This is a genomic window from Faecalimonas sp. LCP19S3_D12, assembly GCF_052121495.1.
Lineage (GTDB): Bacteria > Bacillota > Clostridia > Lachnospirales > Lachnospiraceae > Faecalimonas.
In genome coordinates, this window is sequence record NZ_JBQKED010000003.1 from 57,672 (window position 1) to 104,872 (window position 47,201).

Here is a 47,201-nt window from a genome sequence, read left to right on the forward strand (position 1 = left end):
TCACTTGTCGTACTTTTTCGATCGAGCATCAAAATAGGATAGTTCAGTAAATCGCGTAACGATAAGGCTTTATCCTTCAGTTCTGCAAAAGAACGGTTGGCGATAAAGACATCTTTGAATTCCGCAATCTGTTTAAAAGAATAAAGATTGCTCAAATAGGAATTCGGGTAGTTGATGACAATCAGGTCTACCTGACCTGTCTCCAATAATTCTACACATTTGATTGAAGTTTGGTTTGTTACTTTAATATGTGCGTTTGGAAATTCTTTATGAAACCGTTCTAAATATGGAACTAAAAAATAACGACAAATCGTGTCACTTGCGCCGATGCGAATCTGTCCTCCGGTGGAAGAAGAATCAATCAGCTGTGATTCTCCGCGTTTGATCAGATTCATCGCAGGTTCCACATGACGAAGGAGAATCTCGCCTTCTGGTGTTAGCTGTACACGTTTTGTGCTCCGGATGAATAAGGTCTGGTCCAATTTTTTCTCCAACGCTTTGATTGATTGGCTGACGGCTGATTGAGAGATGAACAGCTGCTTGGACGCCTCTGAGAAGCTCAAGGTTGTCGCAACATAAAAAAATACTTTATATAACTCGTAATTGATATCCATTATTAGTCCTCCTTATAAAAGTACTGTTTTTATTATAAGGGGTAAAAGGTAGAATTACAATAGAGAATAGAAAATTTAGGAAAGGAAGATGAATGTATGAAGATAGTGCACTGGTTTTTTGGAATGACAGCAATTCTTTCTGTGATTGTCATCTTATTGATTTCCAGTTTTGAAATCGGAATTTACAGTGATTTTGGGTGGTATGAAAAGGAATATGAAAAATACAATGTCACGGAAGATTTGGAGATGAAGATGGATGATGTCATGGATGTGACAGAAGAGATGATGGCGTATCTGAGAGGAGACAGGGAGGATCTGGTTGTTTGGACAACTGTGAATGGAGAAAAACAGGAATTTTTTAATGATCGGGAAAAAGCGCATATGGTGGATGTACAGAATTTATTTTTGGGAGGTCTGACATTGCGTTTTGGTGCGATTATCGTGCTTGTGATTTCGTTGAGTGGATTGATTTTCACAAAAGGGAACTGGAAACGGATTTTGCCAAAATCATTTTTGACAGGTTTGGGAGCATTTCTTGTAATCTCAGGAGGTCTTGGAGTATTGTTTGCATCCGATTTTAATAAGTATTTTTTCTTATTTCATGAGATCTTTTTTGACAATGATTTATGGCTGTTGGATCCTGCAACGGATTTGATGATCCGAATGCTTCCCGAAGGATTTTTCTTTGATATGGTCATTCGGATAGGAAGTATTTTTATTGGTATGCTGGCAATACTACTCATTCTCAGTGTGCTTATTTTGCACAGACAGAAAGCGAATAAGAAAAACTTATAAGTGAGTTAAGATATATTAATTATACTAATGATGCGAAATGTGGTAGGATAAGGATAGTAGCCAAAATGGAATTACAGATGGAGGATAATATGAATAGTGTAAAACGTGTATATGTAGAAAAGAAACAAGAATTCGCAGTACAGGCAAAAGAGTTGAAACAAGAATTAAAAAGCTATTTGGGAATTCAGACGGTGGAAAATGTACGTGTGCTGATTCGCTATGACATTGAAAATATTTCAGATGCAACATTTGAGACGGCGTGCAATGGTATTTTTTCCGAACCGCCGGTAGACATTTTATATAAAGAAGAATTTGAAGTGAAAGAGGGAAGCAGAATTTTCTCGGTGGAATATTTGCCGGGGCAGTTTGATCAGCGTGCAGATTCTGCAGTGCAGTGTGTGCAGTTCATCAAAGAAGACGAGATGCCGGTAATCAAGTCAGCAACGACTTATGTCATTGAAGGTGCGATTACAGATGAAGAATTTGCCGCAATCAAAGCGCACTGCATCAATCCGGTAGATTCCAGAGAGACGGGTATGGAAAAGCCGGAGACATTGATTACACAGTTTGAAGAGCCGGAAGATGTAAAAATCTTTGACGGTTTTAAAGATATGGAAGAGGACAAGTTAAAAGAATTATATGATTCTTTAGGACTTGCCATGACATTCAAAGATTTTCTTCATATTCAGAACTATTTCAAGGGAGAAGAAAAGAGAGATCCTTCTATGACAGAGATCCGTGTGTTGGATACATATTGGTCTGACCACTGCCGTCATACAACATTCTCTACAGAATTAAAAGAAGTAAGTTTTGGAGAAGGCGATTATAAAGAACCAATCGTCAATGCATACAAACACTATTTGAATACACACAGTGAGATTTTTTCAGGAAGAGAAGATAAATTCGTATGCCTGATGGATCTTGCACTTATGGCAATGCGCAAATTAAAACGTGAAGGAAAGTTAGAAGATCAGGAAGAGTCTGATGAGATCAATGCGTGCAGTATCGTTGTTCCGGTAGTCGTTGACGGCGTGGAAGAAGAATGGCTTGTGAATTTTAAAAATGAGACACACAACCATCCGACAGAGATCGAACCGTTTGGTGGAGCAGCTACTTGCCTTGGTGGAGCAATCCGTGACCCATTGTCAGGACGTACTTATGTATATCAGGCAATGCGTGTGACCGGTGCAGCAGATCCGACGGTGTCCGTAAAAGAGACAATGAAAGGGAAATTGCCGCAGAAGAAATTGGTGACAGGAGCAGCGCATGGATACAGCTCTTATGGTAATCAGATTGGTCTTGCAACCGGTGCGGTAAAAGAGATTTATCATCCGGATTATGTGGCAAAACGTATGGAGATCGGCGCTGTTTTAGGTGCGGCGCCAAGAAGAGCGGTTATCAGAGAGACATCGGATCCGGGAGATATCATTATCTTATTGGGTGGACGTACAGGACGCGACGGTTGTGGTGGAGCAACAGGTTCTTCTAAAGTACATACAGAAGAGTCTATCGAGACATGTGGAGCAGAAGTTCAAAAAGGAAATCCACCGACAGAACGTAAAATTCAGCGTCTGTTCAGAAGAGAAGAAGTAAGTAAATTAATTAAAAAGTGTAATGACTTTGGTGCCGGTGGTGTGTCTGTTGCAATTGGTGAGCTGGCAGATGGACTTCAGGTGAATTTAGATAAGGTGCCGAAAAAATATGCAGGTCTTGACGGAACAGAGATTGCGATCTCTGAATCACAGGAGCGTATGGCTGTTGTCGTTGATCCGAAAGATGTAGAGCAATTTTTGGCATATGCAAAAGAAGAGAACTTAGAGGCTGTAGAAGTGGCTGTTGTGACAGAGACTCCAAGATTAGTATTGTCATGGAGAGGAAAAGAGATTGTTAATATTTCCCGCGCATTCCTTGATACAAACGGTGCACATCAGGAGACAACAGTAGCAGTTGACATTCCGAACAGAGAAGACAGTATTCTTGTGAAAGAGGATGTCGATGATGTAAAAGAAAAATGGTTGGATACCTTAAAGGACTTAAATGTATGTTCTCAGAAAGGTCTTGTAGAGATGTTTGACGGTTCTATCGGGGCGGGCTCTGTATTTATGCCGCACGGTGGAAAATACCAGATGACAGAGACACAGGCTATGGTTGCAAAATTACCGGTATTGACCGGAAAATGTGATACAGTGACTATGATGAGTTATGGATTTGACCCGTATCTGTCAAGCTGGAGTCCATATCATGGTGCAGTTTACGCAGTGCTTGAATCTGTGGCGAAAATTGTGGCAAACGGTGGAGATTACAGTAAGATTCGTCTTACATTCCAGGAATATTTCCGCAGAATGACAGAAGATCCGTCAAGATGGAGCCAGCCATTTGCAGCGCTTCTTGGAGCATATGATGTACAGCTTGGACTAGGACTTCCATCTATCGGTGGAAAAGACAGTATGTCAGGAACGTTCCAGGATATAGACGTGCCTCCGACACTTGTATCATTTGCAGTGGATGTGGCAGAGCAGAAAGACATCATCACACCGGAATTAAAAAAAGCAGGTAACAAGTTAGTATGGCTTCGTGTGGAAAAGGATCAGTATGATCTTCCGGTATATGCTCAGGTAATGGATCAGTATGGTAAATTCAGAGAGGATATCCAAAACGGAAACATCGTATCCGCTTACGTATTAGACAGACACGGTATTGCAGCAGCTGTCAGCAAGATGGCATTTGGTAACGGTATGGGTGTGAAGATTGAAAGCAATGTGGATAAGAGAGAGCTGTTTGCACCTGCATTTGCTGATATCATTGCAGAAGTACCGGCAGAAAAAGTATCAGAGCTTGCAATTACATATACAGTCATCGGTGAAGTGACAGATAAAGCAGCGCTTGAATATGGTGACGTGACAATCGAATTGAAAGAAGCAGTTGATACATGGAAAGCTCCGCTTGAAAAAGTATTCCCAACTGTTTCAGGACAGACGAAGGCGAAAGCTGTGCAAGAACAACTGTTCAACACAGACAGCATCCATATCTGCAGCCATAAGATTGGACAGCCAACTGTATTTATTCCTGTATTCCCAGGAACAAACTGTGAGTATGACAGTGCAAAAGCATTTGAACGTGCCGGAGCGAAAGTAATCACAAAAGTGTTCAAAAATCTGGATGCAGCAGATATCCGTGATTCTGTCGCTGAGTTTGAAAAAGCAATTGCACAGGCACAGATGATCATGTTCCCGGGGGGATTTAGTGCGGGAGATGAACCAGATGGTTCTGCAAAATTCTTTGCAACTGCATTCCAAAATGCGAAGTTGAAAGAAGCGGTAGAAAAATTATTGAACGAACGTGACGGTCTTGCACTTGGTATCTGTAACGGATTCCAGGCGTTGATCAAGTTAGGATTGGTTCCATACGGAAAAGTTTGTGGACAGACAGCAGCATCTCCGACACTTACTTACAATACAATCGGACGTCATATTTCGAAAATGGTATATACAAAAGTTGTGACAAACAAATCACCTTGGCTACAGGGAGCTGAGCTTGGCGGAGTTTATACAAACCCGGCATCTCACGGAGAAGGACGTTTTGTTGCATCAGAAGAAGTGTTGAATGAATTATTCGCAAACGGACAGGTTGCAACACAGTATTGTGATCTGAATGGAACAATCACAATGGATGAAGAGTGGAATCCAAATGGCTCTTACAGAGCGATCGAAGGTATCACAAGCCCGGATGGACGTGTACTTGGGAAAATGGCTCACTCAGAACGCCGCGGTGATTCTGTTGCGATCAATATTTACGGAGAACAGGATCTGCAGATCTTTGAATCCGGTGTGAAATATTTTAAATAAGAATAGAGTGTTATAGTTTCTATATCAGAAAAGGATACGATGCATATAAAAAAAGGGTGCATCGTATCTTTTTATTTGGTATGATAAGAAGGAAAGAGAGGAAAAGAGATATTTATGAAAGAGAAATTGGAAAAATCGGGTTCTTTTATGATTACACTTCTGCTGCTTTCGGTGGCAACAGGGATTGGCTGGGTATTTCGTATTTTGCATTTCCCGGAGACGAATATTGTAATTGTCTATATTTTATCGGTAGTTCTGACAGCGCGTTTCACGAAAGGACATGTTTACGGAATTATGTCATCGCTTATTGCGACATGTGCATTTAATATATTTTTTACGTTTCCATATTTTACATTGTCAGTGAACAATCCAACCTATTTGATTACGTTTACTGTTATGACGATCACATCTGTTGCGACAAGTACTTTGACGGCAAAGGTAAAACAGAAAGTGAGAGAGGCACAGGAAAAAGAGGTGGCGGCAAGGTCACTGTACCATTTGACGAACCGTTTGACGAATGCGGAAAATCTAAACGAGACGATTGAGATAGCGACAAAAGCAATTGGAAAAGTCGTAGATGGAGAGGTTTCTTGTATTTGTTTTGATGAGGAACAGGAGGAAAAAGAAGAACAAAAGGATCCGGCATTCGAGGAGTGGCAGATATGTGGAAAGAAGTCTGTATTAGGGATTGTTCGGATTCCTAAAGAGAATTCGGAGACATTAAGTGAATCTGAAAAAAAGATATTGCGTTCTATGATTGAGAGCACAGCGTTCGCGATGGATAGATTCCGAAGCGAGGCAGAGCGGATCAAGGTGGGAGAAGAGATTGCGCAAGAACGTTATAGAGGGAACCTGCTCAGAGCAATTTCCCACGATCTTAGAACCCCGCTTTCTGGTATTATGGGGACAAGTGAGATACTGATGGGAATGGCAGACAAACAGGATGAGCGGTATATGCTTGCAGAAAATATTTATAAAGATGCGGCGTGGCTACACGCACTCGTGGAAAATATCTTGAATTTGACGCGTATGCAGGATGGAAAGCTAGTATTGAAAAAGCAGATGGAAGCGGTGGAGGAAGTGATTGAGATGGCGGTAAAGGTCATCGGCAAAAGGGCTCCGGAACGCGATATTTTGATAGACATTCCCGAAGACATGTTGTTGGTACCGATGGATGCAAGGTTGATCGGGCAAGTGCTAGTCAATCTTTTGGATAATGCGGTGAAGCATACAAAAGTGGAAGAAGAGATTCGGTTGACTGTCTCAGTAGATGAAAAAGAAAAAAAAGCAGTGTTTTCAGTTGCTGATAAGGGCACGGGAATTGCAAAGGAAGATATTCCGAATATTTTTAAGATGTTTTATACAACGAACCAAAGAGGCGCGGATACAAGCAGAGGTATAGGGCTTGGACTTGCAATTTGTGAGTCAATCATAACTGCACATGGCGGAAAGATCTGTGTGCAAAACAGAAAAGATACAAAAGGGGCAGAATTTATATTTATACTGCCTATGGAGGAATAAGAGCATGATAACAAGAAGTGAAACAATTCTCATTGTGGAGGATGATACGCAGATCCGAAATTTTATAAGCTATGTGCTGCAGCAGGAAGGTTTTCCGCATTTGAGTGCAGGAACCGCTAAAAATGCACTATCTTTGCTTGTGACGAATCCGGTAGATCTGGTTCTTTTGGATTTGGGACTTCCGGATTGCGATGGGATGGATGTGATCAAAAAAATCAGAGAATGGTCAGAAATACCGATTATCGTCGTGTCGGCGAGGGATCAGGATCATGAAAAAGCGGCGGTGCTGGATACGGGAGCAGACGATTATCTGACAAAACCGTTTTCTACCACTGAGCTGATGGCGCGTATCCGAGTGGCGCTTAGACATTTGAAAAAGACAGGTACGGAAAGTGGGCAGGCAGTGCGCACGGTCGGAGGTCTGTCAATTGATTTAGAAAAACGACTTGTGTATTTAGATGGAGCAGAGATTCATGTAACTCCGCTGGAATACAATTTACTTACGCTCTTTTTTAAAAACGCGGGAAAAGTTTTGACGTCGCAGTATATCATCAAAGAAATTTATGGAATCAGCTATGGGACAGATACGCAGGCGCTGAGAGCATTGATGGCGGGACTTCGGAGAAAAATTGAGAAAAGTCCGGCAAAACCAAGATACATTTTGACCGAGATAGGAGTCGGTTATCGTTTGGTAAATGAATAGAATAGTGTAGAATATAAATACCGTTTTGGCATAAAAAAGCCAAAACGGTATTTTTTTCTCACAGGATTCTCACAGCATCACGCGGAACTCTCACACCCATCTCACAAAAAAGAGATTAATATAAGCATGCAAAGAAAAAGAGAGCAATAAGGAGGTCTTTGTCATGATGAAAATAAAGAATAGTGATAAAGAAGAGATGCAGAGGCTTTGCAATTTTGTGAGGGAGAATGTGGAGAAACACGATTATGAAAAATGTAAAGAAAAAATTATGCGTGCAATGAGTGAATTCCCACATGCGGCAGAACCGCACAATCTGATGGGGATTGTGTTGGAAAAAGAAGGAAATCATGTAACTGCAATGAGACATTTCCGAGCGGCATGGGAATTAGATCCTGCATATCTCCCAACAAGGGAGAATCTGGAAGCCTTTGGAGCGTTTCCACAAAATAGTCGCTACGTGTTTGATGAAAGCGACTGTAAAGATGTTATGAAACAAGGAGGAGAAAGAGATGATGGATCTTATTATGATTGGAATTTTACTTGGTAGTTTCGGATTGATCAAACTATTCGCTGATTTTTGCGAATCACAGATAGAGCCGAAAAAGAATGAAACGAATAGAGAGAGGTAAGAGACATGTTACAAATTATAGCTACACTGGCAATTTTTCTGATACTCGTCATTCCAATGGGAAAATATATGTACCACATTGCCACATATCAAAAAACATTTGCAGATAAGGTATTTAATCCGATTGATCATTTTATTTATAAAATCTGCGGCATCAAAGACGAGGAGATGGGCTGGAAAAAATATGCGCTCACCTTGGTGATGGTCAATGCAGTGATGGTGTTTGTCGGATATTTGATTTTAAGAATTCAGAATGTATTGTTTTTAAATCCTAACGGGATTGAAGGAATGGACGTAAGCCTTTCATTCAATACAATCATAAGCTTTATGACAAATACGAATTTACAGCACTATGCAGGAGAAAGTGGTCTTTCTTATGCGAGTCAGATGTGTGTCATCATCTTTATGATGTTCACTTCTGCAGCAAGCGGATACGCAGCATGTATGGCATTTTGCAGAGGCCTTTCCGGAAGAAAAATGGGAAATTTTTATAAAGATATGGTGAGAATCATAACAAGAATTTTGATTCCGGTATCACTGATCTTGGGATTGGTGTTAGTCAGCCAGGGAGTTCCACAGACACTGATGGGAAATGTGACAGTAAACACCATCGAAGGAAAGTTTCAGGATTTGGCAATGGGACCTGTGGCAGCGCTGGAATCCATCAAACATCTGGGAACAAACGGTGGGGGATTCTTTGGTGCAAACTCAACGACGCCTTTTGAAAATCCGACAATCATTTCGAATATGGTAGAATTGATTTCTATGATGATTCTTCCGGGAGCATGTGTTGTCACATTTGGACATATGCTGCATGACAGAAAAAAAGAGAAAAAAGAGATGCAGGCAGTAATGCCGACAAAAAAACGGATTCTGATGGGAAGACAAGGAGCGGTAATCTTTGGAGCAATGGCAATTCTTTTTGCAGTAGGACTCACACTTTGCTACCATTCAGAGATGGCAGGAAACCCTGTGATCAGTGACATGGGAGTAGATCAGACTGCCGGAAATATGGAAGGAAAAGAAGTTCGGTTTGGAGTGGCACAATCTTCGTTATTCACGACCGTTACGACTTCGTTTACGACAGGAACTGTAAACAATATGCATGACTCACTGACACCGCTTGGAGGACTGGTACCGTTGCTACATATGATGCTCAACTGTGTGTTTGGAGGAAAAGGTGTCGGTCTGATGAATATGGTTGTGTATGTCATCCTTGCAGTGTTCATCTGCGGATTGATGGTAGGGCGTACACCGGAATATTTGAATAAAAAAATTGAAGGAAAAGAAATGAAACTGGTTGCGATTGTCATCTTGATTCATCCGCTTTTAGTTTTAGGCTTTTCAGCATTGGCTGTGTCTGTCACAGGAGGTACGGATGGAATTACGAATCCGGGATTCCATGGATTTACGCAGGTGTTGTATGAATATGCTTCTTCGGCGGCAAACAATGGTTCAGGATTCGAAGGTTTGGCTGACAACAGCACATTCTGGAATGTGACGACCGGACTTGCGATGTTCTTCGGACGCTATATTGCGATTATCGCACAGCTTGCGATTGCAGGTTCACTTCTTGCAAAGAAGAAAGTGAATGAGACAATCGGAACATTACGAACAGATAATGTGACATTTATGATTATCCTTGTATTTATCGTCTACATTTTTGCAGCTTTGACATTCTTCCCGGCACTTGCATTGGGACCGATTGCAGAGCATCTGTCAATGTGGATGTGATAAAGCAAAGAAAAGGAGATTAGGGACATGGCTAAAAAGGAAAAGACGAAATTTATTACACCGGATATTATGAAATCTTCTATTATAGGAGCATTTCAAAAATTGGATCCGAGATATATGATAAAAAATCCGGTAATGTTTGTCGTAGAATTAGGATTTTTCATTACATTGGTGCTTACGATTTTTCCGACTTTATTCGGTGAAGGAGGAGAAAATCGAATTTATAATGGTATTGTGACAGTTGTTTTGTTTATCACGGTGTTGTTTGCAAACTTTGCGGAATCTGTGGCAGAGGGACGTGGAAAAGCACAGGCAGCAACTTTGAAGAAGACGAAAAAGGATACAAAGGCAAGAGTGATCCGCCAAAATGGCGAAGAAGAAATGATCTTTGCATCAGAGCTTCGAAAAGGTGATATCGTATTGGTGAAAATGGGGGAAGTCATCCCAAATGATGGTGAAGTCATCGAAGGAATCGCATCAGTAGATGAATCCGCAATCACAGGAGAGTCTGCTCCGGTAACCCGTGAATCGGGCGGAGATTTCTCTTCCGTGACAGGAGGAACAACAGTTGTATCTGACTGGTTAAAGATTCGAATTGTGGCAGAACCTGGGGAATCATTTTTGGATAAGATGATCGCTCTTGTAGAGGGGGCGTCCAGACAGAAGACACCAAATGAGATCGCGCTGAATACACTTTTGATCGTGTTGACAGTAATTTTTATGATCGTGGTTATCACGCTGTATCCATTTGCAAATTATTTGGGCGTAGAGATTCCGATATCATGGTCGATTGCGCTGATGGTTTGCCTGATTCCGACGACGATCGGAGGACTTCTCTCTGCGATTGGTATTGCAGGTATGGATCGTGTTACTCGCTTCAATGTTATTGCAATGTCCGGAAAAGCGGTGGAGGCTTGTGGTGACGTCGACACAATGATTTTGGATAAGACAGGAACTATCACATACGGAAACCGTCTGGCAGCAGAGTTTTATCCGGTTGAGGGTGTTGGAAAAGAAGAATTGATTCAGTATAGTGTACTTTCTTCGTTACTTGATGAGACTCCGGAAGGAAAATCTACGGTAGATCTTGGAAGACAGATGGGATGTGACACAGAAGCATTTCATACAGAGGGCATGAATTTTGTGGAATTTACAGCACAGACAAAGATGAGCGGTGTGGATTGCAAAGACGGAACGATTGTAAGAAAAGGCGCTTCGGATGCGATCAAGACATTTGTAAAGGAAAAAGGTGGAAACATTCCGAAAGATCTGGAAGAGATTGTAGCGGAGGTATCTAATCTCGGAGGAACACCGCTGGTTGTATGTGTCAATGAGAAAATTTATGGTGTGATTTATCTGAAAGATACAGTGAAACCAGGATTGGTAGAACGTTTTGAGAGACTTCGTGAGATTGGAATCAAAACAATTATGTGTACCGGAGATAATCCACTCACAGCTGCGACAATCGCAAAAGAAGCAGGAGTAGACGGATTTATCGCAGAATGTCGTCCAGAAGATAAAATCGAGGCGATTAAGAAGGAACAGGCAGAAGGAAAATTGGTTGCGATGACAGGTGATGGAACAAATGACGCGCCGGCGCTTGCACAGGCGGATGTCGGACTTGCGATGAATTCCGGCACACAGGCTGCAAAAGAAGCGGCTAATATGGTGGATCTGGATTCTGATCCGACAAAAATTTTGGAAGTGGTAGAGATTGGAAAACAGCTATTGATTACAAGAGGTTCTCTTACGACATTCAGTATTGCGAATGATATTGCAAAATACTTTGCAATCATCCCGGCAATGTTTACACTGGTACTTCCACAGATGCAGATTTTAAATATCATGCATTTGGCAACACCGGCAAGTGCAATCCTTTCAGCGTTGATCTTCAATGCCATTATTATTCCGGCGTTGATTCCGATCGCTATGAAAGGGGTCAAATATAAACCGATGAAAGCAGAAAGACTTCTTTTGAAAAATATGAGTATCTATGGACTTGGCGGAATTATTGTACCGTTTGTCGGCATCAAATTGATTGACATGATCGTTGCTCCGCTGCTTAGTATGATCGGAATGTAAGGAGGAAAATTCTATGAAGAAACTTGGAAAAATGTTAAGGAAATCCATTGTGTTTTGTTTTGTGATGATTGTGATCTGTGCATTTATCTATCCGTTTGCCTTGACAGGAATTAGTCAGCTTACAATGAAAAACAAAGCCAACGGGAATCTGATCGATAAAAACGGCGAACCTACTTCAAATGCAGAAGAGGCGGTCGGCTCTGAATTGATTGGACAGGATTTTACAGAAGACTATTTCTTTCATGGAAGAGTATCTGCTGTAAACTATAATACATATACAGAAGAGCAAAAAGAAAATGGAGAGTACAGTGGAGTTGCATCAGGAGGCTCTAATTATGGAAATTCGAATCCAGAGTTGGAAAAACGAATGGAGAAAGATTTGGAGACATTTTTAAAAGAGCATCCGGATGTAAAGAAAGAAGATATTCCGGCTGACTTACTTACAGCTTCCGGTTCCGGACTGGATCCACATATCAGCCCGAAAGCAGCGGAAGTTCAAATTGAAACAGTTGCAAAAAATTCTGGATTATCAGAAGAAAAAGTCAAAGAAATCGTAAAGAGTCATACAGAAGAAAAATTCCTTGGAATTTTCGGGGAAGAAAAAGTAAATGTACTGAAATGTAATTTGGATATTGCTGCAGCGATGGGGATCATATAATGGAAGAGATGCGACCGAATTCAGAACAGCTTCTCAGGAGGCTGAAGTATGAAGAAGAACAAAAACAGACGACACGTGGAAAATTAAAGATATTTTTAGGTTATGCTGCTGGCTCTGGAAAGACTTACACTATGCTGGAGGCGGCGCATGAGGCGAAAAAACATGGAATCGATGTCGTTGCCGGTTATATTGAGCCGCATGACAGACCAGACACTTTGAAGCTGACAGAAGGATTAGAGATGATACCGCCGCTTTGGATTGAATATAAGGGAGTGAAATTCCGGGAATTTGATCTAGAGCAGGCGTTGAAACGAAAGCCGAAACTGATTCTGGTAGATGAGCTTGCACATACCAATGTTGCTGGGTGCAGAAATCATAAGCGGTATCAGGATGTAAAAGAATTACTGAGAGCTGGAATTGATGTGTATACAACCATCAATATCCAGCATTTGGAGAGTTTGAATGATCTTGTAGGGACGATCACGCATATTGAGGTGCGGGAGAGAGTCCCTGATCGCATTTTTGACCATGCAGATCAGGTGGAAGTGATCGATATTGAGCCAGAAGATTTGATCAAGCGTATGCAGGAAGGAAAAATTTATCAAAAGCAGCAGGCACAGAGGGCGTTAGATCATTTTTTCCGAAGAGAAAAACTTGCGGCACTGCGTGAGATCACATTGCGAAGGACAGCAGATCGTGTGAACCGCATTGCGGAAGAAGAACGAAATATTATGGGAGATATGGAATATCATACTGGAGAACATGTGCTTGTATGTATCTCAGCTGCAGAATCCAGCCCAAAAGTAATTCGATCTGCTGCGCGGCTTGCATATGCTTTTCATGCAAAGTTTACAGGAATCTATGTAGAGACTCCGGAAATGCAGGAAGCAGGAGAAAAGACAAAACAGAACCTTCAAAATCACATGGAACTTGCACGTTCGCTCGGGGCAAAGATTGTGACGGTATTTGGTTCAGATATCGGCTTTCAGATTGCGGAGTATGCAGTTGTTGGAAATGTGTCAAAAGTGGTTCTTGGCAGAACAAATCACAGCCGTTTTATCCAAAAACCAAGACCGGAACTTTTGGAGAAGCTTAACAACCGGGCACCGAATATCGATGTCTATGTCATTCCGGATATCAAGCAGAAAAAGGTGCGCAAAAAGATGAATATCAGATCGGAGCGATGGGAAAAAAAGTGGAAACGAATTTTTTGGGGATTTGTTGCAATCACGGTTGTAATGATTTTGACTACGATGGTTGCTTTTGTCCTGCAGAAATGGAATCTCCCGGAATCCAATATTATTATGGTATACATTTTGGGGGTATTATTGTCATCTTATATCTCTGACAATAAATTGTTTGCGGTTTATTCTTCCTTGTTTAGTGTTCTGGCGTTTAATTTTTTCTTTACAGAGCCATATTTGTCTTTAAAAGCCTATGACAAGGGGTATCCGACTACGTTTTTGATGCTTTTTATTGTGGGGTTGTTTACAGCTGTTCAGACAAGAAAATTGAAACTGCAAAATAGGGAGAGTGTAAAGAAAGCATACCGCACAGAGATTTTATTAGAAAACAGCCAGAAGCTTCGACGTTGTAAATCAGAGATGGAAGTGTGGAACCAGGTGGCAGGACAGGTTGGAAAATTGCTGAATTTGTCTTTACTCATTTATCCGGTAAATGAAAAAGGACTCTTAAATGATGCACTTGTATTTCCGAAAAAAGGCGTGATGAAGGAGCAGCTTGAGTTCCTTTTGGATGCTCAGGAGCGTGCAGTGGCGCAGTGGTCAGCTGCAAATCATCATCGTGCGGGAACATGTACGCATACACTTCCGACTGCAAAGGCGATGTATATTCCGATTCAGAACGAAAAAGAAGTGAAAGGAATTCTTGGAATTTATTTGGAAGAACGCCGAAAATTACAGGAATTTGAATATGGACTGTTGATTGCAATGTTAAATGAGACCGGAGTAAAACTTCAAGATACATTTCACTGATAGTATGGTATAATATGTATAATTATAATCTGATAGGAGAGGTGTATGGGAGAACAAGGGGCAAAACGTCAGAATGACGGTTGGAAAGGAATTGGTGTCACAATAGCTATTCTGGCAATAGCAACCGGGATTGGAGCGATGTTTCGCTACCTGAGATTTACAGAAGCAAATATCTTGATTGTCTATGTACTTGGGGTTATGATCACTGCTGTAATTACGGCAAGCAGAATGTGGAGCGTGCTTTCTTCTCTTTGCAGTGTTCTGCTTTTTAATTTTTTGTATACGGAGCCTAGATTTTCGCTCACGGCATATGATTCCGGGTATCCGATCACGTTCGTGATTGCATTTCTTGCGGCAATCATCGCAAGTAATTTAGCAATCCAGCTCAGAAAACAGGCAGAACAGTCGGCGTTGATGGCTTATCGCACAAAAATTCTTCTGGAGACGAATCAGATACTGCAGAAAGCAAAAAATGCAGAGGAAATCATACGAGAGGCAGCCGGGCAGATTGTGAAATTGATCGGGAAAAGTGTTGTGTATTATGAATGCACAGACGGAATCCTTTGTGAGCCGTCAGTCTGCCTTGCACAAGGAGAACAGGAAAAAAAGATTTATATAAGTGCGAAGGAGCGGGAAACTGCCAGGTACGCATTTGAGAGTAAAAAGCGTGCCGGTGCAAGCACAGAAGTAAAAAAAGATGCAGTCTGTATGTATTTGACGATTCGCAATGGTGACAATGTATATGGTGTGATTGGTGTTGCTCTGAAAGGGATACAGCTAAATACATTTGAAAGCAATCTGCTTCTCTCGATTTTAGGAGAATGTGCATTGGCGTTGGAGAAAGAGATCTATAACCGAAAACGAGAAGAGGCGGTTACGAAAGCGAAAAATGAGCAGCTGAGAGCAAATCTGCTGCGATCGATTTCGCATGATTTGCGAACACCGCTTACAAGTATATCGGGGAATGTAGCAATCCTTTTGAATAATGAGGAGGCGTTTGACAAAGAAAAACGCAGACAGCTGTATACGGGAATTTATGACGATTCGATGTGGCTAATCAACCTTGTGGAAAATCTGCTTTCCGTGACGCGTCTGGAAGAAAGTTCCATGCGGCTCAATATGCAGGTGGAACTTGTGGACGAGGTGATTGAGGAGGCGCTAAAGCATATTAGCAGAAAGCGGGAAGAACATCAGTTAGTCTATGAACCATCAGAGGAATTACTTCTTGCAAAGATGGATTCCAGATTGATAGTGCAAGTGCTGATCAATCTTGTGGAAAATGCCATAAAATATACACAGGAAGGCTCCCGCATAGAAATCTCTGCGGTGCAAAAGGGAGATATGATACAGATATCGGTTGCAGACAATGGAAAGGGAATCAAAGAAGATGCAAAAGAAAAAATCTTCGATATGTTTTATACCGCTGAGAATAAGCCGGCAGACAGCAGGAGAGGACTTGGACTGGGGCTGTTTTTGGCAAAATCCATTATCCATGCACATGACGGGATAATTTGGGTCACGGATAATGTTCCGAGCGGAACGATATTTTCGTTTACATTACAGGCTGAGGAGGTAACGATAAGTGAATAAACCATTGATATTAGTAGTAGAGGACGATACAGCGATCAGGAACCTGATTACGACCACATTAGAGACACAGGAATATCGTTTCCATACAGCGCCAAACGGCGTGCAGGCACTTTTAGAGTTGGTGTCTCAAAAGCCGGACATTATGCTTTTGGATCTGGGACTTCCGGACATGGATGGAATTGAGATTATTAAAAAAGTTCGTTCCTGGTCAAATCTTCCGATCATTGTAATCAGTGCAAGAAGCGAAGATCGAGATAAGATTGAGGCATTGGATGCAGGGGCGGACGATTATCTGACCAAACCATTTTCTGTGGATGAACTTTTGGCGAGACTTCGCGTGACGTTAAGAAGGCTGCAGTACATGAGTGTATCGCAGGAGCAGACAGAATTTGTCAATGGAGAACTGCAGATTGATTATGTGTCCGGCTGTGTATATTTGAAGGAAAAAGAGTTGCATCTGACTTCGACAGAGTATAAGTTGTTAAGTCTGCTTGCAAAGAATGTGGGGAAAGTGCTGACACACACCTATATTACAAGAGAAATATGGGGGAGTGCATGGGATAATGATGTGGCATCGCTTCGGGTTTTCATGGCAACACTTCGAAAGAAAATTGAAGAAAACCCGTCGCAACCACAATATATTCAGACACATATCGGCATCGGATACCGTATGCTTCGAGTTGTTAATAAGTAAAAGAGTGAATCACTTTCTTTTCACCCATGATGATTAAAGTTTCATCGCGGGTGAAAATGTGTTCCGGTTCTGGAAGAGGGGAAATTTTCCCTTCTTTTTTTGTCGCAAGAATACTGATGTTATATCGGTTCCGTATAGATTTTTCAATAATGCTTTTGCCAATCCAATTGCCTGGAACTGCGACTTCACAGATCGCAACCTCCGGTGTGAGTTCGATGTAATCAAAAATGTTCTTTGAGCCGTATTTTATGGCAAGGCGTTCAGCCATTTCGCGTTCTGCGTAGACAACGTGGTCGGCTCCGTTTCGAAGCAGTAATTTGCGGTGTACGTCTCTGCAGGCGCGGGCGAGAATGTATTTCGCCCCAAAATCTTTTAACAGAACAGTGATCTCAAGTGCACTTTGAAAATTATCTCCGATTGCGACTACGCACAGATCAAAGTTATTGACACCAAGAGATTTGATGAAGGTCTCATTTGTGGCATCAGCAATCTGAATGTCCGGCAGAATGTTGATAGCATTGTCTGCACGCTCTTCGTTTTTTTCGACAGCAAGTACCGAATTGCCTTCCTCTAAAAGTTTACGTGTGATGTGACGTCCGAAACGCCCAAGTCCAATTACTAAAATAGATTTCATAATCAATACCTCTTTAACCAAGTTGAATTTTTTCCAATGGCAGAGCCGATGGAAGGGGTTTTCTTGTAAATGAAAAAGCCAAAAGCATGGTAAGGGAACCAACCCTTCCGAATATCATTAAAAATGCAAGTAATGCGTGAGACAGCGGCATCAGTTCTGGTGTGATTCCAGTGGAAAGTCCGACTGTTGCGATTGCCGATACACTTTCAAATAAAGAATCCAAAAAGTCTATATTCTCAATTCTGGATATGATCATCGCCACAGAGAATGAGAATGTAATGTACAAAAAGAAAATGCAGGTCGCTTTTCTTGTGATAAAGTCTTCCAGACGTCTGCCGAACACCTCAGTGGATTTTCTACTGCGAAATGTGGTGATGACAGAAAGAACCAAAACGGCAAAAGTCGTTGTTTTGATTCCACCGGCAGTAGAGCCAGGGGAGCCACCGATCAGCATCATACTGATAATCAGAAAACGACCAGTCTGAGTCAGAGCTGACAGGTTGACACTGTTGAACCCGGCTGTTCTTGCACTGACAGACTGAAAGGCTGACGCTGCTACTTGTTCAGAAAGTGTCAGATCCTGATAGGCGCCTGTTCCGTGTTCGCATACGAAAAGCAAAAGCGTGCCGGCTGCAATCAAGAAGAATGAGACACTTAAGACCAATTTGGTGTGAAGCTGCATTTTGTGAAAGTGCAATTTTGTAGCCAATATGTCGTGCCAAACAAAGAAACCAAGTCCCCCGATGATAATAAGCGCCATAATGATAAGGTTTACATACCAGTTTCCTACTTCTCCTGTCAGCGAGGAAAATGGCTGTACACTTCCCATCAGATCAAAGCCTGCATTGCAAAACGCGGAGATACTGTGGAAAATGGAGAACCAGATTCCTTTTGAGAGTCCAAACTTGGGGCAAAAGTGAAACGCAAGTAAAAATGCTCCTAAAAATTCAATGAAAAACGTACCTATTATAATAAAGCGCGTCATTTTTACAATTCCGCCGATTTGTGGAGCAGAGACAGAGTTCTGCATCAATGATCTGGATACCAAGCCAATCTTTCGCTTTGTGAGCGTCATAATTGAAATACAAAGCGTCATAAATCCGATTCCGCCAATCTGAATCAGACAGAGAATGACACTTTGACCGAAGAAAGACCAGTGAGTGTATGTATCAACTTGTATCAGACCAGTCACACACGTTGCAGATGTGGCTGTGAAAAAACCGGTAAATAAATTGGCTGCATCCGGATTTCTTGTAGAAATGGGAAGAGCCAAAAGTATAGAGCCGATACATATGATCGCACAGTATCCAAATAAAATAATCTTCATAGGCGAAAGGTGAAGAAAATGATGATAAAGTTTTTGTATAGAAGATATAAAAATCACCTCTTTGACTGTTTATAAACTATATAGATTATAAGAGATAGTAAATTAAAAACACATTAAGAAAGAAAAATTAATATAAAGATTATATAAAGAAAAAAGTGGCTTTAATAAAATCTTTACGGAAATGGATTTGTTTTTATCAGATTTTAACAGGAGGATTGCTAGAATACAGTGTAGAAGAAGAGGTGAGGAGAATGAGAAACTTTATATTAATTTTAGCATTGATTCTTTTGTTTGCGATTGGATTTGTCATCATGAGAAGTATAGACAATTTTATAGAAAATGGCGGATTTAAAACTGAATAAAATGCAAAAATTACGAAAAATTATAAAATAAAGACAAAAGTACGTGACTTATGGACAGAAAGGTGCTATAATACTTTTTGGAGATAAAGCATTAAAATAATAAAGGATGGGAGAGAAAAAAATGGATAACAAAAAAGATTTTAAACCATTTATTTCCGCTGACAAAATAGTACCGGAGTTCACATTTACATCGCTGTTCATTGGTATTCTTTTGGCGGTAGTCTTTGGTGCGGCGAATGCGTACCTTGGACTGAGAGTTGGAATGACTGTGTCTGCATCAATTCCTGCGGCAGTTCTTTCTATGGGAATTATTCGTGTGATTCTCAGAAGAGATTCGATCTTAGAGAATAACATGGTACAGACAATCGGTTCAGCTGGTGAATCAGTTGCGGCCGGAGCGATTTTTACATTGCCTGCATTATTCTTGTGGGCAGCAGATGGTGTGGAAGGAATTGAAGCACCTGGACTTTTTGAGATTTTCCTGATAGCACTTGTTGGTGGTACATTGGGTGTTTTATTCATGATTCCGCTTCGTAAAGCGTTGATTGTTGAAGAACACGGTGTGCTTCCGTATCCGGAGGGAACTGCCTGTGCAGAAGTACTTCTTGCAGGTGAAGAAGGAGGCTCAAAAGCATCTGTCGTATTTTCCGGACTTGGGATTGCGGCGGTATACAAATTTGTGGCTGACGGTTTGGGAGTGTTCCCAAGCAGTGTAAACTATGATATCAAGGCATACAAAGGGTCGGCAGTCGGTATGGATGTGCTTCCTGCACTTGTAGGCGTTGGTTACATCTGTGGACCAAGAATTGCAAGCTACATGTTCTCCGGTAGTGTGCTCAGCTGGTTCGTATTGATGCCATTGATCAGCTTGTTTGCAGGGGATGCAATCATCTTCCCTGGAACAAAACCAATCAGTTCGCTTGCACCAGGTGAGTTATGGGGAACTTACATTAAGTACATAGGTGCCGGTGCAGTTGCAACAGGTGGTATCATCAGTTTGATCAAATCATTACCATTGATCGTAAAGACATTCTCTCAGGCAATGAAGAGTATGTCTAATAATAAAGGAAAAGCAGCAAGTGGACTCAGAACAGATCAGGATATGCCGATGCCGGTTATCTTAATCGGTGTTGGAGTCATTGCAATTGCAATTTGGCTACTTCCTACATTCCCAATCAACTTATTGGGAGCGGTTATCGTTGTAATCTTTGGTTTCTTCTTTGCGACAGTATCATCCAGAATGGTTGGTCTGATCGGAAGTAGTAATAACCCGGTATCCGGTATGGCAATCGCAACACTTTTGATTGCGACAATCTTGTTAAAAGCAACAGGTCTTGATGGTGCGACAGGTATGAAAGGTGCAATCGCAATCGGTTCTATTATCTGTATCGTAGCAGCGATTGCAGGTGATACATCTCAGGATTTGAAGACTGGATTTATCGTTGGTGCCACACCAAAGAAACAGCAGTGGGGAGAATTACTTGGTGTTCTTACATCTTCACTTGCAATCGGTGGAGTGCTTTACCTGCTCAACGAAGCATGGGGATATGGTTCAACAGAACTTCCGGCAGCACAGGCTACAATGATGAGAATGATCGTGGAAGGTGTTATGAATGCAGATCTTCCTTGGGGATTGATCGGAGCCGGTGCAGCAATCGCAATTGTAGTTGAGATTTTGAGAATTCCGGTACTTCCGTTTGCAGTAGGTATGTACTTACCACTTTCTTTAAATGCCGGTATCATGGCAGGTGGTCTTGTAAGACTTGTTGTTGAAAAGAAACGCGGTCTTTCAGAAGAAAAGAAAAAAGCTGCTATCGACAGAGGTATTCTCTATACTTCCGGTATGATTGCCGGTGAAGGTCTTATCGGAATTTTACTTGCGGTATTCGCTGTAGTGGAACTTGATCTGACAAAATTGTTAGGTGGATTCTCGCTTGGACAGATTGGTGCGATTCTCATCTTCTTAGTTGTAGTTATCGGTTCGCTGTTCAAAGTGACATTGTTTTCAAAAGAAAATAAAAATTAATTAGAAGAGTAAAATGTTCATGCAGCCTTTTGACAGGCTGCATGAAATTTGTTATGATATAAAAAACTCTATTTTAACGGAAAGGCTGATAGAGCTATGGGACGGAAGAAAGAAAAGAAAGAGAATTATTTGGATTATGTGTTTATGAAGAATCCGGCTTACGCATGGAAAGAAAAAGAAGATGGTTTGGTGTGCCTGATCATTGAGTGGAAAGGATTCTATCATTGGCTTGCACAGAAAGTATTTCACAGACCAAAGCAGAGCGAGATTGCGATGGATGCACTCGGAAGCTTTGTGTGGAAACAGTTAGACGGAAAAAGAGATATGCATGAGGTTGCCGAGCTGGTGAAGCAGGAGTTTGGGAAAAAAGCGGATCCGGTTTATGAAAGACTGATTAAGTTTGTTGAGATTATGAGGGACAATAAGTTTGTGTTGTTGAAAGAGGAAAGAAAAGATGCTTAGTAGATATGTAATCTATATTTTAATGTTTGCGGTTCTTGGGGCAGTTCTCTATGCGTGGGGACTGAAAAAAGCACAGAGCCAGTCACAGGAGCTTGCAAGGATGCTATATGCGAAGTGCTGCAAGATTGTCAAAAAGGAACTGAAAAAGAAAGAATATCTTCGGAAAAATGAGATTGAACAGTTGATCAAGGATGTTCAGGTGGGACAGTTTTACAGCAAGAATAAGATGGGCGTGACGAATCCAAAGGAGTTTATCAATCCGTTTCTTGAATACATGACAAAGAATGAGATTTTGAGAGAAGATATGATAAAAGGGAAAAAAGTATATTATCTAAAAAAATCTTGACTTTCATAGGACAACACGTTATACTGATAAAGTGTAATAAGGCAATGGGGCCGTGCAGATGGATTCTGTGCGGCTAATTTTATTATTTAGGAGGAAAACAATATGTCATATGTAGATGAGGTAATTGAATTAGTTGTGAAAAAAAATCCAGCAGAACCTGAATTTCATCAGGCTGTAAAAGAGGTGTTGGAATCTCTTAGAGTTGTTGTGGAAGCGAATGAAGAAAAATTCAGAAAGGATGCGCTTTTAGAAAGACTTGTTGAACCAGAAAGACAGTTCAAATTCCGTGTGCCTTGGGTAGATGATAACGGACAGGTTCAGGTTAACACAGGATATCGTGTACAGTTCAACGGTGCAATTGGACCATACAAAGGTGGATTACGTCTTCATCCTTCTGTAAACTTAGGTATTATCAAATTCTTAGGTTTTGAACAAATTTTCAAAAACTCATTGACTGGACTTCCAATCGGTGGAGGAAAAGGTGGTTCTGATTTTGATCCAAAAGGAAAATCAGACAGAGAAGTCATGGCATTCTGCCAAAGCTTTATGACAGAATTGTGTAAATATATTGGAGCAGATACAGACGTTCCTGCCGGAGATATCGGAACAGGAGCAAGAGAGATTGGTTATATGTTCGGACAATACAAACGTATTCGTGGAGTATACGAAGGTGTGCTTACAGGAAAAGGATTAAGTTATGGTGGATCTCTTGCGAGAACAGAAGCAACAGGATATGGTCTGTTATATCTGACAGAAGAGATGCTGAAATTAAATGGAATTGAACTTGTAGGCAAGACGGTTGCAGTGTCAGGTTCTGGTAATGTTGCAATCTACGCAACACAAAAAGCACAGGAACTTGGAGCAAAAGTTGTGACAGTGAGTGATTCTACAGGATGGGTATACGATCCGGAAGGAATTGATGTTGCGGCATTGAAAGAGATCAAAGAAGTAAAACGCGCACGTTTGACAGAATATAAAAATTATCGTCCAAACTCTGAATATCATGAAGGACGAGGCGTATGGAATGTGAAAGTGGATATCGCTCTTCCATGTGCAACTCAGAACGAATTACATTTAGAGGATGCAAAAACGTTAGTTGCCAACGGTGTTATTGCAGTGGCAGAAGGTGCAAACATGCCTACAACAATGGAAGCTACGGAATATCTTCAGGCAAATGGTGTATTGTTCGCACCAGGTAAGGCTGCAAATGCTGGTGGAGTTGCTACATCTGCGCTTGAGATGTCACAGAACAGCGAACGTCTGAGCTGGACATTTGAAGAAGTTGACAGCAAGTTGAAAGGTATCATGGTAAATATTTGCCACAATATGGCAGATGCTGCTGAGAAATACGGAGCAAAAGGAAACTATGTAGTAGGTGCTAATATCGCCGGATTCGAGAAGGTTGTAGAAGCTATGACAGCACAAGGAATTGTGTAAAAATTTGAAAAAATAAAAAAAATTAAAAAAAGTGTTGACATTTTGCCGAAGGTGATAGTATAATAGCAAAGCGGGTTAGAGATAACCCGCAAGCATATGGGATCATAGCTCAGCTGGGAGAGCATCTGCCTTACAAGCAGAGGGTCATAGGTTCGAGCCCTATTGGTCCCATGTATTATCGTTTGTGATAATGCCGTATCGATTACTAAGTTTGGGGGAACCTTACTAAGGGTATCGATATATATTGCACATGAGTGACAAAGATGCTGTCAGGAAGTGTTTATAGCAAGGCGGGATAGCTCAGTTGGCTAGAGCACACGGTTCATACCCGTGGTGTCGCTGGTTCAAATCCAGTTCCCGCTACTATTATGGGATCATAGCTCAGCTGGGAGAGCATCTGCCTTACAAGCAGAGGGTCATAGGTTCGAGCCCTATTGGTCCCATGGTATTATTGTATATGGTAATATAGCATCGGTTGCTAATTTTGGAAGAATATTCTAAGAGTGTCGATGTGTATCGCGCGTAAGTGACAAAGAGACTGTCACTGAGTGCTCATAGCAAGGCGGGATAGCTCAGTTGGCTAGAGCACACGGTTCATACCCGTGGTGTCGCTGGTTCAAATCCAGTTCCCGCTATTGAGAAAAAGGGGTTGATGCTAATGCGTTAGCCTCTTTTGTGTATCGAAAAATTATGGAAAGGAGAATGTAAGATGAATGACAATAGTAGGAGAGCCTTATATCTCGTGGCAGGGATTTATTTGGTATATCTGGGCGGAAAGCTTGTGTGGCAATTTATCAAAGGGATAGGAGGAAATCCAGCGGTATCCATTATAGGAGGAGTTGTGTTTCTGTTTGCGGGCATTTTTTTGGTGGTTGATTATATTCGTTACAAAAAAAGAGAGTTTTTGCAAAAAGGTACAGAGCAGGACTTGGAGATAGATGTAATTGAAGGTGAGAAAAAAGATTCGAAGAAAAGCGAGGAATAAAACATGAGAGTGGGATTAGGATATGATGTGCATAAACTGACAGAGGGAAGAGAGCTGATTTTAGGGGGTGTGAATATTCCATATGAGAGAGGGCTGCTTGGTCATTCTGATGCGGACGTGCTTGTCCATGCAATTATGGATGCGCTTTTGGGAGCAGCGGCACTTGGAGATATCGGAAAGCATTTTCCGGACAGCGATGAGCGATATAAAGGAATTTCCAGCATTCTCCTGCTGGAGCATGTGGGAAAACTTTTGGACGAGCATCTTTATGTGATTGAGAATATTGATGCTACGATTATTGCACAGCGTCCAAAGATGCTGCCTCATATAGAAAAAATGAGAAAAAATATTGCGGAGGCATTGAAAATTGAGATGGATCAGGTGAATGTAAAGGCGACAACAGAGGAAGGTCTTGGATTTACCGGGAATGGAGATGGAATTTCTTCTCAGGCAATCTGTGCGATTGAAAAGATTACGAATCTTGCCAGCTATAAAGTGGCGGACAGTGAAGAGAGAAATTGTGCCGGCTGCAGAGGGTGCTTAAGAAGCAATGATAAGGAAGCGTAAAGAATGAATCTGAGAAAATTAGAAAAGACGGAACATGAAAAGACGCGTAGACTTTGGGAAGAGATTTTTACCGAAGATACAGAGGCGTTTTTGGATTATTATTATACAATTAAGACAGCTGAAAATGAGATTTTTGTCATAGAAGAAGATCAAATAATTCGGTCAATGCTTCAACTGAATCCTTATCGGCTGCGTGTGAATAAAGCCTGCTTTTCTGCGAACTACATTATTGCGGTTGCGACAGATGAAAAATATAGGAAACGTGGGCTGATGGGACGGCTTTTAAAACATGCGATGCGAGAAATGTATGACAGAAAAGAACCATTTACGTTTTTGATGCCGGCTGCGGAGGCAATATACTATCCGTATGATTTTCGATTTGTCTACAATCAAGGGCAATGTAAAGTGTCGGGGAGAGAGCAAAAAGAAGAAACGCTAAAGATTGTCCTTGCAGATGAGAAGGACTGTGCAAAACTTGCAGAATTTGCAAATCAATTTCTGGAGGATGAGCAGGTTGTGACAGTGCGGGATGAGAAGTATTATCGAACGGTTCTCGCGGAGCAGAAAAGTGAACATGGTGGAATTGTCATGGCAAAGAGAGATGATCACATCGTGGGAATGTACTGCTATGCGAAAGGGGAGCGGTATGAGATTCGTGAACCACTGTTTTTGAGAGAAGAAGATTTTTTGTATGCGGTTTATACATTGACTGGAAATGAACAGGAACGTGTAAAATGCGGTGCATATGGAACAGAAAAAGAAGTGCCGATGATCATGGTGCGGATTTTGCATTTGGAGACCTTCTTAAAATGCTTTTCTTTAAAAGAAGATGTGGATTTTTATATACAAGTTATAGATTCCTTTTTGGAGGAGAACAATCATATCTTTCATATTGTTGGAGATGCACTGGACGGCGTGACTGTTGTGAGAAAGTGTGAAGCATCGGAGTATTCCTGCGGAGTAATTTCTATTGGAGAGCTTACAAATTTAATGTTTGGCTATCCTTCCAAAGAAGATAGGCATCTCAAAAAAGAATTAAAAGAAAATCTTAAAAAGTTTATTCCGTTGTCAAAAGTTTTTTTGAATGAAGTAGTATAAAGGTTGACAAAACAAAAAAAATTTCATAAACTGTATAAATATAGTGAGAAAGACTTAGAACGAAAAGAGTAGTATATTTGGAACTGACAGAGAGAGATTGCCATCGGCTGAAAGCGATTTTGAGGAAAGAATATATGAAGTGCATTCGGGAGTTGGTTTGGCGAACATACAGTAGCCAGATTCGGGCAGCATACGTTACATGCATCAAGTGAAGGAAGGAGATTCCTTTACTAGAGTGGAACCGCGGATTGAACTTCGTCTCTAGAGTATTTAGAGGCGAAGTTTTTTATTGCATAGAAAATCTGTGAATTTGGGAGGAACGTTGATGGGAATGATATCATATATAAAAGAGGAATTAAACGTAATCAAAGAACGGGATCCTGCCATCAAGACAGGAATGGAAGTGCTTCTTTATTCCAGCTTTAAAGCGATATTAAGTTATCGAGTGGCACATAAGCTGTTTTTGAACAAACATTATTTTCTGGCAAGGTGGGTTTCACAGCGTGCTGCAAGAAAGACCGGAATTGAGATCCATCCGGGGGCAACAATCGGGAAAGGGCTCTTTATTGATCACGGAAGCGGTGTGATCATAGGGGAGACGACGGTGATCGGTGACAATGTGACACTGTATCAAGGAGTTACGCTTGGAGGAACCGGAAAGGAAAAGGGGAAACGGCATCCGACGTTGGAGGATAATGTTATGGTGAGCGCCGGAGCGAAGATTCTTGGCTCTTTCACAATAGGAGAGAACTCAAAGATAGGAGCAGGCTCAGTTGTTCTGGAAGAAGTCCCGCCGAATTGTACGGTGGTCGGTGTACCGGGAAGAATCGTGAGGATGGGTGATAAAAAAATTCCGAGAACAGATATGGATCAGGTACATTTACCGGATCCGGTACTGAATGATCTAAGAGAACTTCATCAGGATAATCTGAAATTGAAAAAACAATTAAAAGAATTAGAAAGTCAGCTCAGATGTGTCACTAAGAAGGACGCAGATGATGCACAAGAAGGAGGACATTATGAAATTATATAACACATTATCAAGAAGAAAAGAAGAATTTATTCCGTTGGAAGAAGGAAAAGTTAAGATGTATGTCTGCGGTCCGACGGTATACAATTTTATCCATATCGGAAATGCAAGACCGATGATTGTATTTGATACAGTGAGACGTTATTTTGAGTACAAAGGCTACGATGTGAACTTTGTATCCAATTTTACAGACGTCGATGATAAGATTATCAAAAAAGCGATTGAAGAGGGTGTATCTGCAAATGAGATTTCGCAAAGATACATTGCAGAATGCAAAAAAGACATGGCGGGAATGAACGTGAAGCCTGCCACAAAGCATCCGCTTGCAACAGAAGAAATCTGTGGTATGATCGAGATGATTCAGGAATTGATCGACAAAGGATATGCTTACGAAAAGAATGGTACAGTGTACTTCCGCACGAGAAAGTTTGATGAGTATGGAAAACTTTCACATAAGAATCTGGATGATCTGCAGTCAGGAGGACGTTCTCTGTTAGTGTCTGGGGAAGACGAAAAAGAAGATCCGCTGGATTTTGTTCTTTGGAAACCGAAAAAAGAAGGAGAGCCTGCGTGGGAGTCTCCTTGGTGCGACGGGCGTCCGGGATGGCATATTGAGTGTTCTGTGATGTCGAAGAAATATCTCGGAAATCAGATTGATATCCATGCGGGAGGGGAAGACCTTGTGTTCCCACACCATGAAAATGAGATCGCGCAGAGCGAGGCGGCAAATGGAAAGGAATTTGCAAAATATTGGATGCACAATGCATTTTTAAATATTGATAACCGTAAGATGTCAAAATCACTTGGTAACTTCAGAACAGTGAGAGAGATCAGCGAACAGTATGACCTTCAGGTGCTTCGTTTCTTTATGCTGAGCGCACATTACAGAAGCCCGTTGAACTTTAGTGCTGATTTAATGGAAGCATCCAAAAATGGTCTCACACGTATCGTGACCGCTGTGGATAATCTGAAACATTTGGAAAATGCAACTTCGGCTGAGACGATGACAGATGTGGAGAAGGAAGCCTTCGAAAAGACGAAAGAATTCGTGGAAGGCTTTGAGACGGCGATGGAAGATGATTTTAATACTGCCGATGCAATTGCTTCTATTTTTGAACTTGTAAAATTTGCAAATACGACTGCGACAGCAGAAAGTTCAAAAGAGTATTTGAAAGGACTTCATGATCTGATTGTGAAACTGGCAGATGTACTTGGATTGATCGTAGAAAAAGAAGAGGAGCTGCTTGCAGAAGATATTGAAAAGCTGATTGAGGAGCGCCAGGCGGCGAGAAAAGAAAAGAATTTTAAACGTGCAGATGAGATTCGTAACGAGTTGTTGGAAAAAGGAATTATTTTAGAGGATACACGTGAAGGAGTAAAATGGAAAAGAGCGTAGGGTTTGAATTTGATTCCTATATGCAAGAAGTTTTTCAAATGAAAGAGGTGGATGTTCACAGTTATTCACCTCTTACATTGGCGTATATAGGAGACAGTATATATGATTTGATTATCAAAAGCCTTGTGATCAATCAAGGCAACCGTCAGGTGAATAAGCTGCACAAGGAGACCAGCATGTATGTTCAGGCGTCCACCCAGTCTCTCATGATGCGCGCGATGCAGGAAGAGCTGACAGAAGAAGAACATGCTGTTTACAAGCGTGGAAGAAACGCAAAATCGGTATCTCCGGCAAAAAATCAATCGATTACCGATTATAGAAGAGCAACCGGATTCGAGGCATTGCTTGGATATCTGTATTTGAAAAAAGAATGGAAACGAATGCTGGATTTGGTGAAAATCGGTCTGGACAGTTTGAAAGAAAAAGAAGTGTAGGAGGCTTATATGAGCGAAGAGATAAAGGTAGAAAATTTGATGGTTGAGGGACGCAATGCAGTGATTGAGGCATTTCGCTCCGGTAAACCTGTGGATAAGCTGTTTGTGCTTGACGGCTGTCAGGATGGTCCGGTCCGCACAATTATCAGGGAAGCGAAAAAACATGATACTATCATTAATTTTGTGACAAAAGAACGATTGGATCAGATTTCTGAGACAAAGAAACATCAAGGTGTGATTGCATATGCAGCGGCCTATGAGTATTCAGAAGTGGAAGACATGTTGGAACTGGCAAAGAAGAAGGGTGAAGATCCGTTTTTGATTTTGCTTGATAACATTGAAGATCCACATAATCTTGGTGCGATCATTCGTACTGCAAACCTTGCAGGGGCACATGGTGTGATCATTCCAAAGAGACGTGCGGTCGGGCTTACAGCTACTGTTGCAAAGACATCTGCGGGAGCGCTTAATTATACTCCGGTCGCAAAGGTGACAAATCTCGCAAAAACAATGGAAGAGCTGAAAGAAAAAGGGTTGTGGTTTGTCTGTGCAGATATGGGCGGCGAATCCATGTACCGACTGAATCTGACAGGTCCAATCGGGATGGTTATTGGAAATGAAGGAGATGGAGTAAGCCGGCTTGTGAAAGAAAAATGTGATTTCATCGCATCTATTCCGATGAAAGGCGACATTGATTCTTTGAATGCATCTGTGGCGGCAGGTGTATTATCATATGAGATTGTAAGACAGCGTTTGCAGTAGTTTTAGGAGAAAAAAGAATGTCTGATTATGGGAAAATGACAGATGAGCAGCTAATCTGCAATCTGCGGGCAGGGGAACAGGAAATTACCGATTATATCATGGATAAGTATAAATTTCTTGTGAAGAAAAAGGCGAAAGAGATGTATCTTCTCGGCGGGGAGAATGATGACTTGATTCAGGAAGGGATGATCGGACTTTTCAAAGCGGTGCGTGATTATGACAGTGAGCAGGGAACGTCTTTTGCAAGTTTTGCAGATCTTTGTATCTCAAGACAGATGTACAGTGCAATCAAGGCGTCTCAGAGGCAGAAACATATGCCGTTGAACTCTTATATTTCCCTGTATGAGCAGGGAGAGGATACACAGGAAGAAAAACAGCAGCCTCTGATCGAGACGATTCAGACAATGAAAGACAATAATCCAGAGGAGTTATTCCTGAATAAAGAATACCTGCAGATGATTGAGCAGGAGTTAAAACAAAGGTTGAGCGATCTGGAAAATCGGGTACTGCATTTGCATTTATTGGGAATCGATTATCAGACCATTGCAAAGCTTTTGGATAAAAGTCCGAAATCCATTGATAATGCACTACAGCGAATTAAAGCGAAAATGGCAGGGATTGTGCAGATATAGAAGACACCTGGCGAAATATGTATTACAAAATAGCGCTACACTTTGCGGGTGGGGCGCTATTTTTGGGGTAATTTGAAAATATTTGAATAGTTCTAAAAAAGCTGCTGGCGGGACTTGAACCCGTGACCTCCGCCTTACCAATTTTATTTATGCCTTTCCGTAGCTTTTCTTATTTCTGCTCATATTTACAAAAATGTTGGATTTATAAGGCTTTTCGGTCTTTGTGCTTTTCTTATCTCTGATTGCCTTAACCTATTCTTAGTATCTAAATAGTAACTAATTTACTATACAGTATATTATATTGTATTTCCTTAGTCAATAAAAAAGAGCCACAACAAACCGTATCAGTAAGTCATGACTCCTTATATTTACATTGCATTCATTCTAATAAATTCATCAAGTTTATCACTTGCAATGTGTGTCTGCTCTTCAAAGCTATGAGCATATATGTTCATTGTTGTTGATGTTTGTGAATGTCCTAACACACTTGCTATTGTGATAATGTCTGTCTTTAAGTAATTGAGTAGTGTTGCACATGAATGTCTTAAACCATGTAGAGGTATTGTTGGTAATTCCTCAAAGCCTTGTTCTTTTGCTTTTTCTGGATTTTCCTGTACCCATTCATTGTATCGCTTTAAATGCCTTACAAAATACTGATATGGTGTACTTCTTCCCATTAGCTTACCGTCTGATTGAATGAATATGTTTCCGTCTCCTTGCCATGCTGTACCCAGGCTTATACGCAAACGATTATATTCAGCCTTGTACTGTCGCAATAGTGGCATTATCTCTTGTGGTATTGGCACAACTCTTATTGATGAATAATTCTTAGGGTCCTTATACGACACACCAGATTCTGATTTAGAGACTGATTTCGTGATTGATATTTCCCTTTTATTAAAATCAATATCTGACCAGTGTAAAGCAAGTGTTTCGCCTTTTCTCAATCCACAAAATAGTGAAATATTGTAGAATACCTTATACTGTGTAGCAACCTTATGTGATTCTGTATAATCGTCAACATAGTATCGAATACCTGTGTCATCTGTTCTGTAATGACCTTTGTACTTGGTTTCGTATGTCAAATCTAACGATTTCAAAAACATAATTGATTGCTTAGGCGTGAAGTATTTTATTTCAACTTCCTTTTTGCTTTTCTTTGGTATTATCGCATTTGTGCAAGGATTAACCTCAATTATTTGCCACCTTATAGCTGTCTTAAACATACCACTCAATATATTTGCACATTTCTTAACAGTAGCATACGCATACTTATTTATTATTGATTCGTAAAAGTCCTCAATCATTGGTGTTCTTATTCGTGCAATCTTTGTAGTCTTAAAGTAAGGAATCATGTTATCATTAAGCAACTGCACATATCCCTCATAAGTAGAATAAGCTAAGTTATTTTTCATGTATGCCAACCACTTAACTGTATATTCCTCAAATGATAGCTTGTCTCCGTCAAAACAATCTCCATTCTTTACACGTTCCTCAAACTCCATAGCATACTTGGCAAGTGCTTTTTCCTGTTGCTTTGCTGTCATACTCGGATCGGGATTGTATGTCGTAGTCTTTACGATTTTCTTACCTTGCATATCATACCCATTCGATACAATAATCTTGTAAGATATTCCCTTTTTGTTTTCTATCTTCTTTATTGATGCCATTCTTAACACCCTTTCTCTATTTGATTTTTGTAGCGATAGAAGGTAGGCTTTGTCATACCTAATTCTCTCATTAGTTCAAAAGGTTTCTTGATACCTTGCTGTACTAAGCAATAATGAGAGGTAAATTCCTCAAGGCTCATAACTCTTGGTCTACCATAATCGTCCCATTCTCCACGAGCCTTTTTCTGTTCAATGCCTTCTCGCTGTCTTTTCTCTTTTTTCTCAATTTCAGCTTGTGCCATGCTTGCATACAACTCAATCATCATATTATTGATAGTCTCTAACATCATACGAGCCATTGAGTTTTCCATAGCTGACAGGTCAATCAATGTTGTGGGTAATTCTAACACCATAACACGAATACCGTTGTCCTTAAAGAATCGTAATTCTTTTAGTGTGGCTTCCTTGTTTCGTCCTAATCGGTCAAGCTCTGTGACTATGAGTGTATCGCCTTTTTCTAAGATTTCATCTTTTAGCATTGTGTAGCGTGGTCGGTTGAAGTTCTTGCCTGTCTGTTGGTCTGTGTATACCTTATCCTTATACAATGTAATGTTGTTATCTTCACAATACTTGATAATCTCTGCAATACCTCTGTCAAGGTGCTGTTCTCTTGTGCTTGTTCTGTGATATGCTACATATTTCATTAAGCTCGCCCCTTTCTGTATAAATCGCAATCGCCACCATCTATAACAGTAGCAGGCTTAATTTCATATCGTTTGCATTTGCAAGTGTTTCCTAACATTACAGTATCATCAAAACGATATTTGCAATCCTTACACTTCAAATCTTCATTTGTGATACGCTTAAAACATAACTTATCTTTTTGGAATTTTTCATCCATAGGATTCAATCGTTTACTCATCTGAGTTTCTCCTTTCTATCGAACATCCGTTCGTTTCTATGATTTAATCCTATCAAGCAAGTATCAAAATGTACACAGCTTTTGTGAGAATAATCAAAAGTTTTTACGCATACATTTTGATACTCATTTCATGTTTCTTTTGCATGGTTTCAAAAAGTATAAATTCTGATACCACATCAAGCGTACTCCCATTTATAACCAGCACAGGCAAATCTTATTCCATTGCAACACTCAACAATGCGTTTAGGCTTTGGCTGTTTGCATAGGACTATTGCGGCCTCTTTGACATTTGAATATGTTGCTATGTACTTACCGTCTATCGTGTACTGTTTGACAGGTCTTTCAAAATCATTATATCGTTCCATGATTTACTCCTTTTGCATATTGCCATTTGTAACCGTTGTATGATGTTTTTCTTCCTCTGCAACAATCTATAATGTGCGTTCCTGCAAAACCAACGCATTCAGCATCATTCAGTGAATCAAACGTATTAAGTAGTTTTCCATTCATTGAATACTGATTGATTGGCTTGCGTTTTATAATTCTTAACACCTGACCTCTGCGAATATTTGCTGTACCATAATTGATATTTTGGCTTGGTGTCACTACTTCCAGATTTTCAACATCATTGTTTACTTTGCATTCGTCCTTGTGATTTATCTGCATTCCCTTTGGTATCTCTCCAATAAAGGCCATATATACTAAACGATGTACAAACATTTGTCTGCGGTTGCCCTCATCATCAACAATTCGCACTCGTTTATATCCACAACTGTTGTAATTTTGCGAAACAATTCTGTTGCTTATTCTGTCATATACTTGGCCTTTATTAGAAATAAGATACCAACTAAAATTAGGAATCGGTTTCCACTGTGATTTTTCTTGGTCTGCCACGTTTTCGCTTTGGTCTAGGTATGTATTCGTCATTGTTGCTCCTTTCAATGCGTTCTACCTCATTGAGTACAGCGTCAACTTCTTTGTCGCCTGTATTGAGGTATTCAACGAACTTGTCAACATTGACGTAATATTTGTTCCCAGACTTTACGAATGGGAATCTTTCCTGTTTACACATCAACCATAGTGCTTTGTATGAAAATCCACTTTCCTCTGCAAGCGTTTTAAGTGGTACCATACGTGGGATATGCACATCTGATTTTACAAATGTTAAGTTGTTCGCTGTTGCATTTATATCCATGTTCATATTATCGTTTGTCATAATTTTGTTCCTTTCTTTGTTGGGAACAAAACACAAACTCATCTATAGTAATTGCATTTGTTCTTGCTTATTTGAATTTTTATTTTTAGGGTTGTTCTCTCTGGAATACTTGCTAGACTTAGCGATTGATTTGAATTTTGATTTTATTGATATATTTCAGAATGTTCCAGAATAAAATCTGATGAACTCCGTATTATAGGTATATATTTTATTAAGCCTGTCAATAGGATTCATTCTGGTTTATCCTGTGTAATCTGGAATAGTAATTATTCTGTATCTTCTGATTTCCATGCACGCGGTTTCTTGAATGCTTCAACCTGTTTAATAATAGTTCTGATATGATAGCCTTGCATATACACATTGGCAAGTGCCTGTTCTGCGTCTCTTAATTCAGTAGCATTAGCAGATTCAAAAGCCTTTTGTGCTTGTGACTTACTTCCCTCAAATGCTTTTTCTCTGATTGGTTCTGATACCAGATTTGCAAACATAGGATATTTAAGCAACTCAATTACAGCTTTACTCCCAATTACACCAGAATTGATTGATTCCGTAAGTAGGGTAGTAGCTTTATTGATATTTGTGTTGTTTGCATTCTTTGGCATACTAGCCATAAGCTGTAAAGCTTTAGCCTGTACCTGTTGCGTATCGTCCTTTTCTCCCTTAAAGTCATAAGCACGATTCTTGATTTCATCTACCTTTTTCAAAGCACGTTCATACACAAAATCATTTTCAGTAAGAAGTTCATTCAATCTGTCCTGTAGTTTTGCATAAACTTCATTTACCATATCTGCGTCAACTGTTTTATAGGTAGAAATAAAATCTTTTGCCACACCAGAAACAGTTCTGATTTCATCAACGGTCTTTGCCTTTCTAATCTGTGCCACAACATTATTATATGCTTCAATAATGCTTACACCTGTGTTATTCATTCTCGTTGCCATTTTCTTCGTCCTCCCATTCATTATTGTTGTTACTTACTACTGTGAAGCCCTGTCCTTTATAGAAGGTATCGTATGCTCCTTGTGTTACCTGTGTTGTGATTTCTCCATTTGTAATCGTTACCATAGGCTTATTCCTCACTTTCTTCTGGGGTGTTATTCCATTCACGCTCCCAATCTTCTTCGTCAGTGTTCCAATCGTCCTCGTCATCTTCTTTGTATGGCACAACATGCACAATCAATGGCTTGTTTTCTTCCTCTGAATCATCTAAGAGAAAAGCTGTATTTGCACCATAGGCTTTTTCTATAATGAACTTGCACGCATTGAACCTGTCCTTGTTATACCTGTCATTGGCAATCTGTATAATGCTTTCTAATGCACCAACAGTAGAAGATTTGAGCAACCTCTGGAACTCTGCTTTTTGCTGTTTTTCTGCGTCTGTGAGTTTAGGCCTGCCGTTCTTGTTGCCCGATTCTCCTTTTGCCCATGCCATTTATAACTCACCGTCCTCACTTTCATTAAAATCATGAATTTCAAATGTCTTTGTGTTTGGATTGTAGCTTTCAATAAATGATTGCTTAACATTATCCTTTTGCAAGTAGTGTAGTATGTCTTGCTTTTCCTTTATCTCTTGTTTGAGAGAGCTTATAAGCATTGAATATGCTTGTGTACCGTTCTTAGGTCTGCCATGCAAATCAATGTTTGTAGATATTCTTTCTATCTTCATTCCTTGCACCTCATATATTTACTGTTAGTTGACTGTTCCCTGTATGCCTGTATGTCTCATATAATTATAGACAAAATCTCATTTTTGCAATTTGCTCAAACACCTCAAATAATGCCTTTTACACACTCATAAATGGTGTTTTACGCTTAGTTTTTGAGATTTGCACTTTTTCAAGTTTGGTCGTGAAAGTAACAATTTGAGTTACCTTTTCGACCTGTTTTTATATTGAATTGTGCATTAGCCTTATCGTCTTTAATACACCATCTGGAAAATCAAAATAGCTTTTACGATAGTATGCAATCATTTGCTTTGACCTGTCTGGCTGTTTTCTAAATGCATACCACTTCTTTAAGGCCTTGCGTAACACCTCAATATCTACAATGCATTCTTTACACTTAATCAATGTATCTTTGATTTCGTTTCCAGAATCAGATTGAGTCAATGTTTCAAATACTTCTTGTACGCAATTATTAAGCATTGGCTTAATATTTTCCTCGCATATCTCGTCAAAAGTTACTTGATACTGGTCTATCAATGTTCGTATAGCTTTCTTTGTAAGAATGTCCTCTAATGACCTTTTATCGCCATACATACGATTAAGCATTCTGTCTAAGAACACCAACTCCACACGAATGAGATTAGGCTCAACTTTAATATTGCCTGTTTGTCTTTGCTGAAATGTCTTATCATATACTTTCAATACCCATTCATGTGCTTTACTTGTAGTCATTGTGCGTTCTGCTTTCCTGTGAGTGTTTCGCTTGTCTGTTGTTTCCTTATACACAGTTACCTTTGCAAAGGATTTCTCAAACAGGCTTATTACATCTTTAGGTTTACAAGCACCAGAACATTTTACAGTTACATTACATTCCATTTTAGTTACATTCATTTGCTTTAAGAATGTGTCTGAATATTTGTTCTGTAAATTCTTTTGCAAATATGCTTTCATGTACTCAACGACTTGATTTCTTACCACTTCAATCTTGATACAATCAGATAATTGAAATGGAGTAATGTTGTTTGGCCTAACTGCATGGGGGAGATTAACATAAGCTGATACCTTGCCACCCCAACAAGTCAGCTTTACAATATCGTTTCCAGAGTTGTTCTTGAGTGTTTCTTCTGGTAGATTGACACTTTCTAGCCCTGCAACAGTTAGTTGCAAATTAAATTCAAGTCCGTCAGCACCTTGTATTCGTTTAACACCCATAATCAACACTCCTTTGCTTACATCTCAATACTGTCAAAGTCGATGTTATTTAAGATGTCACGAAGTGTCATGAGTTCGTCTTTCTTAAAAGTAATTCCCCTAAGCGGGTATTTCACATCATCACGTTCAGATATTCGCCATGCTCTTAAATCAAATACAGGCGGTTTATCACTCCATGCAACTACATTCAATTCTTTTGAAAATCCTCTGTTGCCTTGTGAGATAGTACCGATTTCCTGTGATACTTCAAATTCTGTAATTTTTCTAGTGCCTGACTTTGTTTCCTTTTTTCCATTCATGTTCATAATCATAATCCTTTCAATAATCGAATATTTTAGGCAACAAAAAAGAGCCAATCATCCCGACTAGGATAACTCGCTCAACTAAGCACTCATGTATGAAATTAAATGGCTACTTTTTTAACCTAATAACATTATACCATATATTAAAAATAAAGTACACAGTTTTTTTCTTATTTTTTTCAAATAATTTTCTTGGTCCAAATTTATATATATTATCCAGATATTCCAGAATGGTCCAGAATGAATCCTAATTTTATAGGTTATAAAATCCTTATCCTTATAATAAAGATATTCCAGATTTAATCATGTGACCTCTGATAAAAATCTAAGATAATTACCAATTCGATTAAAATGAATTAGTAACAGTATACCACAAAATTATCATTTCTATTGGCATTTTCTTTGTAGTAACTAAATAGTAACTAAACCTACTTTGCGATAGCAATAGCACATCTAAAAATGATACCAAAAAGTAGAAACTCATTTGTTCAATTATATCTTACAAGTAAAAACAAAAAGGCTTGCAAGTCAAATGCTTACAAACCTTTTATTTTCAATACTTTTAAAGCTGCCAACGGGAATCGAACCCGTGACCTCTACCTTACCAAGGTAACGCTCTACCGACTGAGCCATGGCAGCATTTAGTAACTGAACTGCTGAGCATATTAAATTATAATTACCAAGGCGACGCGCTACCGACTGCGCCACAGCAGCATATATTTTTACAACAAATTTATATTACTATAGCTTGTTTCATCTGTCAATGTTATTTTTAGTAAAAAATTTTCGAAGTGAAACCATTTTAGGGAATTCGCTGTCTAATAGATGAAGACGAATAATTACCGGGATTATTTGTAGGAAGGAGGAGAATTGCTTGAAATATTTGGTAAAAAGAGCGCAAAGGGGAGACAAGGAAGCTTTCGTGGAACTAATGGAACTGTATAAGCAGGATCTGTACAAGGTTGCGAAAAGTTATCTGCGGTGTGACGAAGATGCGGCAGATGCGATACAGAATGCGATTCTGTCATGTTATGAACACCTAAAGGGTCTAAGAGAAATCGGCTATTTTAAAACGTGGATGATTCGTATTTTAATCAACAAATGCAAAGATATTTTGGATAAAAAAGAGAGCCTTTTAGAAGCGTTTCCAGAACAGGAAGACCCACATCATTACGAGCAGGAATCGGAATTTGAGGAGCTTATGGATATGTTGGATGAAAAATACAGAATTGTTTTAACATTACATTATGCAGAAGGATTTACGACAAAAGAGATTGCACAGATTTTGGACATCAGTGAAAATACAGTGAAGACAAGGTTGGTGCGAGGAAGAAAGAAATTTGCAGAGGAAATTTACTGTGAAAGATTGGAAGAAAGGGGGATGCAATTGTGAAAAAGAGATCATTTGGATATGATGAAAAAGCAATCAGAGAAGTGCTGGAAGAAAAAGTGGAGATACCAAATAGTGTTGAACAGAAGATGCAGCAGGCATACCGGGAAATAGGTGTAGAGAAAACAAATGGTATACAATACCGAAAACGCCGTCGTTGGACAGCAGTGGCAGCAGTGGCAATACTCGCAATGACGGCATCTGTTGGGATATATGCGGTGAATCATTATTATACAAAGAAGGTAACAGAAAATGGACGCAAACTATCTTATGAGTTTCAGATGAATTATGACGCAACACCATACGATATAGAGGTGGCGGCAAACTATATTCCAAAAGGGTATGAGTTGAAAACAGAAGGACCGTATGAAGGAAAAATCCATAATGATGAAACTGGTAAGGGAATTACCGTCATGCCTTTTAATGCGGCAAATTTGGATGATATGAAGACACGTGATTTTTCAAATGTTCTGAATGTTGAAAAAATGGAAATTCAGAATATGGAGGCGCATGTGATCACTTACGAAAAAATGGGGGAAACATTGCAGGATATTCTTCTCTTTAATGAAGTGGATGGCTACTGTGTTGATATATGGAGCAATGCAGAAAAGTTAATGGGAGAGGAACTGAAAAAAGTAGCAGAAAACTTACAGATTAAAAAATTAGATACTCAAATTGCGTATAAAACAGCGCAGGAAAAAATGAGAGAAGAAAAATGGAAGCATGCAGAAGAGGCGAGTAGGTCAAAAAGTATTTCAAAAGAGTTGATTCGGAATATTGGCATAGAGATGACAGACCCGAATTTTGAGAATCTAAGTTATGCGGAAGATATTCGATACACCGTAGAAGATGTGCAGATTTTAGATGCGATTTCATTCGAAGAGTTTCCAAAAGAAAATTTTGATACAACAACGATTGAACAAATAGATACTTTTGAGGAAGAAGTGAAGCCTTGGTTAAACGAAGATGGCTCGTTAAAACAGCATGCACGCTATTTGACGGGAGAAGATGGCGTGAATGATTCAAAGGAAAATCGGGAAATGATTGGGGCAAAATTTGTTGTGGTACGCATGAAAGCGAATGTGGCAGGTGGTGCAAAAGACTCGATGGAGGAGACTGATATATCGGTGACATTAGCGCCTGATATGGAGTTTTACGAAACGGATGAAAATGGAGATTTGACACATGCAAAAGAATATTCGACCCCAGATAAATTTGCGGGATATGCCGGATATCCGGTATATTTTGAAACTTCGTCTGAATTGGAATATGACCCAAAGATCAAAAGTGTTTGGAATTGTAAGCTGGACAAAGGAGATGTCGTTGAATATACATTAATTTATATCGTAGATGAGGATCGGCTTGAGAATGCATATCTTCAGTTCTACATGAATGGGAATTTTATGGAGCATGGATGCACCTACGTCAAAATTACTGAGAAATCATAGCAAATCACAGATTACGTGTTGTTCCAAACTTTATTTTATGGTATCCTATAGAATAAAGTGACTCTTCTGTGAAGTGGTCTTGGATTTTACGGAAGAAGAATAGATAGTGGAGGAATGACATGGAAAACGAAGTAGTTTCAAAAAATTTTATAGAACAGGAAATTGAAAAAGATTTAAGAGAAGGTGTATATGATACGGTATGCACAAGATTCCCGCCGGAGCCGAATGGATATCTTCATATCGGACATGCAAAATCTATTTTGCTGAACTATGGATTGGCACAGAAATATAACGGTACATTCCATATGCGTTTTGATGATACGAATCCAACAAAAGAGAAAGTGGAATTTGTAGAGTCGATTAAAGAAGATATCAAATGGCTTGGAGCAGACTGGAAAGAGAATCTGTTTTTTGCATCAGATTATTTTGACCAGATGTATGAATGTGCTGTGAAATTAATCAAAAAAGGAAAAGCATATGTATGTGATCTGACAGCGGAAGAGATTCGCGAGTACAGAGGAACTTTGACAGAACCGGGAAGAAACAGCCCGTACCGTGAACGTACGGTGGAAGAGAATTTAGAACTGTTCGAGGCGATGAAAAATGGAGAGTTTGAAGATGGGGAGAGAGTGCTCCGCGCAAAAATCGATATGGCATCACCGAACATCAACATGCGTGACCCGATCATTTACCGTGTGGCACATATGACGCATCACAATACAGGTGATAAATGGTGTATTTACCCAATGTACGATTTCGCGCATCCGATTGAAGATGCGATTGAGAAAATCACACATTCTATCTGTACATTAGAGTTTGAAGATCACAGACCACTGTATGACTGGGTTGTAAGAGAATGTGAGTTTGAACCGGCACCAAGACAGATTGAGTTTGCAAAATTATATTTGACAAATGTGGTGACAGGAAAGAGATATATCAAAAAATTAGTCGAAGACGGTATTGTAGATGGATGGGATGATCCAAGACTTGTATCAATTGCGGCGCTTAGAAGACGTGGATTTACACCGGAATCATTGAAGATGTTCGTAGATCTCTGCGGAGTGTCTAAGAGCAACAGCTCTGTGGATTATGCGATGTTAGAATACTGTATCCGCGAAGACTTAAAGATGAAAAAATCACGTATGATGGCAGTACTTGATCCGATCAAGCTGATCATTGACAACTATCCGGAAGGGCAGGTTGAATATCTGGATGTAGCAAATAATTTGGAAAATGAAGAATTAGGATACCGTAAAGTACCTTTCTGCAGAGAGCTTTATATTGAGAGAGAAGACTTTATGGAAGAGCCACCGAAAAAATATTTCCGTTTGTTCCCAGGAAACGAAGTGCGCCTGATGCATGCGTATTTTGTAAAATGTGAAAGCTTTGTAAAAGATGAAAACGGTAATATCACAGAGATTCACTGTACGTATGATCCAGAGACAAAATGCGGAAGTGGATTTACAGGAAGAAAAGTAAAAGGTACGATTCACTGGGTACCAGCTCCATATGCAATGAAAGCAGAAGTACGTCTCTATGAGAACATTGTTGACGAAGAAAAAGGTGTTTACAATAAAGAGGACGGTTCTTTGAACTTAAATCCAAATTCATTGACGATTTTGAAAGACTGCTATTTAGAGCCAAGCTTTGACGATGCAAAAGCATATGACAGCTTCCAGTTTGTGAGAAACGGATATTTCTGTATTGATGCGAAAGATTCAAAACCGGATGCGCTTGTATTTAACCGTATCGTATCATTGAAGAGCTCTTTCAAATTGCCAAAATAAACAGATGAATGAATTGACAATCAATTTGAAGACAAAATCAGATATGCCGCTGTATGAGCAGATTTACCGGCATATTAAGACAGAGATTCAAAGCGGGCGGATTGCCTGCAGAGAAAAACTGCCTTCTACACGGGCTCTCTCCAAGCATTTAGAAGTGAGCCGAAGTACGGTAGAGCTGGCATATGAACAGCTTTTGTCGGAAGGGTATATTGAGTCGGAGCCGTGTAAAGGCTTTTTTGCCGCGCAATTGGAAGGGTTGTATCAATTTGCGGAACTTAACATGGTTTCGAAAGCAGGAGAGAAAACCGAGAAGAAAAAATACCGTTATGATTTTAGTCCACGGGGAATTGATCTGAGTAGCTTCCCGTATAATGTGTGGAGAAAGCTGTCAAAAGAAATATTGGTGGACGACCGAACGGACTTGTTCTGTCTCGGAAATTCACAGGGAGAAGAAGGACTTCGAAATGCAATCCGTAACTACCTGTATCAGGCGCGTGGCGTGAATTGTCAGCCGGAACAGATTGTCGTCGGTGCGGGAAATGATTATCTGCTTATGCTGCTTGGCATGGTGATGGGAGAGCAACGAAAAGTTGCATTTGAGAATCCTACTTACAAGCAGGCATATCGTTTGTTTCGAAATCTTTCCTGTGAAGTGATGACGATTGATATGGATAAATATGGAATGGAAGTCTCGAAATTGTGTGAGTCGAATGCAGACACCGCATATGTTATGCCGTCTCACCAATATCCACTTGGCATCGTTATGCCGATCAAAAGAAGAATGGAACTGCTCAGATGGGCGGGAGAATCCGAAGAAAGATATATTATAGAAGACGATTATGACAGTGAGTTTCGGTACAAAGGAAGACCGATTCCGGCATTGCAGGGATATGATGTGGATGATAAAGTGATTTATCTTGGGACTTTTTCAAAGTCGCTGGCGCCGGCGATCCGAATCAGTTACATGGTACTTCCAAAACGACTTCTTACAGCATATAATGAAAAGTGCAGATTTTTAAGTTCTACGGTCTCAAAAGTCGATCAGTTTATTATCCAACGGTTTATTGAAGAAGGATATTATGAGCGCCATCTGAATAAAATGAGAGCACTCTATAAAAACAGACATGATATATTAATGGCTGGGTTAAAACCGTTGCTTACGAGATGCAGCATTTCGGGAGAGCATGCAGGAGTACATTTACTTTTGACGTTTCCATTGGGAGAAAAAGAGAAAGAACTGATCAGACAGGCGGAAGAAAAAGAAATCAGAGTTTATGGATTGTCAGAATATGATGTTGATGAACAAAAAGACGCAAAAGCAACGATATTGCTCGGATATGCAAATATGAGTGAAGAGGCGATTCGAGATGCGAGCAACATCCTGTGTAAGATATGGAAATAAAAGGAGTTCCAACTGTGGAACTCCTTTTATTTCTTTTATGCTTCTGTAGTCTGTTCAATTGGTGCATCTTCTTCGACCGGTGTCTCTTCCGTCTCCTGATTGAGAGAAACATAAGATCTCTGAGCGACTGGTTCTAAGTCACTATCCAGATCAAAATCTTCATCTTCAAAATCATCTGAAAATTCACTGTTATCATCAAGCGTATGTTGTTTTTTCTTGAAAAATGCAATTCCAATTCCGATTGCAGCACCAATGCCTGCAAGTGCTAATAAAAATTTACTCCATTTTTTTGACATATGATGACTCCTTTCTGAAAATAATATGATTCATTGAAAAACATTATAATACTTTTGTCGGAAAAATGAAAGGGGAATTCAGCCGATTGTTGTTTCTGTATCAGAATTGTGTTAGACTAACTCTTATATAGTAGAAAAGGAAGTGAGAGTATTGAACAAAGAACCTGTAAAAAAAGCGAAAAAGGGAATATTGAGTATCGTATTTAGTAGAATCTCGTTGCTTGCAGTATTATTGATTATTCAAATTGCTTTGATTGTAGGGACAGTCACATATCTGGAAGACTATGCAACTTACATTTATGTCATTTTTATCGTGTTGGAAGTGATTTCTGTCGTTTATATTATAAACAGTAAAAGCAATCCTGCGTTTAAGACTTCATGGATATTGTTTATCCTTTTAATTCCGATTGTGGGAACAGTGTTTTATCTGTTTATGAAAATACAGCCTGGAACAAGTTATTTGGATCATAGACTGAGGACATTAAATGAGGCGACATCACCGTTTATGAAACAGGATAAGGAGACGGTGGAGGCGCTTCGTGTATCGAAGCCTGCCAATGCAAATCTTGCACATTATCTGACACATCAGGCGGCATTTCCTGTGCATCGCAATACAGAAGTGACGTATTTTCCTCTTGGGGAGAATAAATTCAAGGAGATGAAAAAGCAGTTAAGACTTGCGGAAAAATATATTTTTCTAGAGTATTTTATAGTGGAAGAAGGCGTTATGTGGAATGAGATACTGGATATTCTGATCGACAAGGTTTCAAAAGGTGTGGAGGTCCGTTTCATGTATGATGGAATGTGCAGTATGGTACAGTTGCCTTATCATTATCCGAAGACGATGAGAAAATACGGAATTAAATGCAAGATGTTCAGCCCAATCAAACCAGTTCTCTCCTCACATCAGAATAACAGGGATCACAGGAAAATATGTGTGATCGATGGACATGTTGCATTTACCGGGGGAATCAATCTGGCGGATGAGTATATTAATCAGAAAGTCCGTTTCGGACACTGGAAGGATACGGCGGTCATGCTAAAGGGAGAGGCAGTTCAGAACTTTACGATGATGTTTCTTCAGATGTGGAATGTCAGTGAGCGGGGAAAAGAAGATTATACGAAATATCTGACCCCAAAGTCACTTGACATCAGAAGGGAACTTGGCTTTGTGCTTCCGTATGCAGATAGTCCGTTTGATCATGAAAACATCGGAGAGCAGGTGTATTTTCATTTGTTGAATCATGCCAAAAAATATGTGCACATTATGACGCCGTACCTGATTTTAGATAATGAGATGGTGACAAATCTTACTTACACAGCAAAATGTGGAATTGAAGTTATCATTATTATGCCGCATATTCCGGATAAGTGGTATGCGTTTGCAGTAGCACAGACCTATTATGAGGAACTGATCAGTGCGGGAGTGCAGATTTACGAATATACACCGGGATTTGTACATGCGAAAGTGTTTGTGTCAGACAATGACACTGCGACGGTCGGGACAATCAATCTTGATTATCGCAGTTTGTATCACCATTTTGAATGTGGTACATTTATTTATAACAATCCGGTCGTGTGGGAGATTGAACGTGATTTCCAAAATACTTTAAAAACAAGTCAGAAGATTACGATGCTTGATGTGAAAGAAAGAAGAATCGGTATGAAGATGGTCGGAAGCGTTTTAAGACTGATTGCGCCTTTGATGTAAACAAATAACGAAAAAAAGATTGCATAACACGGAGAAAGTATAGTATAATTCTATCGGTGCTTTATAAGCAGTGCTAAAGTATTTTATAAGAAGACACAATAATAAAGTGATTTGTAAATGCGTAACATTACAAAGTAAGATGGGAGAGAAAACACATGGAAAGAAAAGTTGGAACAATTTCAAGAGGAGTTCGTTGTCCAATCATTAGAGAAAATGATAATTTAGCAGATATTGTAGTAGAAAGCGTATTGGACGCTGCAAAAAGCGAAGGATTTGAACTGAGAGACAGAGATGTTATTTCTGTCACAGAGTCAATTGTAGCAAGAGCACAGGGAAATTACGCTTCTATCGATGCCATTGCAGAAGATGTAAAAGCAAAATTAGGCGGAGAGACAATCGGAGTAATCTTCCCAATCTTATCAAGAAACAGATTTGCTATCTGCCTCAGAGGAATCGCTGCCGGAGCAAAAAAAGTTGTTTTGATGTTAAGCTACCCAAGTGATGAAGTGGGAAATGAACTTGTATCAATAGATAAATTAGATGAGGCAGGAATCAACCCATACAGCGATGTTCTTACATTGGAAAAATACAGAGAATTATTTGGCGAGAACAAGCACGAATTTACAGGTGTAGATTATGTAGATTACTATGCAAATATCATCAAAGAAACAGGGGCAGAAGTAGAAGTTATTTTTGCGAACAATCCAAGAACAATCTTAAACTATACAAAGAATGTGTTGAATTGTGATATTCATACACGTGTTAGAACAAAACGTATTTTACGAGAGAATGGTGCAGAAAGAGTATGCGGATTAGATGATATTTTGAATGCATCGGTAAATGGAAGTGGATACAATACAAAATATGGATTATTGGGATCTAATAAATCGACAGAAGACAAAATTAAGCTATTCCCGAATGAATGTTTTGATTTAGTAGAAGATATTCAGAAACAGATTTTGGATAAGACTGGAAAACATGTAGAGGTTATGGTATATGGAGATGGTGCGTTCAAAGATCCACAAGGAAAGATCTGGGAACTTGCTGATCCTGTTGTATCACCAGCTTACACAGAAGGTTTGATCGGAACACCGAATGAAGTGAAGTTAAAATATCTTGCAGATAATGATTTCAAAGATTTAAGTGGGGAAGCATTGAAAGAAGCAATTTCAAAGCGTATCAGAGAAAAGAGCGATAATCTTGTTGGAGATATGGCTTCTCAGGGAACAACTCCGAGACAGCTGACAGATCTTATCGGTTCTTTGTGTGATCTTACAAGTGGTTCAGGGGATAAAGGAACACCGGTTGTATTGGTTCAGGGATATTTTGATAATTATACAAACTAATTAAAAAATGGTGCTGCATATATTATGCAGCACTATTTTTATATAATAGGAAATTCCGATTTTTGTTGGAACAATGAATGAAAATAGCCCGCACAAAGTCGGGCATGAGAACAAGATGACGCTCGTTAGAAGATATAAAAACCTTCTATACCAGCCTCATCGGCAAATAAATCATCTTCGTTTAAAAAGAAATCCATATCCAGAAGTTCATCCTCGCTCATATTGCGAATGTCCTTAGATGTCATTCCTTCTGGTGGATTGTCCATGTATTTTTTGCGTAATTCCTCGATATTAGATTTCATGGTAGTATTCCTCCTTTTAGAGGATTATATCATAGAACGTGAAAAAAGAAATCATGCAGAAGAACGCTTTCCGAAAGATTTGGACATTGCTCTCTCATAGAGTTCTTCGAGGGATACGCGCTTATGATTATAATAGAGTTCCAAAAGCTCCATTTTGTGTTTGCAATTCGGACACTCTAAAGGATCATAACCAAAAGAAGAAAGAATGGCAGTCCGCCATTGGTTGAAACTCCGGTA

General features: G+C 39.8%; 47 protein-coding genes, 5 tRNA genes, 2 pseudogenes and 1 other annotated feature (1 of these 55 only partly in view). Of the genes and pseudogenes, 34 read left to right on the top strand and 20 right to left on the bottom strand.

Annotation, left to right across the window (positions count from 1 at the left end; genetic code table 11):
• Positions 1–614: the 5' portion of a LysR family transcriptional regulator gene (locus ACTQXY_RS01565; RefSeq protein ID WP_004611250.1), read on the bottom strand. Its footprint begins 271 nt before the window's first position; only the first 614 of its 885 coding nucleotides appear in the window; its start codon is at positions 612–614; its stop codon lies beyond the left edge, outside the window.
• Between the two features lie 96 nt (positions 615–710).
• On the opposite strand from ACTQXY_RS01565, the gene ACTQXY_RS01570 reads away from it, so the two are divergent.
• From ACTQXY_RS01570 to ACTQXY_RS01620, 11 genes are all read left to right on the top strand, one after another.
• Positions 711–1,409, top strand: a complete 699-nt coding sequence (locus ACTQXY_RS01570) for a TIGR01906 family membrane protein (RefSeq protein WP_441657991.1) — start codon at positions 711–713, stop codon at positions 1,407–1,409.
• 89 nt (positions 1,410–1,498) lie between these two features.
• Complete coding sequence (locus tag ACTQXY_RS01575; protein ID WP_441658034.1) at positions 1,499–5,254, top strand: phosphoribosylformylglycinamidine synthase; 3,756 nt, start codon at positions 1,499–1,501, stop codon at positions 5,252–5,254.
• A gap of 114 nt (positions 5,255–5,368) precedes the next feature.
• Positions 5,369–6,775, top strand: a complete 1,407-nt coding sequence (locus ACTQXY_RS01580; protein ID WP_441657992.1) for an ATP-binding protein — start codon at positions 5,369–5,371, stop codon at positions 6,773–6,775.
• 4 nt (positions 6,776–6,779) lie between these two features.
• Complete coding sequence (locus tag ACTQXY_RS01585) at positions 6,780–7,478, top strand: response regulator (protein ID WP_441657993.1); 699 nt, start codon at positions 6,780–6,782, stop codon at positions 7,476–7,478.
• 163 nt (positions 7,479–7,641) lie between these two features.
• Positions 7,642–8,025 carry a tetratricopeptide repeat protein gene (locus tag ACTQXY_RS01590; protein WP_441657994.1) on the top strand — a complete coding sequence of 128 codons (384 nt, stop codon included), beginning with the start codon at positions 7,642–7,644 and terminating at the stop codon, positions 8,023–8,025.
• A gap of 87 nt (positions 8,026–8,112) precedes the next feature.
• On the top strand, positions 8,113–9,840 hold the full coding sequence (kdpA, locus tag ACTQXY_RS01595) for a potassium-transporting ATPase subunit KdpA (RefSeq protein WP_441657995.1): 1,728 nt from the start codon (positions 8,113–8,115) through the stop codon (positions 9,838–9,840).
• Positions 9,841–9,867: 27 nt separating this feature from the next.
• The gene (gene kdpB, locus ACTQXY_RS01600) at positions 9,868–11,922 is read left to right on the top strand and encodes a potassium-transporting ATPase subunit KdpB (RefSeq protein WP_441657996.1); all 2,055 of its coding nucleotides are present in this window, start codon (positions 9,868–9,870) and stop codon (positions 11,920–11,922) included.
• Between the two features lie 13 nt (positions 11,923–11,935).
• The gene (gene kdpC, locus ACTQXY_RS01605; protein ID WP_441657997.1) at positions 11,936–12,580 is read left to right on the top strand and encodes a potassium-transporting ATPase subunit KdpC; all 645 of its coding nucleotides are present in this window, start codon (positions 11,936–11,938) and stop codon (positions 12,578–12,580) included.
• Positions 12,580–14,574, top strand: a complete 1,995-nt coding sequence (locus tag ACTQXY_RS01610) for a DUF4118 domain-containing protein (protein WP_441657998.1) — start codon at positions 12,580–12,582, stop codon at positions 14,572–14,574. The genes kdpC and ACTQXY_RS01610 overlap by 1 nt, the downstream gene beginning before the upstream one ends.
• A 45-nt stretch (positions 14,575–14,619) precedes the next feature.
• On the top strand, positions 14,620–16,164 hold the full coding sequence (locus ACTQXY_RS01615) for an ATP-binding protein (RefSeq protein ID WP_441657999.1): 1,545 nt from the start codon (positions 14,620–14,622) through the stop codon (positions 16,162–16,164).
• Complete coding sequence (locus tag ACTQXY_RS01620) at positions 16,157–16,858, top strand: response regulator (RefSeq protein WP_441658000.1); 702 nt, start codon at positions 16,157–16,159, stop codon at positions 16,856–16,858. Before ACTQXY_RS01615 ends, ACTQXY_RS01620 begins: the two co-directional genes overlap by 8 nt.
• On the opposite strand, the gene ACTQXY_RS01625 is transcribed toward ACTQXY_RS01620, so the two are convergent.
• Together ACTQXY_RS01625 and ACTQXY_RS01630 are read right to left on the bottom strand one after the other, a co-directional pair.
• Complete coding sequence (locus ACTQXY_RS01625; protein ID WP_441658001.1) at positions 16,848–17,492, bottom strand: NAD-binding protein; 645 nt, start codon at positions 17,490–17,492, stop codon at positions 16,848–16,850. The two genes, ACTQXY_RS01620 and ACTQXY_RS01625, sit on opposite strands and share 11 nt — an antisense overlap.
• 13 nt (positions 17,493–17,505) lie before the next feature.
• The gene (locus tag ACTQXY_RS01630; RefSeq protein ID WP_441658002.1) at positions 17,506–18,819 is read right to left on the bottom strand and encodes a potassium transporter TrkG; all 1,314 of its coding nucleotides are present in this window, start codon (positions 18,817–18,819) and stop codon (positions 17,506–17,508) included.
• A gap of 215 nt (positions 18,820–19,034) precedes the next feature.
• Between ACTQXY_RS01630 and ACTQXY_RS01635 the strand changes: the two genes are divergently transcribed.
• From ACTQXY_RS01635 to sigH, 17 genes are all read left to right on the top strand, one after another.
• Positions 19,035–19,181, top strand: a complete 147-nt coding sequence (locus ACTQXY_RS01635; RefSeq protein ID WP_441658003.1) for a hypothetical protein — start codon at positions 19,035–19,037, stop codon at positions 19,179–19,181.
• A gap of 121 nt (positions 19,182–19,302) precedes the next feature.
• Positions 19,303–21,207 carry an OPT family oligopeptide transporter gene (locus tag ACTQXY_RS01640; protein WP_441658004.1) on the top strand — a complete coding sequence of 635 codons (1,905 nt, stop codon included), beginning with the start codon at positions 19,303–19,305 and terminating at the stop codon, positions 21,205–21,207.
• Between the two features lie 96 nt (positions 21,208–21,303).
• Positions 21,304–21,669, top strand: a complete 366-nt coding sequence (locus ACTQXY_RS01645) for a PqqD family protein (RefSeq protein ID WP_173691573.1) — start codon at positions 21,304–21,306, stop codon at positions 21,667–21,669.
• Entirely contained in the window at positions 21,662–22,015 is a 354-nt protein-coding gene (locus tag ACTQXY_RS01650; protein WP_022249944.1) for a hypothetical protein, read from the top strand. Before ACTQXY_RS01645 ends, ACTQXY_RS01650 begins: the two co-directional genes overlap by 8 nt.
• A gap of 102 nt (positions 22,016–22,117) precedes the next feature.
• The gene (gdhA, locus tag ACTQXY_RS01655; RefSeq protein WP_441658005.1) at positions 22,118–23,452 is read left to right on the top strand and encodes an NADP-specific glutamate dehydrogenase; all 1,335 of its coding nucleotides are present in this window, start codon (positions 22,118–22,120) and stop codon (positions 23,450–23,452) included.
• 98 nt (positions 23,453–23,550) lie between these two features.
• Positions 23,551–23,623: transfer RNA gene (locus ACTQXY_RS01660), tRNA-Val, on the top strand.
• A 118-nt stretch (positions 23,624–23,741) separates the two neighbouring features.
• Positions 23,742–23,815: transfer RNA gene (locus ACTQXY_RS01665), tRNA-Met, on the top strand.
• Positions 23,816–23,822: 7 nt separating this feature from the next.
• Positions 23,823–23,895: transfer RNA gene (locus ACTQXY_RS01670), tRNA-Val, on the top strand.
• A 118-nt stretch (positions 23,896–24,013) separates the two neighbouring features.
• Positions 24,014–24,087: transfer RNA gene (locus ACTQXY_RS01675), tRNA-Met, on the top strand.
• 74 nt (positions 24,088–24,161) lie between these two features.
• On the top strand, positions 24,162–24,437 hold the full coding sequence (locus ACTQXY_RS01680) for a hypothetical protein (RefSeq protein ID WP_441658006.1): 276 nt from the start codon (positions 24,162–24,164) through the stop codon (positions 24,435–24,437).
• 3 nt (positions 24,438–24,440) lie between these two features.
• Positions 24,441–25,004, top strand: a complete 564-nt coding sequence (gene ispF / locus ACTQXY_RS01685) for a 2-C-methyl-D-erythritol 2,4-cyclodiphosphate synthase (RefSeq protein WP_441658007.1) — start codon at positions 24,441–24,443, stop codon at positions 25,002–25,004.
• Between the two features lie 3 nt (positions 25,005–25,007).
• The gene (locus ACTQXY_RS01690; protein WP_441658008.1) at positions 25,008–26,102 is read left to right on the top strand and encodes a GNAT family N-acetyltransferase; all 1,095 of its coding nucleotides are present in this window, start codon (positions 25,008–25,010) and stop codon (positions 26,100–26,102) included.
• Between the two features lie 46 nt (positions 26,103–26,148).
• Positions 26,149–26,368 (top strand) — a binding site (T-box leader).
• A gap of 59 nt (positions 26,369–26,427) precedes the next feature.
• Positions 26,428–27,135 (top strand): serine O-acetyltransferase EpsC, encoded by a 708-nt coding sequence (gene epsC / locus ACTQXY_RS01695; RefSeq protein WP_004611225.1) that lies wholly within the window; start codon positions 26,428–26,430, stop codon positions 27,133–27,135.
• Positions 27,122–28,528, top strand: coding sequence for a cysteine--tRNA ligase (cysS, locus tag ACTQXY_RS01700; protein ID WP_441658009.1), 1,407 nt, complete (start codon positions 27,122–27,124; stop codon positions 28,526–28,528). Before epsC ends, cysS begins: the two co-directional genes overlap by 14 nt.
• Positions 28,513–28,962 (top strand): Mini-ribonuclease 3, encoded by a 450-nt coding sequence (locus ACTQXY_RS01705; protein ID WP_004611223.1) that lies wholly within the window; start codon positions 28,513–28,515, stop codon positions 28,960–28,962. The genes cysS and ACTQXY_RS01705 overlap by 16 nt, the downstream gene beginning before the upstream one ends.
• A gap of 9 nt (positions 28,963–28,971) precedes the next feature.
• On the top strand, positions 28,972–29,724 hold the full coding sequence (gene rlmB / locus ACTQXY_RS01710; protein ID WP_441658010.1) for a 23S rRNA (guanosine(2251)-2'-O)-methyltransferase RlmB: 753 nt from the start codon (positions 28,972–28,974) through the stop codon (positions 29,722–29,724).
• Positions 29,725–29,741: 17 nt separating this feature from the next.
• On the top strand, positions 29,742–30,356 hold the full coding sequence (sigH, locus tag ACTQXY_RS01715) for an RNA polymerase sporulation sigma factor SigH (RefSeq protein WP_441658011.1): 615 nt from the start codon (positions 29,742–29,744) through the stop codon (positions 30,354–30,356).
• Positions 30,357–30,724: 368 nt separating this feature from the next.
• Here the strand turns inward: sigH and ACTQXY_RS01720 are convergent, their stop codons facing one another.
• The 14 genes and pseudogenes from ACTQXY_RS01720 to ACTQXY_RS01785 all read right to left on the bottom strand — a co-directional run bounded on the left by ACTQXY_RS01720 (position 30,725) and on the right by ACTQXY_RS01785 (position 37,921).
• Entirely contained in the window at positions 30,725–32,026 is a 1,302-nt protein-coding gene (locus ACTQXY_RS01720) for a tyrosine-type recombinase/integrase (RefSeq protein WP_441658012.1), read from the bottom strand.
• A 2-nt stretch (positions 32,027–32,028) separates the two neighbouring features.
• On the bottom strand, positions 32,029–32,670 hold the full coding sequence (locus tag ACTQXY_RS01725) for a recombinase family protein (RefSeq protein WP_441658013.1): 642 nt from the start codon (positions 32,668–32,670) through the stop codon (positions 32,029–32,031).
• Positions 32,670–32,888, bottom strand: a complete 219-nt coding sequence (locus ACTQXY_RS01730; protein WP_441658014.1) for a hypothetical protein — start codon at positions 32,886–32,888, stop codon at positions 32,670–32,672. Before ACTQXY_RS01730 ends, ACTQXY_RS01725 begins: the two co-directional genes overlap by 1 nt.
• A 176-nt stretch (positions 32,889–33,064) precedes the next feature.
• Entirely contained in the window at positions 33,065–33,253 is a 189-nt protein-coding gene (locus ACTQXY_RS01735) for an NUMOD1 domain-containing DNA-binding protein (protein ID WP_441658015.1), read from the bottom strand.
• Positions 33,240–33,644 carry an HNH endonuclease gene (locus ACTQXY_RS01740; protein ID WP_441658035.1) on the bottom strand — a complete coding sequence of 135 codons (405 nt, stop codon included), beginning with the start codon at positions 33,642–33,644 and terminating at the stop codon, positions 33,240–33,242. Before ACTQXY_RS01740 ends, ACTQXY_RS01735 begins: the two co-directional genes overlap by 14 nt.
• A gap of 51 nt (positions 33,645–33,695) precedes the next feature.
• Positions 33,696–33,782 (bottom strand): annotated as a pseudogene (locus tag ACTQXY_RS01745) (NUMOD4 domain-containing protein); the annotation flags it as partial.
• Positions 33,742–34,104 carry a hypothetical protein gene (locus ACTQXY_RS01750; RefSeq protein WP_441658016.1) on the bottom strand — a complete coding sequence of 121 codons (363 nt, stop codon included), beginning with the start codon at positions 34,102–34,104 and terminating at the stop codon, positions 33,742–33,744. The pseudogene ACTQXY_RS01745 and the gene ACTQXY_RS01750, both read right to left, overlap by 41 nt.
• Positions 34,105–34,370: 266 nt before the next feature.
• Positions 34,371–35,045, bottom strand: a complete 675-nt coding sequence (locus ACTQXY_RS01755; protein ID WP_441658017.1) for a hypothetical protein — start codon at positions 35,043–35,045, stop codon at positions 34,371–34,373.
• Positions 35,026–35,169, bottom strand: a complete 144-nt coding sequence (locus ACTQXY_RS01760; RefSeq protein WP_441658018.1) for a hypothetical protein — start codon at positions 35,167–35,169, stop codon at positions 35,026–35,028. Before ACTQXY_RS01760 ends, ACTQXY_RS01755 begins: the two co-directional genes overlap by 20 nt.
• A gap of 4 nt (positions 35,170–35,173) precedes the next feature.
• Complete coding sequence (locus tag ACTQXY_RS01765) at positions 35,174–35,536, bottom strand: hypothetical protein (protein ID WP_441658019.1); 363 nt, start codon at positions 35,534–35,536, stop codon at positions 35,174–35,176.
• Positions 35,537–35,770, bottom strand: a complete 234-nt coding sequence (locus ACTQXY_RS01770) for a hypothetical protein (protein WP_441658020.1) — start codon at positions 35,768–35,770, stop codon at positions 35,537–35,539.
• Between the two features lie 220 nt (positions 35,771–35,990).
• Entirely contained in the window at positions 35,991–36,980 is a 990-nt protein-coding gene (locus ACTQXY_RS01775; RefSeq protein ID WP_441658021.1) for a hypothetical protein, read from the bottom strand.
• A gap of 17 nt (positions 36,981–36,997) precedes the next feature.
• Complete coding sequence (locus tag ACTQXY_RS01780; RefSeq protein ID WP_441658022.1) at positions 36,998–37,285, bottom strand: hypothetical protein; 288 nt, start codon at positions 37,283–37,285, stop codon at positions 36,998–37,000.
• 563 nt (positions 37,286–37,848) lie between these two features.
• A tRNA-Thr gene (locus ACTQXY_RS01785) sits at positions 37,849–37,921 on the bottom strand.
• Between the two features lie 235 nt (positions 37,922–38,156).
• Between ACTQXY_RS01785 and ACTQXY_RS01790 the strand changes: the two genes are divergently transcribed.
• From ACTQXY_RS01790 to pdxR, 4 genes are all read left to right on the top strand, one after another.
• Complete coding sequence (locus ACTQXY_RS01790) at positions 38,157–38,675, top strand: sigma-70 family RNA polymerase sigma factor (protein ID WP_441658023.1); 519 nt, start codon at positions 38,157–38,159, stop codon at positions 38,673–38,675.
• Positions 38,672–40,120 (top strand): hypothetical protein, encoded by a 1,449-nt coding sequence (locus tag ACTQXY_RS01795; RefSeq protein ID WP_441658024.1) that lies wholly within the window; start codon positions 38,672–38,674, stop codon positions 40,118–40,120. Before ACTQXY_RS01790 ends, ACTQXY_RS01795 begins: the two co-directional genes overlap by 4 nt.
• A 119-nt stretch (positions 40,121–40,239) precedes the next feature.
• Positions 40,240–41,907, top strand: a complete 1,668-nt coding sequence (locus ACTQXY_RS01800) for a glutamine--tRNA ligase/YqeY domain fusion protein (RefSeq protein ID WP_441658025.1) — start codon at positions 40,240–40,242, stop codon at positions 41,905–41,907.
• Between the two features lie 4 nt (positions 41,908–41,911).
• Positions 41,912–43,309 carry a MocR-like pyridoxine biosynthesis transcription factor PdxR gene (gene pdxR / locus ACTQXY_RS01805; RefSeq protein ID WP_441658026.1) on the top strand — a complete coding sequence of 466 codons (1,398 nt, stop codon included), beginning with the start codon at positions 41,912–41,914 and terminating at the stop codon, positions 43,307–43,309.
• Between the two features lie 35 nt (positions 43,310–43,344).
• Here the strand turns inward: pdxR and ACTQXY_RS01810 are convergent, their stop codons facing one another.
• On the bottom strand, positions 43,345–43,605 hold the full coding sequence (locus ACTQXY_RS01810; protein ID WP_441658027.1) for a hypothetical protein: 261 nt from the start codon (positions 43,603–43,605) through the stop codon (positions 43,345–43,347).
• A gap of 142 nt (positions 43,606–43,747) precedes the next feature.
• On the opposite strand from ACTQXY_RS01810, the gene cls reads away from it, so the two are divergent.
• Positions 43,748–45,316, top strand: a complete 1,569-nt coding sequence (cls, locus tag ACTQXY_RS01815) for a cardiolipin synthase (protein WP_441658028.1) — start codon at positions 43,748–43,750, stop codon at positions 45,314–45,316.
• A 155-nt stretch (positions 45,317–45,471) separates the two neighbouring features.
• Positions 45,472–46,662, top strand: a complete 1,191-nt coding sequence (locus ACTQXY_RS01820) for a coenzyme F420-0:L-glutamate ligase (RefSeq protein WP_441658029.1) — start codon at positions 45,472–45,474, stop codon at positions 46,660–46,662.
• Between the two features lie 125 nt (positions 46,663–46,787).
• Here ACTQXY_RS01820 and ACTQXY_RS01825 read toward each other — a convergent pair whose 3' ends face one another.
• Positions 46,788–46,964 carry a hypothetical protein gene (locus ACTQXY_RS01825; RefSeq protein WP_004615281.1) on the bottom strand — a complete coding sequence of 59 codons (177 nt, stop codon included), beginning with the start codon at positions 46,962–46,964 and terminating at the stop codon, positions 46,788–46,790.
• Positions 46,965–47,015: 51 nt separating this feature from the next.
• Positions 47,016–47,201 (bottom strand): annotated as a pseudogene (locus ACTQXY_RS01830) (IS91 family transposase); the annotation flags it as partial.

Bases quoted from the DNA above. Each gene is read 5' to 3' on its own strand.
- ACTQXY_RS01570 (WP_441657991.1), top strand. From the start codon at position 711: ATGAAGATAGTGCACTGGTTTTTTGGAATGACAGCAATTCTTTCTGTG.
- ACTQXY_RS01575 (WP_441658034.1), top strand. From the start codon at position 1,499: ATGAATAGTGTAAAACGTGTATATGTAGAAAAGAAACAAGAATTCGCA.
- ACTQXY_RS01580 (WP_441657992.1), top strand. From the start codon at position 5,369: ATGAAAGAGAAATTGGAAAAATCGGGTTCTTTTATGATTACACTTCTG.
- ACTQXY_RS01585 (WP_441657993.1), top strand. From the start codon at position 6,780: ATGATAACAAGAAGTGAAACAATTCTCATTGTGGAGGATGATACGCAG.
- ACTQXY_RS01590 (WP_441657994.1), top strand. From the start codon at position 7,642: ATGATGAAAATAAAGAATAGTGATAAAGAAGAGATGCAGAGGCTTTGC.
- kdpA (WP_441657995.1), top strand. From the start codon at position 8,113: ATGTTACAAATTATAGCTACACTGGCAATTTTTCTGATACTCGTCATT.
- kdpB (WP_441657996.1), top strand. From the start codon at position 9,868: ATGGCTAAAAAGGAAAAGACGAAATTTATTACACCGGATATTATGAAA.
- kdpC (WP_441657997.1), top strand. From the start codon at position 11,936: ATGAAGAAACTTGGAAAAATGTTAAGGAAATCCATTGTGTTTTGTTTT.
- ACTQXY_RS01610 (WP_441657998.1), top strand. From the start codon at position 12,580: ATGGAAGAGATGCGACCGAATTCAGAACAGCTTCTCAGGAGGCTGAAG.
- ACTQXY_RS01615 (WP_441657999.1), top strand. From the start codon at position 14,620: ATGGGAGAACAAGGGGCAAAACGTCAGAATGACGGTTGGAAAGGAATT.
- ACTQXY_RS01625 (WP_441658001.1), bottom strand. From the start codon at position 17,492: ATGAAATCTATTTTAGTAATTGGACTTGGGCGTTTCGGACGTCACATC.
- ACTQXY_RS01630 (WP_441658002.1), bottom strand. From the start codon at position 18,819: ATGAAGATTATTTTATTTGGATACTGTGCGATCATATGTATCGGCTCT.
- ACTQXY_RS01640 (WP_441658004.1), top strand. From the start codon at position 19,303: ATGGATAACAAAAAAGATTTTAAACCATTTATTTCCGCTGACAAAATA.
- ACTQXY_RS01645 (WP_173691573.1), top strand. From the start codon at position 21,304: ATGGGACGGAAGAAAGAAAAGAAAGAGAATTATTTGGATTATGTGTTT.
- ACTQXY_RS01650 (WP_022249944.1), top strand. From the start codon at position 21,662: ATGCTTAGTAGATATGTAATCTATATTTTAATGTTTGCGGTTCTTGGG.
- gdhA (WP_441658005.1), top strand. From the start codon at position 22,118: ATGTCATATGTAGATGAGGTAATTGAATTAGTTGTGAAAAAAAATCCA.
- ACTQXY_RS01680 (WP_441658006.1), top strand. From the start codon at position 24,162: ATGAATGACAATAGTAGGAGAGCCTTATATCTCGTGGCAGGGATTTAT.
- ispF (WP_441658007.1), top strand. From the start codon at position 24,441: ATGAGAGTGGGATTAGGATATGATGTGCATAAACTGACAGAGGGAAGA.
- ACTQXY_RS01690 (WP_441658008.1), top strand. From the start codon at position 25,008: ATGAATCTGAGAAAATTAGAAAAGACGGAACATGAAAAGACGCGTAGA.
- epsC (WP_004611225.1), top strand. From the start codon at position 26,428: ATGGGAATGATATCATATATAAAAGAGGAATTAAACGTAATCAAAGAA.
- cysS (WP_441658009.1), top strand. From the start codon at position 27,122: ATGAAATTATATAACACATTATCAAGAAGAAAAGAAGAATTTATTCCG.
- ACTQXY_RS01705 (WP_004611223.1), top strand. From the start codon at position 28,513: ATGGAAAAGAGCGTAGGGTTTGAATTTGATTCCTATATGCAAGAAGTT.
- rlmB (WP_441658010.1), top strand. From the start codon at position 28,972: ATGAGCGAAGAGATAAAGGTAGAAAATTTGATGGTTGAGGGACGCAAT.
- sigH (WP_441658011.1), top strand. From the start codon at position 29,742: ATGTCTGATTATGGGAAAATGACAGATGAGCAGCTAATCTGCAATCTG.
- ACTQXY_RS01720 (WP_441658012.1), bottom strand. From the start codon at position 32,026: ATGGCATCAATAAAGAAGATAGAAAACAAAAAGGGAATATCTTACAAG.
- ACTQXY_RS01725 (WP_441658013.1), bottom strand. From the start codon at position 32,670: ATGAAATATGTAGCATATCACAGAACAAGCACAAGAGAACAGCACCTT.
- ACTQXY_RS01730 (WP_441658014.1), bottom strand. From the start codon at position 32,888: ATGAGTAAACGATTGAATCCTATGGATGAAAAATTCCAAAAAGATAAG.
- ACTQXY_RS01735 (WP_441658015.1), bottom strand. From the start codon at position 33,253: ATGGAACGATATAATGATTTTGAAAGACCTGTCAAACAGTACACGATA.
- ACTQXY_RS01750 (WP_441658016.1), bottom strand. From the start codon at position 34,104: ATGACAAACGATAATATGAACATGGATATAAATGCAACAGCGAACAAC.
- ACTQXY_RS01755 (WP_441658017.1), bottom strand. From the start codon at position 35,045: ATGGCAACGAGAATGAATAACACAGGTGTAAGCATTATTGAAGCATAT.
- ACTQXY_RS01760 (WP_441658018.1), bottom strand. From the start codon at position 35,169: ATGGTAACGATTACAAATGGAGAAATCACAACACAGGTAACACAAGGA.
- ACTQXY_RS01765 (WP_441658019.1), bottom strand. From the start codon at position 35,536: ATGGCATGGGCAAAAGGAGAATCGGGCAACAAGAACGGCAGGCCTAAA.
- ACTQXY_RS01770 (WP_441658020.1), bottom strand. From the start codon at position 35,770: ATGAAGATAGAAAGAATATCTACAAACATTGATTTGCATGGCAGACCT.
- ACTQXY_RS01775 (WP_441658021.1), bottom strand. From the start codon at position 36,980: ATGGGTGTTAAACGAATACAAGGTGCTGACGGACTTGAATTTAATTTG.
- ACTQXY_RS01780 (WP_441658022.1), bottom strand. From the start codon at position 37,285: ATGAACATGAATGGAAAAAAGGAAACAAAGTCAGGCACTAGAAAAATT.
- ACTQXY_RS01800 (WP_441658025.1), top strand. From the start codon at position 40,240: ATGGAAAACGAAGTAGTTTCAAAAAATTTTATAGAACAGGAAATTGAA.
- pdxR (WP_441658026.1), top strand. From the start codon at position 41,912: ATGAATGAATTGACAATCAATTTGAAGACAAAATCAGATATGCCGCTG.
- ACTQXY_RS01810 (WP_441658027.1), bottom strand. From the start codon at position 43,605: ATGTCAAAAAAATGGAGTAAATTTTTATTAGCACTTGCAGGCATTGGT.
- ACTQXY_RS01820 (WP_441658029.1), top strand. From the start codon at position 45,472: ATGGAAAGAAAAGTTGGAACAATTTCAAGAGGAGTTCGTTGTCCAATC.
- ACTQXY_RS01825 (WP_004615281.1), bottom strand. From the start codon at position 46,964: ATGAAATCTAATATCGAGGAATTACGCAAAAAATACATGGACAATCCA.